Below are 57196 nucleotides of genomic sequence, written 5' to 3'. Positions count from 1 at the left end.
ACCCGGACGCTCCCGCCGGTCAGCTGGCGACGCTGCTCGACGGGCTGGCGCTCGCCGCCGCCCGCGGGGAGTTCGCGCTGCCCCTCGCCGCCTGAGCGGCCGGGGCTCCCCGCGGGCGACCGGGCTCAGCGGGCCAGTCGGGCCATCCACGCCTCGATGTCGTCGGCCGAGCGCGGGATGCCGGCAGAGAGGTTCTCGGCGCCGTCGGCGGTGACGAGCACGTCGTCCTCGATCCGGACGCCGATGCCGCGCAGCTCCTCCGGGACCGTGAGGTCGTCGGGCTGGAAGTAGAGGCCGGGCTCGATCGTGAAGACCATGCCCTCCTCGACCAGTCCGTCGAGGTACATCTCGCGCCGTGCCCGGGCGCAGTCGTGCACGTCGAGTCCGAGGTGGTGGCTGGTGCCGTGGACCATGTAGCGGCGGTGCTGCTGGTTGTCGGCCTCGAGCGCCTCCTCGGCGCTGACCGGCAGCAGGCCCCACTCGGCGGTGCGCCGCGCGATGACGGCCATCGCCGCGGCGTGAACCTCGCGGAAGCGGATGCCGGGGCGGACGATCGCGAACGCGGCGTCGGCCGCCTCCCGCACCGTCTCGTGCACCCGGCGCTGGGCGTCCGTGTAGCGGCCGTCCACCGGGAAGGTGCGGGTGATGTCGGCGGTGTAGTAGCTGTCCTGCTCGACGCCGGCGTCCAGCAGCACCAGCTGGCCGGGGCGCACCGGCCCGTCGTTGCGCGTCCAGTGCAGGATGCAGGCGTGGGGGCCCGCCGCGGCGATGGTGTCGTAGCCGACCGCGTTGCCGTCGGCGCGCGCGCGTCCGTTGAAGACGCCCTCGATCAGGCGCTCGCCCTTCTCGTGGGCGATGATGCGCGGCAGGTCGGAGAGGACGTCCTCGAAGCCGCGGCCCGTCGCGTCGACGGCGGCGCGCAGCTCGGCGATCTCGTAGGCGTCCTTGACCAGGCGGAGCTCGGCGATGTCGCGCTCGAGCGCCGCGTCGCGGTCCGCCCGCTCGTCGGCCTCGACCGCGTCGAGACGGCCGGTCACCGCCGGGTCGGCCTCGCGGAGCACGGCGAGGGGGACGCCGTCGTGCGCGTCGAGGACCGCGTCGAGCTCGGCGATCCCGCGGGTGGCGAGGCCGAGATCGCTCGCGACCTGCGCGAGCGACGGACGCGGCCCGATCCAGAACTCGCCGATCTCGGGGTTGGCGTAGAACTCGTCGGAGTCGCGGCCCGCGCGCTCGCGGAAGTAGAGCGTCGCGCTGTGGCCGGACCCGGCGGGCTCGAGGACGAGCACCGCGCCGGGCTCGGAGTCGGAGCCCCAGCCGGTGAGCCAGGTGAAGGCCGAGTGCGCACGGAACGGGTAGTCGGTGTCGTTCGCGCGCTGCTTGAGGCGGCCCGCCGGGATGACGATGCGCACGCCGGTGTGCAGCGCGGAGAGGCGCTCGCGGCGGGAGGCGGCGAAGGACGCCTGCTCGCGCGGAGCAGGCAGCGGCTCCTCCCGCTCGGCCCAGCCGGACGCGATGAAGTCGCGGAAGCGGTCGGAGGCGGGGGTCGTCGAGCGGTTCGCGGTGGCGCGGGGGCGCGGGGCGGCGGCGGGGTCGGGCGTCTGAGCGGCGGTCCGCTCCTCCGTGTTCGTCATGACTCCCATTGTCCTCCTCCGCACGGCCGCGGGGGCCGCCACGGGCCGGGCGGGGGAGGAGGACGGGGAGTCGGCGTCGGGGAGGAACGTCAGGACGCGTCCTTCACCATCCCGCGGACCGAGAGCTGGACGACCAGCGGCCGGTGGTCGCTCCCGGCGTCGTCGCGGTCGTCGACGACCTGGTAGCCCGAGACCTCCCAGCGTCCGGAGAAGAGGACGTGGTCGATCGGGGCGCCGAGCGCGGGCGGGACCGAGGACGGCCAGGTGCCCAGGGCGGCGCCGCCCGCGACGGTCCCCGCGTCGCGGCAGCCGCCCAGCGTGGCCGAGCCCGGCAGCCCGGTCCAGTGGTCGACCGTGGAGTTCAGATCGCCGAGGACCACGACGTCCTCCTCCGCGGAGCAGAGCGCGGAGACCGAGAGCAGATCGCTCCGCCACTCCGCGAGGCGCGAGGGGATCGGCGCCATGGTGTGCACCGCGGCGAGGACGGGGCGCTCGGGAGTGTCGGGGCGTGCGACGAGGGACGGTGTCGATCCGGTGACGACCGCGGCGGTGTCGACGCTGTAGCCGCCGAGCGAGGGGGAGAGCAGCAGGGCCGCCCCGTCGTCGGCGCCCGACCCGGCGTAGTGGAGGGTCATCGACATCCCCTGGGCGCTGAGCGCGTTCACGACGTCCTGCGCGTGCGTCTGCGAGACCTCGAGGAGGGCGATGCCGTCGACCGCGCTCTCCCGGGCGAGCGAGGCGATCGTGTCGACGGGCACGCCGTCGTGCAGCACGTTCCAGGTCGCGAGGCGCACGTCGGCGAGGCGGTGGGCGCGCGGAGCGGCGGAGTCGTAGCCCCGCGCTCCCTGCACTCCCGCGAGCACGAGCGCGAAGACGACGCCGAGCGCCGCGAGGGCCAGCGCGAGGCGCCTGACCGGAGCGACGAGGACCGCGATCACGACCAGGACAGCGGCGAGCCCGACGGCCGCCGCGCCCGTCGCGAGCCGGAACGGCACCAGCTGGGCGAAGGGGGCCTCCCGGGCGATCCCGAAGAAGCCGGGCGCCGCGACCACCAGCAGAGCGATCGCCACGATCACCGCCACCGCGGTCTTCACCAGTCTCGTCCCCATCGCCGCCCAGGCTACTAGGGCATCGGAGGGCTCGCAGGCGGCGCGTCTACGATGAGCGCATGCATGTCGACGGGGGCCGTTACGACCTCCACACCCACTCCGTCGTCTCCGACGGCACCGAGGCTCCGGCCGTCCTGGTGCGGGCCGCGGCCGCGGCCGGGCTCGCCGGAGTGGCGCTCACCGACCACGACACGACCGGCGGCTGGGCCGAGGCGCTCGCCGCGGCCGAGGAGGCGGGCATCGACCTGCTGCCCGGCATGGAGCTCTCCTCCCGCGTCGGCTGGGCCAGCGTCCACGTCCTCGCGTACCTCGTCGATCCGGCGGATCCGGGGCTCGTGGCCGAGACCGCGCGCATCCGCTCGGCCCGCACGCACCGCGCGGAGGCGATCGTCACCGCGATCGCGGCCGACTACGACCTCACCTGGGACGACGTCCTCGCCCAGACCAGCCCGGGCACGACCATCGGGCGTCCGCACATCGCCGACGCGCTCGTCGCCCGCGGCCTGGCCACCGACCGCTCCGCGGCCTTCGCGGGGATCCTCGACTGGCGCGGCGGCTACTACCGCCCGCACTACGCGCCCGACCCGGTCGACGCCGTGCGCCTGGTCCGCGCGGCGGGCGGGGTCCCGGTCATCGCGCACCCGGCCGCGAGCGCCCGCGGGATCGCGGTCGAGTCGATCCTCCCGCAGCTCGTCGACGCCGGCCTGTTCGGCCTCGAGGTCGAGCACCGCGAGAACACGGCCGACGGCAAGCGCCGCCTGCGCGAGCTCGCCGAGCAGTACTCGCTCGTCACCACGGGCTCGAGCGACTACCACGGCACGGGCAAGCCCAACCGCCTGGGCGAGAACACGACTGCGCGCGCGACCGTCGACTCGATCCGCTCCTCCGCCCGCTGAGTCGCGGAGAGCCGCTGACAGGCGGAGAGCCGCCGGATCACCGTGACCGCTGAGGGGCGGAGAGCCGCTGAGTCGCGTGGGGACCCCGCTGAGTCGCGGGAGAGCCGCTGAGACGCCGAGAGCCCGCCCTCCCGCGACGGATCGCGGGGGGACGGGCTCGGGGCGCGGAGGCTCAGGCCTGCGCGTCGGGGCGCGGGGAGCGGCGGCGCGACCGGGTGCGGCGGCGCGGCTCGCTGTTGCCGTCGTGGTGCTCCTTGCTCTCGCTCGAGGGAGCGGGGCCGGTCTGCTGCGGAGCGGTCGAGTCGGCGGAGTCGGAGCGGGTGCGGCGACGCGGCGGCCGGTCGCCCCGCTCGGAGCGCTCGCCGCGGTCGGAGCGCTCGCCCCGGTCCGGGCGCGCGTCGGCCTTCGCCTCGGCGGGGATCGGGGTCGGCTTCAGCCGTCCCTTGGTTCCCGCGGGGATGTCGAGGTCGGTGTAGAGGTGCGGCGACGACGAGTAGGTCTCGACCGGGTCGGGCTGGCCGAACTCCAGCGCCCGGTTGATGAGGGCCCATTTGTGCAGGTCCTCCCAGTCGACGAAGGTCACCGCGATGCCGGTCTTGCCCGCGCGCCCGGTGCGGCCGACGCGGTGCAGGTAGGTCTGGTCGTCGTCCGGGATCGTGTGGTTGATCACGTGGGTGACGTCGTTCACGTCGATGCCGCGCGCGGCGACGTCGGTGGCGATCAGGATGTCCTTCTTGCCGGCCTTGAACGCCGCCATCGCGCGCTCGCGCTGCTCCTGGTTGAGGTCTCCGTGCACAGCCGCCGCGTTGAAGCCGCGGTCGTTGAGCTCCTCGACGATGCGGGCGGCGGCGCGCTTCGTGCGGGTGAAGATGACGGTCTTGCCGCGGCCCTCGGACTGCAGGATGCGCGCGATGACCTCGTCCTTGTCGAGCGAGTGCGCCCGGTAGACGATGTGCTTGATGTTCGCCTGCGTGATGCCCTCGTCGGGGTCGGTCGCGCGGATGTGGATGGGCTTGTTCATGAAGCGGCGCGCGAGCGCGACGATCGCGCCCGGCATCGTCGCCGAGAAGAGCATGGTGTGGCGGGTGGGCGGCGTCTGCGCGAACAGCTTCTCGATGTCCGAGAGGAAGCCCAGGTCGAGCATCTTGTCGGCCTCGTCGAGGACCAGCACCTGCACGTTGGCGAGCGAGAGCAGGCGCTGCCCGGCGAGGTCGAGGAGCCGGCCGGGCGTGCCGACGACGATCTGCGCGCCGGCCTTCAGCTGCTCGATCTGGCCCTCGTAGGCCTTGCCGCCGTAGATCGAGACGATCTTGGTCGGCCGGTTGGAGGCGGCCAGCTCGATGTCCTCGGTGACCTGCACGGCGAGCTCGCGGGTCGGGACGACGATGAGCGCCTTGACGCCCGGCTCCGGGTCGGTGCCGAGGGCCTGGATGAGGGGGAGGCCGAAGCCGAAGGTCTTGCCGGTGCCGGTCTTGGCCTGGCCGATGATGTCCTGCTTCTGCAGGGCCAGGGGGATCGTCTGCTCCTGGATGGGGAACGGCTCGAGGATGCCCTTGGCGGCGAGTGCGGCGACGATGTCGTCGTCGATGTTCAGATCGGAGAAAGTCACGGAGTGAAGCGCCTGTCGTGTCGAACGGTCTACGCCCCTGTACGACTCCGGGCGCAGGGTCACCGATCCAGCGCCGGTGACATCCCGGCGAGTCTACTGCTCCCGGCCCCGCCGGCCCCGGAACCCCGCTCCTCCGGCGCCCTATGCTGAGGAAATGGCTGCCTGGTTCCGACGTCGACGTCCCCTGCTCGAGGTGCCCCGCCTGACGCCCCGCGGGGAGTCGAGCCAGAAGCGCGACCGCGTCGACCTCGCCGACCTCACCCCCGAGGTGCTGCCCTACCTCGGCCAGGTCGCCTACCTCCAGCTCGCGGTGTTCGAGGTGCTGGCGCGCGCCGTCGCCGAGACCGACGACCTCGCGGACAAGGAGGCCATCTCCTCCGCCGCCGGCACGGCGCTCGCGAAGCACCACGCCGTCGTCGCCGAGCTGCGCCGCCGCGACGTGGAGCCCGGCGAGGCCATGGCGCCGTTCCGCCCAGCGATCGACACCTTCGAGCGGCTCACCCGCGGCGCGGACCTCCACGAGACGCTGCTCTCGGCGTACATCACGGCGGGCCTGCTCGACGACTTCTTCATCCGCCTCACCGGCGGGCTGCCCACCGACGTGGGGCCGCGCATCGCGCAGACGCTCGGCGCGGACACGGGCGTCGACGGCGTGATCGCGATCCTCCGCCGCGAGATCGCCGCGGACGGGCGCCTGGGCTCGCGCCTGGCAGTCTGGGGCCGCCGCCTGGTGGGCGACACCCTCCTCGTGGCGCGCTCCGCGCTGATGGGCTCGGGCAACCACGACTCCGACGAGTCGCGGATCGAGCCGGTGTTCACCGAGCTCATCGCCTCGCACACGCGCCGGATGGACGCGCTGGGGCTCACGGCCTGACGGTTCCCGGCGTCGCACTGCCCCGGAATCCGGAACGACGGAGGCGCGGAAGTCCGAGGACTCCCGCGCCTCCGGCTCGGATCAGGGGGCGACGCGTCCCGAGAGCATCGCCTGCAGGGAGGCCTCGTCGCGGCGGGCGCGGCTGCGCCCGAGCGAGAGGCCGACCGGGACGACGACCACGGCGGTCGCGACGAGGGACAGGACCCAGATCAGGCCGCCGTCCCACGGCAGGCCCGCCCAGGTCAGTGCGACCCAGACGACTGCGGCGACGAGGCCGCCGATCGCCGGGACCAGCACGGAGCCGTGCAGGTGCCGGTGCGGCAGCCCGTAGCGCGCGGCGAGACCGATCAGGACCCCGAACAGGGTGATGAAGAGGAGCTCCACGACGTGTCCGCCCGGGACGCTCTAGGCGACGAAGCCGACGCGGCGCGACTCCTCGGAGCCGACCTCGACGAAGGCGATGGTGGCGGTCGGGACGATGTAGATCTTGCCCTTCTCGTCGCGGAGGCGGAGGACGGCGGTGCCGGCCTCGAGAGCGGTGGTCACCGTCTTCTCGACCTCGGTCACGGACATCGACGACTCGAAGTTGAGCTCGCGCGGGGTGTTGACCATTCCAATACGGATTTCCACCAGCAGTGCCTTTCGGGAGGGGACGAGGGTGTCAGGATACGGGACCGCGCTCGGACGACCGCGCCGGTTTCGCGGTGAGCGGAGCGGGCGGCCGGGGCTCCCGGCGGGGACGGGCGGGAGTGTCGGACCCGGTGGCTACCGTGGTCGTGTGACCGCTCCCGCGACCCCCGCTCCCTCCACCGCAGCCTCCGTCGGCGAGGCGCTCCCGGGCGAGCCCGCGGTCGTGCTGGACGACTCCCAGCGCGCGGTGCTCGCGCTGCCCGAGGGCCGCAGCGCCGCCGTGCTCGGGGCGCCGGGGACGGGCAAGACCACGACGGTCGTCGAGCTGGTCGCCGAGCGCGTCCTCGAGCGGGGGTACCCGCCCGAGTCGGTCGTGGTGCTCGCGGCCAGCCGCACCGCCGCCACCGCCCTGCGCGACGTGCTCGCCCTGCGGCTGGGAGTGCCGACCCGGGGCCCGCTCGCCCGGACCGCGACCTCGCTCGCGTTCGAGGCGGTCACCTCCTCCGCTAAGGAGCGCGGCCTCGAGCGGCCGACCCTCCTGACCGGCGGCGAGCAGGACGCCCTCCTCTCGGAGCTCGTCGAGGGCCACCTCGAGGAGGGGACCGGCCCGCGGTGGCCGGAGGAGTTCAGCCCCGAGGTGCTGCGGCTGCGGACCTTCCGGACCGAGCTCCGCGAGTTCGGGATGCGGGCGACCGAGCACGGGCTCGACTCGGACGCGATCCGCGCCCTCGGGGTCGACGCCGAGCGCGGCGAGTGGAGCGCGGCGGCCGACGTGCTCGACGAGCTGCGCGAGGTGGTCGAGTGGATGGCGCCCCAGGCGGGGACCCGCCTGGACGCGGCGGAGTTCGCGGCCTACGCGGCCGAGGCGATCCGCGCGGGCGAGGGCGGCGAGCGGATCGACGCGCTGCGTCTCGTCGTCGTCGACGACCTCCAGGAGGCGAGCGAGTCGACGCTCGTGCTGCTGCGGGCGCTGACGGAGCGCGGGGTGACCGTGATCGCGCTGGGCGACCCGGACGTGGCGACCAGCGCCTACCGCGGCGCGGCCTCCGACACGCTCGGCCGGTTCGCCGCGAGCATCGGCGCGTCCGACGTCGAGACTCTGGTGCTCGCGCGCGTGCACCGCCACTCGGCCGCGCTGCGGGCGGTCGTGTCGGCGGCCACCGAGCGGATCGGCACCGCGGCGGCCGGCCGGCAGCGGGCGGCGGTCGCGGCTCCGGCCCCCGAGGCGGGCCCGGCGCCCGTCCTGGTGCTGCACGCCCCGACGGCGGCGCGGGAGGCGGCGACGGTGGCGCGGCTGCTGCGCGAGCGGCGGCTGCGCGACGGAGTGCCGTGGCGGCGGATGGCGGTCGTCGTCCGCTCCGGAGCCGCGGTCCAGCCGCTGGTGAAGGCGCTCGCGGTGGCGGAGGTGCCGACCCGCTCCGTGCTCGCCGGACGGGCGCTGCGCGACGATCACGCGGCCCGGGCGCTGCTCGTGCTGGTCGGCGTCGCGATCGGCGAGCGGCCCCTCGATGCGGAACTCGCGGCGGAGCTGCTGCTCGGCCCTTTCGGCGGGGTCGACCGGCTGGGGCTGCGCAGGCTCCGGCTCGCACTCCGGGCGGAGGAGCTGGCCGGCGGCGGCATCCGCGCGAGCGACCCGCTGCTGGTCGAGGCCCTCGCCGCGCCCGGCCGATTCGCGACCATCGACTCCGCTCCCGCCCGGCAGGCCGAGCGGCTGGCCGTGACGATCGACCGGGTCCGCCGCCTGCACGAGGAGGGGGGCTCGATCGAGGAGCTCCTGTGGTCGGCGTGGGAGTCCAGCCGCGTCGCGTCCTCCTGGCGCGAGCTCGCCCTCGGCACCGGCCTGACCGCCGCCGAGGCCAACCGCAACCTCGACGGCGTGGTCGCCCTCTTCAGCGCCGCGCGCCGGTTCGTGGAGCGGGCGACCGGGCACTCCGCGATCGGCTTCGTCACCGAGATCCTCGAGGCGGAGGTCCCCGAGGACACTCTCGCTCCGCGCTCCGTCGAGGACGCGGTCCTCATCGGCACGCCCTCCTCCGTCGTCGGCCTGGAGTTCGACGTCGTGGTGGTGGCGCGGCTGCAGGACGGCGTCTGGCCCAACCTCCGCCAGCGCGGCTCGCTGCTCGATCCGGACGGCCTGCTGCGGCACGCCCGTGGCGAGGGCGGACTGCCGCTCGACGCCCGCAAGGCCACTCTCGACGACGAGCTCCGGATGTTCGCCCTGGCCGCCTCCCGCGCCCGGCGGCAGCTCGTGCTCAGCGCCGTCGCGGGCGAGGACGAGACGCCCTCCCTCTTCTTCCGGCTCACCCCGCCGGACGCGCCGCGGCTCGATCCGGCCTCCGCAGTGCCGCTCACGCTGCGCGGGGCGGTGGCGGCGCTGCGCCGGACCGCCACCACACCGGACTCGACCGAGGCTCCCGCCGCCATCCGAGGGCTCAGCGCCCTGGCGCTCGCGGAGGTCCCCGGCGCCGACCCCTCCTCCTGGTCCGGGGTGCTCGAGCCCTCGACCACGGAGCCGCTCTTCGACGTCGGCGACCCCGAGCGTCCCGTCTCCGTCTCGCCGAGCCGCCTCGAGGCCTTCGAGCGGTCCCCTCTGGACTGGTTCGTCGACGCCGTCTCCGGCTCCACGACGAGCACGGCGATGGGGGTCGGCACCCTCGTGCACTGGGTCCTCGAGAACGCCGAGCGGCCCGATCCGCAGGAGCTGTGGGCGGCTCTCGAGTCGCGGTGGCCCGAGCTGGTCTTCGAGTCGCCCTGGGTGGGGGAGCGGCAGAAGCGCGTCACACGGCGGCTGATCGACGGCCTCGCGGGCTATCTCGCCGACTTCGAGCGCGGGGGAGGCGTGGTGCTCGGCCGCGAGCAGCAGTTCGAGCTCGACGTCCCGCCCGCCCGGGTGCGCGGCTCGATCGACCGCGTCGAGCGCGCGGCCGACGGCTCCGTCACGATCGTCGATCTCAAGACGGGCCGCAGCACCCCCCGCAAGGACGACATCGCCGAGCACGCGCAGCTGGGCAGCTACCAGCTCGCCGTCGCCGAAGGCGCGCTCGAGGCGGCCGACCCGGCCGACGGGGGAGGCGCGAAGCTGCTCTTCGTGGCGACGGGCGTGCGCGGGAAGCCGTACCGAGAGGTGGTCCAGGAGCGCTTCGGCGAGGAGGAGCTGGAGCGGCTGCGCGAGCGCGTCCGCGCCGCGGCCCTGGGCATGGCGGCGGCGGGCTTCTCGGGCCTGCTCGACGCGACCCCGTTCTCCCCCGGCGACGCCCTGCGGTACCGCATCCACGCGGTGCCCGAGGTCCCGGGGGACGGCCTCCTGGCGATCGACGAGGTCGACGGGACAGAGGACCCGGAGGACTCCGAGGAGCCGGATCCCGATGCGCCGGCCGATCCATCCGGCCCCGCCGACCCCGACCCCTCCGCCGTCTCCGAGGAGGAGCTGCCGTGATCGACGCCCTGACCATCGCCGAGCGCCTCGACCTGCGCCCGCCCACCGCCGAGCAGCGCGCCGTCATCGAGGCGCCGCTCGAGCCGGCCCTCGTGGTCGCCGGCGCCGGCAGCGGCAAGACCGAGACGATGGCGAACCGCGTCCTCTGGCTCCTCGCGAACGGCCACGCGGCGCCGTCGGAGGTGCTCGGCCTCACCTTCACCCGCAAGGCGGCGGCCGAGCTCGGCGAGCGCATCGGGCGGAGGATCGACCAGCTCGGCGCGGCGGGCCTGCTCCCGCTCGCGCCCGGGCAGTCGGCGCCCGACCCGTTCGAGGCCGCCACCGTCTCGACCTACAACGCCTTCGCGAACACGATCTTCCGCGACAACGCGGCCCTGATCGGCCGCGAGGGGGACGCGACCGTGCTCTCCGAGGCCTCCGCCTGGCATCTCGCGCGGGGAGTCGTGGCCGACACGGCCGATCCGCGCATCCTCGAGGTGGAGGCGGGCATCGACCGGCTGACCGACCTCGTCGTCTCGCTCGCGCACGACCTCGCCGACAACCTCGCCGATCCGGCCGCGGTCGCCGCGTTCGCCGAGGACTTCCTCCGCCTGGGCGAGCTCCCGCGTGGAGGCAGCGGCTCGGGGCTCTACCGCGAGCTCGAGAAGGCGCTGCAGGCCGTGGGCGCGCTGCCGGTGCTGACGGCGCTCGCCGAGCGGTTCCAGGAGGCGAAGGCCGAGCGCGGCTTCGTCGAGTTCTCGGACCAGGTGGCCCTCGCGCTGCGGATCGTCGACAGGGTGCCGCGGATCGTGGACGAGCACCGCGCGAGGTACCGGGTGGTGCTCCTCGACGAGTACCAGGACACCTCCGTGCTGCAGACCCGCCTCCTCTCGCGGCTCTTCGCCGGGCAGGGAGTGATGGCGGTGGGCGACCCGCACCAGTCGATCTACGGCTGGCGCGGTGCGAGCGCCGAGGGGCTCGGCCGCTTCGGCACCGATTTCGGGGGAGCGGGCCGCTTCTCCCTCAGCACGAGCTGGCGCAACGGCCGCCGCGTGCTGACCGCCGCGAACGCGATCGTGGAGCCGCTGTCGGCGGGGAGCGCGGTCGCGGTCGACACGCTGAGCGCGGGTCCTCAGGCCTCCGAGCACCCGGTCGAGCTCACCTTCCCCGAGACGATCGAGGAGGAGGCGGACGACGTCGCCGCCTGGTTCGCCGGGCGCCTGCGCCAGAGCGCCGAGCCGCCGTCGGCCGCGGTGCTCTTCCGGGTGCGCGCGCACATGGACCGCTTCGCCGCCGCGCTGGCGAAGCACGGCGTCCGGTACCACATCCTCGGCATCGGGGGCCTGTTGCGGCAGCCCGAGATCGCCGACCTCGTCGCCGCGCTCACCGTGGTCGAGGACCCGGCCGCCGGCAGCGAGCTCGTCCGCCTCCTGGCCGGCGCCCGCTGGCGTCTGGGCGTCCGCGATCTCAAGGCGCTGCGCGACCTCGCCTCGTGGCTCGCGGCGCGCGACCACGCGCACCGGCTGCTCCCGGAGGATGTGCGCGAGCGGATGCGCGCGTCCGTCACCGAGGGCGAGGGCGGCTCGATCGTCGAGGCTCTCGACTTCATCGCGGCGCGCCGCCCCGGCGACGACGGGCGGATCGACCACTCCGCGCTCGGCGGGTTCAGCGCCGAGGGCCTGCGGCGCCTGCACGAGGCGGGCGCCCTGTTCGCCCGGCTGCGCGCCCGGGCCGGGCTCGACCTCCTCGACTTCGTCACCCTGGTCGAGCAGGAGCTGGGCCTGGACATCGAGGTCGAGGCGAACGAGTCGCGCGGGGACGGCCGCGCCAACCTCGAGGCCTTCCGGGAGGCGGTGGCCGGGTACCTGCAGACGGACGACCGCGGCGCCGGCACCGGCTCCTCCCTCCGCGGATTCCTCCGCTGGCTCGTCCTCGCGGACAAGCGCGACGGCCTGGCCCCGCGACCGGAGGACCCGGAGCCGGGGACGGTGCAGCTGCTGACGATCCACGGCTCCAAGGGTCTGGAGTGGGACCTCGTCGCCGTCCCGCGGATGGTCGACGGCGAGCTCCCCGGCACGCCGGTCGAGGGCTTCCGCGGGTGGGTCAGACTGGGCGCGATGCCCTACGCGTTCCGCGGCGACGCCGCCGAGCTCCCCGATCTCGCCTGGCGCGGCTGCAGCACGCAGAAGGAGGTCGTCGACGCGATCGGAGCGTTCGGCGACACCCTCCGCGAGCGCAACGAGGCGGAGGAGCGGCGTCTCGCCTACGTGGCCGTCACGCGGGCGCGTCACCACCTCCTGCTCAGCGGCTCGTGGTGGGCCGGCCAGGCCAAGCCGCGCGGACCGGGCGTCTTCCTCCGCGACCTCGAGGAGGCCGGCACGATCCCGCCGCTGCCGACCGAGCCCGCGAACGAGGAGAACCCGCTCGAGCGGGCCCCGCGCACGTTCCGCTGGCCCCACGATCCGCTCGGCTCCCGCGGCGACCGGGTCCGCGCCGCCGCCGCCCGGGTCCGCAGCGCCGAGCCCGCTCTGCTCGGGGCGCGCGGCGACGACATCCGCCTGCTGCTCGCCGAGCGGGCGGTGCGGCTGGCCGGGGGCGAGCGCACGCCGCTGCCCACCCGCATCCCCGCCTCCCGGTTCAAGGACATCGTCAGCACGCCGGACGAGGTCGCGGCGCAGCTGCGCCGGCCGATGCCGGAGCGCCCCTACCGGCAGACCCGGCTCGGCACGACCTTCCACTCCTGGGTCGAGAACCGCTTCGGCGTCCAGGGCGGGGCGGAGGCGGTCGACACCTTCCCCGACGAGCTCGACGACGCCGGCCCCGCGAGCGTCGAGCAGGAGCGGCTCGACGCCCTGATCGCCACCTTCGAGCGCTCGGAGTGGGCCGACCGGCGCCCGGAGGCGGTCGAGATCGAGATCCACCTCCAGCTCGCAGGCCACGTCGTCGTCTGCAAGCTCGACGCGGTGTACCCGACGGAGGACGGCGTGCAGATCGTCGACTGGAAGACCGGGCGGGCGCCGAAGGACCCCGCCGACCTCGAGCTCAAGCAGTTCCAGCTCGCGCTGTACCGGCTCGCCTACTCGCGCTGGCGGGGGGTGCCGCTCGAGAGCGTCGACGCCGTGTTCTACTTCGTCGCCGACGACCTCGTGCTGCGGCCCGAGCGGTTCTACTCCGAGCGCGAGCTCGCGGAGTCGCTCTCCTCGGCGACGGGAGCGAGCCCGCGGCCGTGAGCGGAGGAGCCCGTGCGGGCTCCCGGCGTGCGGTTGAGCAGCTCCTCGACCTCCGAGACCTCCAGCACCGGGCCGGTGTCGGTCGAGAGGGGCGCGGAGAGGTCGCCGAGCACGCTGTCGACCAGCGTGTCGAGCATGGCGACCGCGTCGTCCACGATGGCGGAGTCGTCGGTCTCGGTGCCGTGCAGCAGCCAGCGGGCGAGTTCGAGTTCGGCGTAGAGCTGGGCGCGCTGGCGGATCGTGCGGTCCACTGCTCCCGCGCGCATCCGGGAGTAGGCGGAGAGCGCCGTCTCGGAGCCCGGGGCGCTCAGCAGCCAGTGCAGGTCGCGCGCCGGGTCGCCGACCCGCAGCGCCGCCCAGCCGAGCACGGCCGCGACGACGTCGCCGGAGCGGAGGAAGGAGTCGGCGGTCATCGAGCCGTTCACCACGGTCGGGTCGAACTGCCAGAGCGCCTCGTCGGAGGAGGCCGACTCCCAGCGCGCGACGAGCGCCGCCGGGACGTGGCCGGTGTCGGCCGCGCGCTCGATCACCGCGACCGTCTCGTTCACGCTGTCGCGCGCGGTCGCGATCGGCAGGCCCGCCTCCTGGACGAACGACACCGGGAGCGAGTGGATCGCCCCGACGGCCCGGCCGATCGAGTCCGCGAGCCCGCTCTGCGCGGCCACGTCGTCGATGAGGACGCGATCTCCCTCGAGGTACTCGTAGACGACCGCGCGGGTGCCGTCGAACGGCGTCTGCCCGACGCTCTCCTGCAGATCGAAGGGCAGGCGGCTGCGGATGCCGGCGGTCAGCGCCCGGAGCGCGACGAGGTCGCCGAGCTGCTCCTGCTCCGCGAGCGCGGACGTGGGCACGCGCACGACGAGGCGGGCGCCCTCGCGCGTCGTCAGCAGGGCGGAGTCGAAGTCGCCGTGCGTCGAGGAGGTGAAGGGGCGCGCGGAGCGGACGTCGAGGCCCTCGACGGCCGAGGTGGCCAGCGCGGCTAGAGTGAGATGGGATCTGGCCATGGTTTCCAGGGTAGGCGGCTCGTGCCCGGCCGGCCCGCCGCCACGCGCTGTCCCGCCGATGCCGTCGAAGGCCCGCGACAGCGGTCCTCGCGGCCCCCGTCACGAAATGAGCCCCGGATGTCACTGCCCTTCGCCGATCGCCTCCCGCTCTCGCGACAGGCGGCCGACCGCGACGGCGTCGGACGCTCACGGCCCGCGCTCTTCGACGAGCTGCTCGCCGATCCCGCCACCCGCGTGCTCGTCCTGCACCACGACCGGACCCTGGTCGAGGCCGACCGCCTCGTCCTGCGCCGCCCCGAGGACGTGACCGCCGGCACCCTCCGGATCTACCTCGGCCGCACGCTCGCCGAGGCCCCCGGCGAGCCGGTCGGAACCCCCGTCATCGCGACCGTCCTCACCGACGCGGCCGCCGCCGAGCTCGAGCCCGACGAGGAGCGGTGGAGCGGCCTGCGCCCGATCGCCGAGCGCCTGAGCGACCGCGACGCGGGCCTGTTCACCGAGGCTCTCGCCATCGCGAACTGGCACGCCTCGCACGGCTACTCGCCCCGCAACGGCGACCCGACCGTCGTCGAGCAGGGCGGCTGGGTCCGCCGCTCGCCCACCGACGGCAGCCAGGTCTTTCCGCGCACGGATCCGGCGATCATCGTCTGCGTCCTCGACGCGGACGACCGCCTCCTCCTCGGCTCGAACGCGATGTGGGGCACCGGCCGCTTCTCCCTGCTCGCCGGCTTCGTCGAGCCGGGCGAGTCGCTCGAGGCCGCCGTCATCCGCGAGATCGGCGAGGAGTCGGGCATGCGCGTCGTCGACCCGCAGTACCTGGGCTCGCAGCCCTGGCCCTTCCCCGCCTCCCTCATGGTCGGCTTCACGGCCCGCCTCGCCGAGGACCAGTCCCCGGAGGATCTGCTCCCGGACGGCGAGGAGATCGTCGAGCTGCGCTGGTTCACCCGGCAGCAGCTGCACGACTCGCTCGAGTCCGTGCTGCTGCCCGGCCGCTCGTCCATCGCCCGCGCGATGATCGAGGACTGGTACGGAGGCGAGCTGGAGAACGGCCCGATCGCGTGACCCTGCTCGACGGTCTCGACGAGGGGCAGCGCGAGGCGGCGGAGGCGCTGCTGGGGCCGGTCTGCGTCCTCGCGGGAGCGGGCACCGGCAAGACCCGGACGATCACGCACCGCATCGCGCACGGAGTGGCGACCGGCGTCTACACGCCCGGTCGCGTCATGGCACTGACCTTCACCAGCCGCGCCGCGGCCGAGCTGCGCTCGCGCCTGCGGGTGCTCGGCGCCGGCGGCGTCCAGGCCCGTACCTTCCACGCCGCCGCCCTCTCGCAGCTCGGCTACTTCTGGCCGCAGCTGGTGGGGGGCACGATGCCCCAGCTGCTCGACGGCAAGGCCCGCCTGCTCGGGCACGCGGCCGAGCGGCTCCGCCTGAAGCTCGACACGGCGACGCTCCGCGACCTCTCGGCCGAGATCGAGTGGCGGAAGGTGTCCGCCCTCTCGCTCGAGCAGTACGCCGTCGCCGCCCGCACGCGCCCCCTGCCCGGACGGCTCACCCTGGAGCAGACGGTCGCGCTCGTGGACGAGTACGAGGGGCTGAAGGACCAGCGCCGCCAGATCGACTTCGAGGACGTCCTGCTCGTGACCGCCGGGATGCTCGAGTCCGAGCCCGCGATGGCGATGCAGGTGCGCGAGCAGTACCGCTTCTTCGTCGTCGACGAGTACCAGGACGTCTCGCCGCTGCAGCAGCGGCTCCTGGAGCTCTGGCTCGGCGACCGGAGCGACCTCTGCGTCGTCGGCGACGCCAGCCAGACCATCTACTCCTTCGCGGGTGCGCGGGCCGACTACCTCCTCGACTTCCCGTCCCGCTGGCCGGCCGCCACCGTGGTGCGCCTGGAGGAGAACTACCGCTCGGCCGTGCCGATCGTGCAGACCGCGAACCGCCTCATGCGGGGCAGGCCCGGCGCCCTCTCGCTCCACGCCGTCGCCGCCGCCGAGGCGCCGGAGCCCGCGATCGACGCCTACCCGGACGACATCGCGGAGGCGCGCGGGATCGCGGCGCGGGTCGCGGCCGACATCGAGGCGGGGGTGCGCCCCTCCGACATCGCGGTCCTCTTCCGCACCAACAGCCAGTCGGCGGTCATCGAGCACGCCCTGCACGAGCGGGGAGTGAGCGCGCACATGCGCGGCGGCAAGCGCTTCTTCGACCTGCCCGAGGTGAAGCAGGCCGTGATGCAGCTGCGCGCGGCGTCCGTGTCGATCAGCGGCGAGCCGCTGTTCAAGTCGGTGAGCGACGTCCTCCGCTCGCTCGGCTGGAGCGCCGAGCCCCCGTCTGCGCCCGGTGCGGTGCGCGACCGGTGGGAGTCGCTGGACACGCTGGCCCGCCTCGTCGACGAGGCCCCTGCCGGATGGACCTTCCGCCAGTTCACCGACGACCTGATCGCACGCCAGCAGGTGCACCACGAGCCGGACCGCGGCGCGGTCACCCTCGCCACGCTGCACTCGGCGAAGGGCCTCGAGTGGGAGTCGGTGCACCTGATGGGGCTCGCCGAGGGCCTGCTGCCGATCTCGTACGCCGCCGGCCTCGAGGCGATCGACGAGGAGCGGCGCCTCCTCTACGTCGGCATCACCCGGGCCCGCCGGCGCCTGCGCCTCTCGTGGGCGCGCTCGACGGTCGGCCGCGTCACGCGGAGGGAGCCGTCGCGCTTCCTCGAAGAGCTCGGCACGCGCACTCGGGGTGCGGCTCCCGCTCCCGCACGGTGAACGCTCCGGAGGCGTCGCTGTAGACCCGCTCGGCCGCGCGGAGCCCTCGCCAGCCCGCGAGGAGCCGCCGCAGCACGGCGTCGGCGGCCGCCACGGCGATCGCCGCGCTCGCGAGCGGCGTGCGGGTGGGGGCTGAGCGGCCGAGCACCTGGATCACGAGGCGCGCGCGATCCGGGTCGAGGTCCATCCGGTCCCGCTCGGCGCAGTGCAGGCACGGTCCGGACCCCGGCTCCACCAGGGGTCCGAGGCGCACCGATTCGTCGCCGAACACCACCGCCAGGTGCGGCACATCGGCCGCGAGCCAGTGCGCGGCGCGGGCGGGGGCGACCGCGAAGTCGGCGATCAGCACGGCGAGGTCCGGCGTCCCGTCGTCGGCGAGCAACGAGCAGCCCTCGCTCCGGAGCAGCGTGCGCAGTGCGTCCGGTGCTGCGCCCGTCCCCTCGACGACGACCCGCGGTGCCGGGGGAGGGCCGGGCTCGACGCTGCGCAGCAGGACCGGCCGGAGCGCCTCGAGCACCTCGTCGACCCGCGCCTCGCTCGCTCCGGCGCGCGCCGCGATCAGGCGGACGGTGCCGGCGCTGGTGCCCACGCGGAGGGCGTCGAGCAGCAGCTCCTCCGGGTAGCCGATGCCGTCCAGCACCGCGTGCGGCCGGTCGAGGCCGAGCTGCACCGCGGTCGCGGAGCGCCAGAGCAGGGGGAGTCGGGGATCGAGCCGGAGCACCATCCGGCGATCATGGCCGAGACCGGCCCGGCGCCGCGCGAGTTGTCCACAGGCGGGCGCCGGACGGGGGGGTCAGACGGGGCGGTCCCCCGTGGGGGAGGAGCCGCTGTCGTCGTCGTCCGGCGAGCCGGCGTCGTCGGGCGTGTCCGGAGCGTCTCCGGAGGCGCCGTCGCCCTCGCGCGGCATCGTGCCGTTCAGCAGGTCCTCCAGCGCGCGGTCCATCTCGTCGGGCTCCGGGGTCTCGCCGCGGGCCTCGGCCGTGAGCCGGGCGACGAGCGCGCTCGGGTCGTCCAGGTCCTCTGAGCCGGGGAGCAGGTCGGGGTGCGACCAGAGGGAGTCGCGGGCCTCGGGCCCGACGGCGTCGGTCACGGCCTGCCACATCGCGGCGGCCTCGCGGAGGCGGCGCGGGCGCAGCTCCAGGCCGACGAGGGTGGCGAAGGCGGATTCGGCCGGCCCGCCGGAGGCGCGGCGGCGGCGGACCGTCTCGGCGATCGCCCCGGCGCTGGGCAGGCGGGTGGTCGCCGCCGCGGTGACGACGTCGACCCACCCCTCGATGAGGGCGAGGACGGTCTCGAGGCGGCCGTGCGCGGCGAGCTGCTCCTCCGTCTTCGGCGGGATGAGCGCGCCGGAGGTCATCGCGTCGCGGAGCTCCTCGGGGTTCGACGGGTCGAAGCCCTCGGCCAGCTCCTCGAGGCGGGTGGTGTCGATGCTGATCCCGCGCGCGAAGTCGGTGATCTGCGAGATGAGGGCGAGACGGAGCCACTTGCCGTGCCGGAAGAGGCGGGCGTGCGCGAGCTCGCGGACCGCCAGGTACAGCTGCACCTGGTCCAGCGGGATGTCGAGGCCCTCGCCGAACGCGGCGACGTTCTGCGGCAGGATCGCCGCGTCGTTCTCCTCCAGCAGCGGGATGCCGATGTCGCCGCCCGAGACGACCTCGGCGGCGAGCTGCCCGACGACCTGGCCCAGCTGCAGGGCGAACAGGGTGCCGCCGATCCCGCGCATCATGCCCTCGGCACCGGCGATCATCGCCTGCATCTCCTCCGGGGCCTGCTCGCGGAGCACGCGGGTCAGCGCGTCCGAGATGCTCAGCGCCACCGGCTCGGCGAGCTGGGTCCAGACCGGCATCGTCAGGGAGATCCACTCGAGGCGGCTGATCGAGCGCGGCGTGCGGCTCAGCTCGGAGACGTACGCGACCTCGTCGAGCCAGAGCGCGGCGACGCCGAAGGCCGCGTCGATCGGAGCCCGCACGGAGTCGGACACCGGCGCGGACTCGGCGCGCGCGAGCTGCTTCGCCTGCTCGAGCGAGAGCGTCCAGTTGACGCCGCCGTCGCCGTTCTGCTGCATCGCGCTCTGCAGCTGCGAGAGCAGGTTCTGCAGGGCCACCGGGTCGTTCGGCAGTCCCGCCGCTCCGGCGAGCTGCGAGGGGTCGACCGGGCCGTTCCCCGAGAGGAACTGCCGCAGCATCTCCCGGAACTCGTCCTCGGAGCCGCCGCCCGCTCGGTCCGCACTGTCGCCATCGGCCATCGGGATCAGCCCTCCGTCGCTCACGTGAATCCGGTCGCCGCACCGCCTCCGCGGCCCTGCACAGGGCGCCGGTTCCGGCGCGACTCCCAGTCGTTCAAGCTACGTTAGCCCGAGCGCCCGGGGCCTCGGCGTGCAGAGCACCGCTCGGGCCCAGCCCGCTTCCGCCCGCCGCGAACATCCCGGCGGAGCCGCTCCACCCGTTGCCAGAAAGGCCCCCGTGTCGCTGTTCTCCGACGACCCGCGCCCCTCCTCCTCCCCGCGCCGCCCGTGGGTCGGACCGGTCGTCCTCCTCTCGGGTGTCGCCGTCGTGGTCGGTCTGGGCGTCGCGCCCGCCCCCTACGTGATCGAGCAGCCCGGCCCCGTGTTCGACACCCTGGGCAGCAGCAAGGACGTGCCCCTCATCTCGATCCCGGACCGCACCACCTATCCCACGGCCGGCACGCTCGACATGCTCACCGTGTCGGTCGTCGGCAACCCGCAGAGCCTGCCCACCTGGGTCGAGGTCGCGAGCGCCTGGTTCGACAGGACCAAGGCGGTCGTCCCGGTCGACGCGATCTTCCCTCCCTCCTCCACGGTCGAGGAGCGCGACGAGGCGAACCAGGCCGAGATGACCGACTCCCAGCAGGAGGCGATCGCCGCCGCGCTCACCGAGCTCGGCTACCCCGTCGAGCAGCGCGTCTCGGTCGTGCAGGTGCCCGAGGGCTCCCCGGCCGAGGGCGTCCTGGAGGCGGGGGACGAGATCCTCGCGGTCGCGGGCACCCCTGTCGCCGACGCGACCGCCCTGCGCGCGACCCTGCAGACCCTCGGCACCGGCTCCCCGGTGCAGGTCAGCATCGAGCGCGAGGGCGTCCGGCAGGAGGTGGAGGTCACGCCGCGCGACTCGAACGGCGCCGCCGTCATCGGCGTTCTCCCCGGAGCGGCCTTCGACTTCCCGTTCGAGGTCGACATCCAGCTGGACGACGTGGGCGGGCCGAGCGCGGGCATGATGTTCGCCCTCGGGATCATCGACAAGCTCACCGAGGGCGAGCTCAACGGCGGGCGGAGCGTCGCCGGGACCGGCACGATCGACGCGGCCGGCGAGGTCGGCGCCATCGGCGGGATCCGCCAGAAGCTCCACGGGGCGGAGGGCGCCGGAGCCGAGTACTTCCTCGCCCCCGCGACCAACTGCAACGAGGTCGTCGGCCACGTCCCCGACGGGCTCGACGTGCTCGCGGTCTCGACCCTCGACGACGCCCTCGCCGCACTGAAGGGCATCGCCGCGGGCGACACCTCCGGGCTGCCGGACTGCAGCACCGCCGCTCCCCTCGACTGATCCCGCCCGCCGACCCCGGGTCGACGCCCAGGTGAGCCGGACAGCCGTCGCATAGCATGGGTGGCCTCCCCTCACATCTCGACAGCAAGAGGCCCTCACGTGAGTTCCACAGCAACCGAAACCCCGCCGCGGAAGAGACGGAGCGTCCTCGCCGTCACTGTCGTGGTGGTGGCCGTCCTGGTGGTGGCGTTCTTCGTCTTCGCCGGTCTGTACACCGACATCCTCTGGTACGACCAGCTCGGCTTCCTCTCCGTGCTCACGACGCAGTGGGCGGCGGCGGGCGGTCTCTTCGTCATCGGCTTCGTCGCCATGGCGGTGCCGGTGTTCATCAGCCTGATGCTGGCGTACCGCCTCCGGCCGGTCTACGCGAAGCTCAACTCGCAGATCGACCGCTACCAGCAGGTCGTGGAGCCGCTGCGGCGCCTGGCCACCTTCGGGATCCCCGCGGTGCTCGGCCTCTTCGCCGGCGTCTCCTCCGCCACCCGCTGGCAGACGAGCCTCACCTTCTGGAACCGCACGCCCTCGGGCACCACGGATCCGCAGTTCGGCCTCGACACGTCGTTCTACCTCTTCGAGCTGCCCTTCTACCAGAGCATCGTCGGCTTCGCGTCGGCGGTCCTGCTGATCTCGGCGTTCGCGACCCTCGCCACCGGCTACCTCTACGGAGCGATCCGGGTGAACGGCCGCGAGATCCGCATCTCGAAGGCCTCGCGCATCCAGCTGGCGGTCATCGCCGCCCTCTACCTCGCCGTGCAGGCGGTCAGCCTCTGGCTCGACCAGTACGCGACGCTCGCGCAGCAGGGGCCCCGCATCACCGGCGCCACCTACTCCACCGTCAACGCGACGATCCCGGGCCTGCAGATCCTGGCCGGCATCGCGGCGCTGGTCGCGATCCTCTTCGTCGTCACCGCCTTCATCGGCCGCTGGCGCTTCCCGGTCATCGGCACCGCGCTGCTGATCGTGTCGAGCCTGCTCGTCGGCTCCCTCTACCCGTGGATCGTGCAGAAGTTCCAGGTCGAGCCCAACGAGCGCACGCTCGAGCAGCCCTTCATCCAGAACAACATCGACATGACGCGCCAGGCCTACGGCGTCAGCGACGTCGACGTCATCCCCTACGACGCGACCACCGACGCGGAGCCGGGCGCCCTGCGCTCGGACGCCGAGACCACCGCGAACATCCGCATCCTCGACCCCGCCGTCGTCACCGACGCGTTCTCGCAGCTGCAGCAGTTCCGCCAGTACTACAAGTTCGGCGACACGCAGAACGCGCTCGACGTCGACCGCTACTCCATCGACGGATCGACGCAGGACGCCGTGGTCGGCGTCCGCGAGCTGAACCTCAACGGCCTCGGCACCAACCAGACCTGGTACAACCAGACACTGGTCTACACCCACGGCTACGGCCTGGTCGCCGCGTACGGCAACCAGCGATCGGCCGACGGCGAGCCGGTGTTCATCGAGTCCGGCGTCCCGACGACGGGCGACCTCGGCGACTACGAGCCGCGGATCTACTTCGGCGAGAACTCCCCGCCGTACTCGATCGTGGGCGGCAACGACTCGCGCGACATCGAGCTCGACTACCCCTCGGGCACCGACGGCGCGCAGCAGACCTACACGACCTTCGACGGCGAGGGCGGCCCCGCTCTCGACAACGTCTTCAAGAAGCTCGTCTACGCGATCAAGTTCCAGTCCGAGCAGATCTTCCTCTCGGACGGCGTGAACGACGACTCGCAGATCCTCTACGACCGCGATCCCGTGCAGCGCGTCCAGAAGGTCGCGCCGTACCTCAAGCTCGACTCCGATGCCTACCCGACCGTCGTCGACGGCCGCGTGAAGTGGGTCGTCGACGGGTACACCACCTCGGCCGACTACCCGTACTCGGAGGTGCAGAGCCTCTCGCAGGCGATCGCCGACACGAACACGCAGCAGCAGTTCCCGACCGACGACGTCAACTACATCCGCAACTCGGTCAAGGCGACCGTCGACGCGTACGACGGCAGCGTCACGCTCTACGCGTGGGACACCGAGGACCCGATCCTGCAGACCTGGCAGAAGATCTTCCCGACCACGGTGAAGCCCGTGAGCGACATGTCGGGTGAGCTGCTCAGCCACGTCCGGTACCCGGAGGACCTCTTCAAGGTCCAGCGCGCGGTCCTCGGCACCTACCACGTGACCGACGCGGGCTCCTTCTACTCCCGCGAGGACGCCTGGGCGACGCCGAACGACCCGACCAGCGGAGCCGCGACCACGGCCGCCGCGACCGGCACCAGCCTGCAGCCGCCGTACTACCTGACGCTGCAGACGCCGGACCAGGACGTGCCGTCGTACTCGCTCTACTCGACGTACATCCCGGCGAGCGTCCAGGGCGCGCAGGCCAGCCGCAACGTGCTGACCGGCTACCTCGTGGCCGACTCCGACGCCGGCTCGACGGCGGGCTCCGTGGCCGACGGCTACGGCACGCTCCGCCTGCTCGAGCTGCCGAAGGACGACACGGTGCCCGGCCCCGGCCAGGTGCAGAACGCGTTCACCACCGACCCGACGGTCGCGAACGAGCTGAACATCCTCTCCCGCGGCGACACCACCGTCACGAGGGGCAACCTGCTCACGCTGCCGGTCGGCGGCGGCCTGCTCTACGTCCAGCCGATCTACGTGCGCTCCAACGGAGACACGAGCTTCCCGCTCCTGCAGAAGGTGCTGGTCGCGTTCGGTGACGACATCGCCTTCGAGGACACCCTCGACGCGGCCCTCGACAGCCTCTTCGGCGGCGACTCGGGAGCCGACGCGGGCGACACCGGCACGCCGACGACTCCGGACGCCGGCACCGGCACCTCGGGCGGCGACACCGGAGGCGACGCGGGCGGCACGACCGGCGGCACCGGCTCCACGCCGGCCACGGGCGACCAGACGGCGCTGCAGCAGGCGCTGAACGACGCGCGGGACGCACTCACGGCTCGCGAGAACGCCCTCAAGGCGGGCGACCTCACCGCCTTCGCGGCGGCGGACGAGCAGCTGACCGAGGCGCTCTCGCGGGCGCTGCAGGCCGAGGGCGGCCAGTAGCCCGCATGGTGCAGGTCGACCGCGGCGAGCACCTCCGCTCGGGGGAGTGGCTCGAGCTGAACCGCACGTACTGGGAGGAGCGCACCGGCGAGGGTGCGCTCCACCCGGAGCTCGTCACCGCGGCGCTCCTCGACCCCGGGCCGAGGATCCTCCAGCTCGGCTCGGGCGACGGGCTCGACGCGCTCGAGCTCGCCGAGCGCGGCGCCCGCGTGGTGGGCGTCGACTTCTCGATGCCCGCCGTGCGCCGAGCACGCGCCGGCGCCGCGGACAGGGACCTCGCCGGCTCCGCCCGCTTCGTCTGCGCGAACCTCTACGAGCTGCGGCACATGCTGCCGGAGCCCGACTCGTTCGACGTCGTGCTCTGCAGCGCCGGCGTCGTCTCGTGGCTCCCCGACCTGGAGGAGTGGGCGCGGCTGGTGGAGTGGTTCGTCGCCCCCGGCGGCGCGGTGCTCGTCGTCCCGTCGTCGTCCGCTCTCGTCGACGCCGACGTCCGCACCTGGTCGCGCACCTCGTCCGAGCTCGCAGCCGCCCTGACGGCGGTCGGGCTGAGCGTGGACGGGAGCGCCGTGCTGCGCGCCGCCAAGCCCGCCTGAGACCGGAGCCCGCTCCCACCGCCGCGTCGATTTGCACCGGCGCCGGAACGCGTGTAATGTCTCTTCTTGTGCCGCGGGGTGGAGCAGTTCGGTAGCTCGCTGGGCTCATAACCCAGAGGTCGTAGGTTCAAATCCTGCCCCCGCAACAAGAAAGCGAAAGCCGGTCCTGAGAAGGGCCGGCTTTCGTCGTTAACACGGGTCGCGGACGTGCTGCCCGCGGCTGACAGTGCGCGGGCGGAGACCTCAGTCGCCCTCGATCACGCTCAGCACGTTGCCCGCCGGATCGCGGAACCAGCAGATCGTCGGCCCGTGGCCGCGCATCACTCCGTCCGCATCGGTCGGCAGCGACGGGTCGTCGTAGATCGCCGTGGTGACGCCTGCCGCGTGCAGCTCGGCGACCGCCACGTCGACGTCCTCCACCGAGAAGTTCAGGATCGTGAACGACGCCGGCTCGTGGTCCGGCTTCGGGTACGCGATCGCGCGGCCTCCGCCCGGCAGCCGGATGTCGAGGATCCCCATCGCGTTCAGCTCGACCTCGAGCCCGAGCACTCCGCCGTAGAAGGCCCGCGCCGCCTCCACGTCGTCCACGCTGAAGCCGCCGAAGGCCCTCTCGCTCCGGATCATCGCCGTCCTCCGTCCCGCGGCCGCACCATCGCGCCCGCTCCGCTCCGGACGCTACTCCGGTCGCCCGTCCGCGTCACCGTCGGATCCGCGCGGCGCCGCCGCCGACTTCGTGCCGGGCTCGCGCGACCCGCATCCGCGGACCGGCCTCCCGACGCTCCGCGCCGACGCGTGTGCCGGACCGGCCCGCACGTTAGGCTCGACCCCGATGCGAGGGGTGCTGCTGTGAGGGACGAACGCGGGGACGACGGCTCGAACGAGGGGCTCGGCGACCGCCCGACCCGGCGGAGCCCGCGGCAGGCGCCGCACGCGCTGCCCGCGGCACGCGTCGCCACTCCGGTCCTCACGCCCGTCCGCCCCGTGCGGCGCCGCCGGGGCCGTGTCTTCCGCGCGACCGTCAGCACGGTCGCCCTCGCCGCCATCGCGGGCCTCGTGGCGGTCTCCGCGCTCCCCGCCTACTCCTTCGACCCGGCACCCGATTCGCAGGCCGCCGTCGAGGCCGCCGCCCGCGTGCAGGCGCTCGGCAACCAGAAGCTCACCGTCGCGCCGACCGCGGTCCAGGAGCAGGTCATCCGCGACTCCTTCACCGCACCGACCCAGGCCCAGCTCGACGAGGCGGCCGCCCAGGCGCGCGCGCTCGCCGCCGCCGAGCAGGCCGCCCGCGACGCCGAGACCGCCCGCCTCGCCCAGGAGGCGCAGGCCGCGGCAGGCACGACCGGCGCGGACGGCGCCGCCGCGGGCAGCGGCGGCACCAGCACCTCGGTCACGCCCCGCGAGGAGGGCGACGACTACCCCTGGCGCGACCAGCTCACCGACGACCAGGGCGGCGGCCTCTCGCCGCTGCGGTACTACTACCGCGAGTGCGTCGACTTCGTCGCCTGGCGGATCAACCGCGACCAGGGCTCGACGAGCGCACCCTTCAAGTGGACCTGGGGCAACATGACCCCGGGCGGAGGCAGCGCCTACGCGTGGGCCGGCCAGTGGGCCTCCCACGGCTGGGTGACCAGCAGTACGCCCGTCCCCGGCGCGGTCGCCTGGTTCACCGGCAACCACGTCGCCTACGTGCAGGCCGTCAACTCCGACGGCACGGTCTCGCTCGAGGAGTACAACTGGGGCAACGACCACGCGTACCACAAGCGCACCATCCCGGCCTCCCAGGTCGCCCTCTTCCTCTACCCGCCGAGCTGATGACCGGCGCCGTCGGCATGGCCGTGGCGCAGTTCGCCCCCTCGACGGACCGGGAGGCGAACATCGCGACGATCGGGCGCCTGGCCCGGATCGCCGCCGAGCGCGGCGCGAGCATGGTGGTGCTGCCGGAGTACAGCTCCGCCTTCACCGATCCGCTCGGGCCCGAGCTGGTCGCGGCGGGCGAGGCGCTCGACGGCCCGTTCGTCACGGCTCTCGCGGCCCTCGCGCGCGAGCTCCGGATCCACCTCGTGGCGGGCATGGTCGAGGCGGTGGACGGGCGCCGCATCGCGAACACGCTCGTCGCGCTCGACCCCGAGGGCGCGCTCGTGGCCCGCTACCGCAAGCTGCACCTGTACGACGCCTTCGGCCAGACCGAGTCGGAGTGGGTCGCCGCGGGGGAGATCGCCGCACCCGAGACGTTCGAGGTCGGCGGCCTCGTCGTCGGGCTGCAGACCTGCTACGACCTGCGCTTCCCGGAGGTCAGCCGCTGGCTGGTCGACGCCGGGGTCGACGTCATCGCGGCACCGGCCGAGTGGGTGCGCGGCCCGCTCAAGGAGGCGCACTGGCGGACGCTGGTCACCGCCCGCGCGCTCGAGAACACGGTGTACCTCGTCGCAGCCGACCAGACCCCGCCGATCGGGGTCGGCACGAGCATGATCGTCGATCCGATGGGCGTCGAGACCGTCACCCTCGGCGAGGTCGAGGATGTCGCCGTCGCCTGGGTCTCGCGCGAGCGGATCGACGCGGCGCGCGCGAAGAACCCCGCTCTGGCGCTGCGGCGCTTCCGGGTGCTGCCGCTCTGACCGCCGCCCCCGGCCCGACGGCGCCGGGCATCCGACCGAATCCGCTGAGGCCGGCTCCTCAGCGCGCCATGCGGGCGAGGCCCGCGACCGCGGTCTCCAGCACCTCGAACCGCTTGCAGAAGGCGAAGCGGACGAGCGAGCGGTAGGGAGCGGCGTCCTCGGGGCGGCAGAACGCCGACACGGGCACCGCCACCACTCCCGCGAGATCCGGGAGCGCTCGGCAGAGCGCGACCCCGTCGTCGTAGCCGAGCGGTGCCGCGTCCGCGACGACGAAGTAGCCGCCCGAGGAGGGCGCGACGCCGAAGCCCGCAGCAGCCAGGCCCGTCGACAGCAGGTCCTTCTTGGCGGCAAGAGTCTGCGCCGCGCCGGTGAAGAAGGCGTCCGGGAGCCCGAGCCCGAGGGCGACGGCCCCCTGGAACGGCGAGCCGCTGACGTAGGTGAGGAACTGCTTCACGGCGAGGACGGCCGTGATCAGCTCGCGCGGGCCCGTGACCCAGCCGATCTTCCAGCCCGTGGTGCTGAAGGTCTTGCCCGCCGAGGAGACGGAGAGCGTCCGCTCGAAGGCTCCGGGAAGGGAGGCCAGCGGGACGTGCGGAGTGTCGAAGCGCAGGTGCTCGTAGACCTCGTCCGTCAGGATCACGGCGTCGTGCCGCTCGGCGAGCCGCACGATCAGCTCGCGGGTCACGGCCGGGAGGACGGCACCGGTCGGGTTGTGCGGGTCGTTCACCAGGATGACGCGCGTGCGGTCGCTCACCGCGGCGGTCAGCTCGTCGTGGTCGACCGCGAAGGAGGGGCCGCGCAGGAGCACGGTGCGGTGCACCCCTCCGGCGAGGGCGATCAGGGCTCCGTAGGCGTCGTAGTGGGGCGTGAAGGTGACGACCTCGTCGCCCGGCTCGAGCAGGCCCAGCAGAGCCGCGGCCAGGGCCTCGGTGGCGCCCGTGGTGACGAGGACCTCGCCGTCGGGGTCGAGGGCGATCCCGGAGAAGCGCAGCCGGTGCGCGGCGATCGCCTCGCGCAGGACGGGGAAGCCGGGACCCGTCGGGTACTGGTTGAGCCCGGACGCGATGGCGTCGCGCGCGGCGTCGAGGATCTCGCGCGGGCCGTCCTCGTCCGGGAAGCCCTGGCCGAGATTCACCGCTCCGGTGCGCAGGGCGAGCGCGCTCATCTCGCTGAAGACGGTGGCGGCGACCTCGCCGCCGGGGCCGAGGAGGCCGGCGCCCGCCGCGGCGCGGGACCAGGATCCGGGAATGCTCACGTGCCCAGTGTGCCCGCTCGAGCAGTCCGGCCGGTTTCATTTCCCGCTCGCAGGCCCGTCATAAGAAACCCCCAGGTACGATCGCCAAGCTATCCCCGCTTGGAAGGAGCAGCACCCATGACCGAGAGTCACGAGGGTCCTCGTCAGCCGGAGGAACCCACCACGCCGACGGAGTCCGGCGCCCGAGAGGCGACCGAGCGCACCCCCGGCGAGAGCTCCGGAGCGTCGTCCTCGACCACCGGGCCCACCGAGCCGATCCACCGGGGCGGAGCGCACCGCGAGAGCGAGAACCCGACCGTCCCCTACCCCTCCTCCTCGGCCCCCCAGCCGCCGTACACGCCGAACGCGACGGCCGGCAACGAGGCGCAGCCCGTCTCCCAGCCCGCCCGCTACGGGCAGTACGCGCCGCCCGCCGCGAACACCCTGCACGGCTCCGAGGAGCCGCCCTCCTCGAGCCCCTTCGGCCCGGGCGCCGAGTACACCCCCGCCCCCACCGCCACGAAGCGCCGAGCCGGAGTGGGCGTCGTCGCGGCGCTCGCCATCGGCGCGGTCGTGGGCGGAGTCGCGGGAGCCGGCGTGTTCGGCCTCTGGTCCGCCTCCAACGGCGGCGGGACCCGCGTGGTCTCCGCAGGCGGCTCGCAGACGATCACGGTCAACAATGCCGAGGACGCGACGACCGCCACCGCGGTCGCCGCCAAGGCCACTCCGAGCGTCGTCACCATCGCGGTGAGCGGCAGCTCGTCCGCCGGCACCGGCTCCGGCATCGTGCTCTCGAAGGACGGCTACGTCCTGACCAACACCCACGTGGTCACCCTCGACGGCGAGATCGCGAACGGCACCGTCTCGGTCACGACCAGCGACGGCCGGATCTTCGACGCGACCGTCGTCGGCACCGACCCGACCCTCGACCTCGCCGTCATCAAGCTGACCGGCGCGACCGACCTCAGCCCGATGACGTTCGCGGACTCCACCAAGATCAACGTCGGCGACACGGCGGTCGCCATCGGCGCCCCGCTCGGCCTCTCCGGCACCGTGACCGACGGCATCGTCAGCGCGCTCAACCGCAGCATCCAGGTCGCCTCCTCGGCGGCTCCGGACGACTCGGGCGACAGCTCGAGCGGCGGCACCGAGAGCCCGTTCAACTTCGACATCCCGGGCCAGCAGGCGCCGACCCAGGCGAAGAGCACCATCTCGCTGCCCGTCATCCAGACCGACGCGGCGATCAACCCGGGCAACTCCGGCGGCGCGCTGCTCGACAGCGACGGCGAGCTGATCGGCGTGAACGTCGCGATCGCGAGCGCCGGCCAGTCCTCCTCGAGCGGCCAGTCCGGCAACATCGGAGTCGGATTCGCGATCCCCAGCGCGATCGCCGAGCGCATCGCGAAGGAGATCATCGCGAACGGCTCCGCCTCGCACGGCCTGCTCGGCGCGAGCGTCTCCGACTCGACCGCGGACGTCCTCGGCGCCCGCATCGAGGAGGTCTCCGGAGGCGGTGCCGCGCAGGCGGCCGGTCTCGCCAAGGGCGACATCATCACCGCGATCGACAGCACTCCGATCACGAGCGCGTCCGACCTCACCGCGCAGGTCCGCGCGCAGGCCGCGAACGCCGCGGTCGAGCTGACCTACGTCCGCAACGGCCAGAGCTACCAGGCGAAGGCGACGCTCGGCCAGATGGCCGCCGGCTGACCCTCCGCCGCCGCGCACAGCCCCTCGAGGATCCGTCCCCGGGGGGCTGTGCTCCGCCGCCGCGCACAGCCCCTCGAGGATCCGTCCCCGGGGGGCTTTTCCGCGTCCGGGCCCGGCCCGGGGCGCGGTGCTCCCCGCTGGTAGGGTGGTGGATCCCTGCGCCCGCGCTCCTCCCGCACGAACTGGACCCATGCAGCACGAGATCCCGGAAGACGACCTCTCCGAGAGGCCCGGCGTCTCCTACGTCATGCCCGTCCTCAACGAGGTCGCCCACGTGCGCGCCGCGGTCGACTCGCTGCTGCACCAGGACTACACCGGCCCCTTCGACGTCGTCCTCGCCGTCGCCCCGAGCATCGACGGCACGGAGGAGCTCGTCGCCGAGCTGAGCGCGGCCGATCCGCGGATCCGGGTCGTGCCGAACGAGGTCGGCTCCACTCCTGCGGGCCTCAACGCCGCGATCCGCGCCTCGCGCCACCCGGTCGTCGTCCGGGTCGACGCGCACTCCGTCCTGCCGCCCGAGTACGCGCGCACGGCGGTCGAGGCGCTGCAGCGCTCCGGAGCGGCGAACGTCGGCGGAGTGATGGCGGCGGAGGGCCTCACCCCGTTCCAGCGCGCGGTCGCCCGGGCCTACGGCTCCCGCATCGGGCTGGGCGGCACACCCCACCACGTGGGAGGCGAGGAGGGCCCGGCCGACACGGTGTACCTCGGCGTCTTCCGCCGCTCCGCCCTCGAGCGCGCCGGCCTGTTCGACGAGCGCTTCAAGCGCGGGCAGGACTGGGAGCTGAACCGGCGGCTGCGCGAGCGCGGCGAGGTCGTCTGGTTCACTCCGCGCCTCACCGTCACCTACCGGCCGCGGCCCTCGATGCGCGCGCTGCTCCGGCAGTTCCTCTCGACCGGGATGTGGCGGGGCGAGCTCACCCGGATGTTCCCGGCCTCGCGGTCGCTGCGCTACTTCGCTCCGCCCGTGCTCGTCGCGATGCTCGCGATCGGGCTGCTCGTCGGGCTGGCGGGAGTCGTCCAGGTGCTCGCCGGAGCTGCGCCCTGGCTCCTGCTCGGGTTCGCGGTGCCCGCCGCCTACCTCCTCCTGGTGGCGGCGGCCACTCTCGTGGTCGCGCGGCCGGACGGCGCGCGTGCGATGCTGTGGTTCGCCGTGGTCATCCCGGCGGTCCACGTGGCCTGGGGGACCGGCTTCGTGCTCGGCTTCGCCGGGCTGACCAGCAACATCTCCGCCCACCGCCACCAGCCGCGGTCCGACTCGCCGAGGGGCGCATGACCACGACGACGAGACCCCGCTCCATCGCCGAGCTGCGCGCCGTCGCGCAGCCCCCGGAGGTGCGCGGCCGCCGCAACGCCGAGCACTGGACGGCGTCGCTCTACCTGCGCCGCTTCTCGCCCTACCTGACCTGGCTGCTGCTGAAGACCTCGATCTCGGCGAACGGCGTCACCGGGCTGATGATCCTGGTCGGCTGGAGCGCGGCGGCAGCCCTCCTGATCCCGGGGATCGCCGGAGCGGCGCTGGCGCTGCTCCTCGGCCAGCTGCAGATGCTGGTGGACTGCTGCGACGGCGAGGTCGCGCGCTGGCGCCGCACGTCCTCGCCGGCGGGCGTGTTCCTCGACAAGGTCGGGCACTACACGACCGAGGCGCTGATCCCGATCGCGCTCGGGCTGCGAGCGGCGGGCGTCCCGTTCGAGGCACCGGCGGACTTCCTCTGGACCACGATCGGCTTCGCCCTGGCCCTGGTGATCGTCCTCAACAAGGCGCTCAACGACATGGTGCACGTGGCGCGCGCGAACGCCGGTCTCACGAAGCTGGCCGACACGAAGGGCGAGGCGGTGCCGTCCTCGTCCGGGCTGGCGGGGCTTCGCCGCGCCGCCCGCTTCCTGCCCTTCCACCGCCTCTACCACTCCGTCGAGCTGACGATGCTGGCCTTCGCGACCGCCCTCGTGGGCCTCGTCGTCGGAGCGGGCACGGCCGACCGGGTCCTCGTCGGGGCGCTGCTGCCGCTCGCCCTCCTCGCCCTGGTCGGCCACTTCGTCGCGATCATGGCGTCCAAGCGTGTCCGCTCCTGAGCCGCGGGTCGGCGTCGTCGTCTTGACGCAGGGGACTCGGCCCGACGACCTCGCCGCGGGGCTGGCCGGCGTCCTCGCGCAGGAGGGCGTCGAGCTGGACGTCGTCTGCGTCGGCAACGGCTGGGAGCCGGACGGCCTGCCCGAGGGAGTGCGCGCCCTGGCGCTCCCCGAGAACCTCGGCATCCCGGCGGGCCGGAACGCCGGAGTCGACGCCGTCGCGGGGGAGTACCTCTTCTTCCTCGACGACGACGCCCGGATCCCGTCCGCCCGCTTCCTCGTCGACGCGGTCGCGCTGCTCGCCTCGAACCGCCGCATCGGCCTGGTGCAGCCCCGCGTCGACAGCACGGACGGCACGCCGAGCCCGCGGCGCTGGATCCCGCGGATCCTCAAGGGCGACCCCCGCCGCTCCGGCCCCGTCTTCTCGGTCTGGGAGGGAGCGGTCGTGCTGCGGCGCGACGTGTTCGCCCGGACGGGCGGCTGGGCGGCTCCGTTCTTCTACGCCCATGAGGGCATCGAGCTGGCCTGGCGGGTCTGGGACACGGGTCGCACCGCCTGGTACGCGGGAGAGCTCGTCGCCCAGCACCCGGTCATCCAGCCGACCCGTCACGCCGACTACTACCGGCTGAACGCGCGCAACCGCGTCTGGCTCGCCCGCCGCAACCTCGCCGCACCTCTGGCGCTCGTCTACGTGGGGTCCTGGACCGCGATCCAGTGCCTCCGCTGGCGTCGCGACCCGGCCGCCCTGCGCGCCTGGTTCGCCGGCTGGCGGGAGGGATGGCGCTCGGATCCGGGCGGCCGGCGCGTCCTCTCGGCCCGCACGGTGCTCCGGATGGCGTTCGCCGGGCGTCCGCCGATCGTCTAGCATCGGGGAATCCGCCCCCGCCGGGGCCCCCGAAAGGACGACGGTGTTCGATTCGACCCAGCTCTCCCCGCCCGAGCGCGCCGAGGCGGAGGCGACCCCTGCCGGACCGGACCTCCTGACGGCGGTCCGCGAGCGCCTCGGCGCCGTCGACGACGAGTTCTCCGGCCGCCTCGACGAGCACCTCGCGCGCCTGGTCGATCTGCTCGCCACGGTGTACGCCGGCCGCGACGACCTCGAGGACCAGCTCGTCGCGATCGTCGAGCTCGCCGCCGCCTCCTGGGAGGAGCGGCCCGAGGAGCTCCGCGCGCTCGACCGCGCCCGCGAGCAGCACCCGACCTGGTTCCTCTCGAACAAGGCTCTGGGCGGGGTCTGCTACGTCGACCGCTACGCGGGCGACCTCGAGGGGCTGCGCGCCGAGATCCCGTACCTCCGCGAGATCGGCCTGAACTACCTGCACCTGATGCCGCTCTTCGATGCGCCCGAGGGCGAGTCGGACGGGGGCTACGCGGTCTCGAGCTACCGGCGCGTGCGGCCGGACCTCGGCGACATGGAGCAGCTCCGCGGGCTGGCCTCCGAGCTGCGTGAGCAGGGCATCGCACTCGTGGTCGACTTCGTCTTCAACCACACCTCGAACGAGCACGAGTGGGCGCAGCGCGCGCTCGCCGGCGAGCAGCGCTTCGAGGACTACTACTGGATCTACCCGGACCGGGAGCAGCCCGACGCCTTCGAGCGCACGACGCGCGAGATCTTCCCGGACGACCATCCCGGCTCCTTCGTTCAGCTGGAGGACGGGCGCTGGGTCTGGGCCACGTTCCACCGCTACCAGTGGGACCTCAACTACTCCAACCCCGAGGTGTTCCGGGCGATGGCGGGAGAGATGCTCTTCCTCGCCAATCAGGGCGTCGACGCCCTGAGGATGGACGCGGTCGCGTTCATCTGGAAGGAGCTCGGCACCACCTGCGAGTCGCAGCCGCAGGCGCACCTGCTGCTGCGCGCGTTCAACGAGGTCTGCCGCCTGGCCGCTCCGGCGCTGCTGTTCAAGTCCGAGGCGATCGTGCACCCCGACGAGGTGATCGAGTACATCGACGTCGAGGAGTGCCAGCTCTCGTACAACCCGCTGCAGATGGCGCTCACCTGGGAGGCGCTCGCCACCCGCGACGTCCGTCTCCTCTCGCAGGCCCTCGAGCGCCGGCACGCCCTCCCCGAGGGCACGGCCTGGGTCAACTACGTGCGCGGGCACGACGACATCGGCTGGACCTTCGCCGACGAGGACGCCGCCGAGCTCGGGATCGACGCGGCCGGCCACCGCCGCTTCCTCAACGACTTCTACACCGACCGGTTCGACGGCACGTTCGCCCGCGGAGTGCCGTTCCAGGAGAACCCGCGCACCGGCGACCGCCGCGTCTCGGGCACCACCGCGTCCCTCGCTGGAGTGGAGGCGGGTGACCCGTACGGGATCGACCGTGTGCTTCTCGCGCACTCGATCGCCCTGAGCACCGGGGGGCTGCCGCTGCTCTACCTCGGCGACGAGGTCGGCCAGCTCAACGACCACGGCTACCTCGACGACCCGACGACGGCCGGCGACTCGCGCTGGGTGAACCGGCCGCGCCGCCCCGCGGAGCGCTACGACGAGCGCGAGGTCCCGGGGACGGCCGCGAGCGAGGTCTTCGGCGGGCTGCTGCACCTCATCGCCGTGCGCAAGGCCGTGCCGATGTTCGCGGGCACCGAGCTGAGCGTCTTCGACCCGGTCAACGACCACGTGCTCGGCTACCAGCGCCCCGGCGACGGGGAGTCGGTGCTCGTGCTCGCGAACGTGTCGGACGAGGTCCAGGAGGTCGCGGCCGAGCGGTTCGGCGGGTTCGCCGCGGAGGCGGTCGACCTGGTCACCGAGATCGCGGTCGACCTGCGCGAGGGCTTCCGTCTCGCTCCGCTGCAGTTCGTCTGGCTGAGGGTGACCCCGGCCTGATCGGCCCGCGCGACGCCCCCGGCGCGGGGGCCGTCGCCGGTACCCTGGGGCGGATGACTCCCGCTCCCCGTGCCCTGATCGCCCGCCTCCGCACCGACGCGCGACTCGCGCGCAAGGTGGGCGGCGAGCTGCTCGCGGCTCGCCGGGCCCGCCACGCGGTGACCCGGCTGCTCGCGGAGCGCGGGCCGCTGCCCGAGGGCCGGTTCGAGGTCGGCGTCTACTTCGCCGACGGCGACATCAACCTGTACCAGCTGCGGCAGTGGTACCGGCCGCTGGCCGAGCTGGCGGAGACGCACCCGGTCGTGCTGCTCAGCCGCAACGCCGGCGCCGCGGAGGTGCTGCTGCGCGAGAGCCCGGTCCCCGTCGCCTACGTCCGCTCCGTCGCCGACCTCGAGAGCACCATCGCGAGCCAGCCGCTGCGGATCGTGCTCTACGTCAACCAGAACGCCCGCAACTTCCAGATGATGCGCTACGGGCGCCGCTGGCACGTCTTCGTCAACCACGGCGAGAGCGACAAGATGTACATGACGACGAACCAGTTCAAGGCGTACGACTACAGCATGATCGCCGGGGACGCCGCCCTCGCCCGGCTGCGCCGCGTGCTCTGGGACTACGACTTCGACAGGCGCGCCCTCGCCATCGGCCGTCCTCAGGCGGACCACTTCGCCGGCGCCGTGCCGTTCACGCCCGACGAGCGCCGCGTGGTGCTCTACGCGCCGACCTGGGAGGGCGACCGCCCCGCCGCGGGCTACGGCTCGATCCGGAGCCACGGCACGGCCCTCGTGCGCGGGCTCCTGGCCGACCCGCGGTTCCGGCTCGTCTACCGCCCGCATCCCCGCAGCGGCGCGGTCGACTCCGACTACGCCGCGGCCGACCGGGCGATCGTCGCGATGATCGCCGCCGCCAACGCGGCCGATCCGCGCGCCGGTCACGTGCACGACACCGGCGCCGAGCTCGGCTGGCAGCTCGCCGCCGCCGACCTCGCGATCCTCGACGTGTCGGCGATGGTCTACGACCGGCTGGCCACGGGGCGCCCGCTGCTGGTCACCCGGCCCGTCAGCGCCGAGGCCGAGGTCGACGAGAGCGGCTACCTCGGCGACGCGGAGTGGCTGCACGCCGAGGACGCCTCCGCGATCATCGCGCGGATCGACAGCGCCGAGCACGATCCGGAGTCGGTCGAGCGGCTGGAGCGCTGGGTGCACCGCTACTTCGGCGACACGTCGCCCGGAGCGGCCACGCGGCGCTTCCACGAGGCGATCGAGCACCTGCTCACCGAGTGGGAGCGGCACGCCGCTCTGCACCGGGGCGACGGCGCGGTCGACGACCACGATCCGGAGGGCTGAGCGGGCGGGAGCACCGCTCGAACGGCCGCGTCAAGGGTGGGCCGGTCGCCGGGCGGCCTCCCGGTGCCCCGCTACGCTCGTCCCATGATGACCCCGCGCGCCTTCGCCCGCTCCCGCCGGCGCCGGTCGGCATCCGCCCAGCCCGCGGTCGAGCCGGACATCGTGGTCTCCGCCGACCCGGAGAAGCCGGTCTTCACGATCCGCTCCTTCCGCATCGGCCTGTTCGGCGCGCTCGGCGTGCTGGTGGCGCTCGTCCTGGGCGGCCTCGTCGTGCAGCTGGGCACGGTGCTGACCTACATCTTCGTGGCGCTGTTCTTCGCGCTCGGCCTCGATCCGCTGGTCTCCTGGCTCGAGAGCAAGCGCCTGCCGAGGCCGCTCGCGATCACAGCGGTCTTCGCCGCGGTGGTGCTGATCTTCGCCGGCCTGCTGGTCTACATCATCCCGATCCTGGTCGAGCAGCTGACGATGTTCGTCACGAGCGCCCCGCAGATCGTCACCGACATCGCCTCGCAGCAGTGGGTGCTCGACCTCGAGCAGCAGCTGCGCGGCGTGATCGACATCGACGAGCTGATCGAGAGCGTCCAGAGCTTCATCGGCAACCCCAACAACCTGCTCTCGCTCGGCGGCGGACTGATCGCGGTCGGGACCGGGATCGCCAGCGGCGTGACCGGCGCCGTCATCGTGCTGATCCTGACGCTGTACTTCCTCGCGTCGCTGCGCTCGATGAAGGCCGTCGCCTACCGCTTCGCCCCCGCCTCGCACCGCGCGAAGGCGCACGAGGTCGGCGACGAGATCACCGGCGCCGTGGGCCGCTACGTGGTCGGCCAGGTCTCACTCGCCGGCGTGAACGGCGTGCTCACGTTCATCCTGCTGCTCTCGATCGGCGCCCCGGTGCCGGCGCTGCTGGCCTGCGTCGCGTTCCTCGGCTCCCTGATCCCGCTGGTCGGCACGCTCTCGGGCGCCGTGATCATCTCGCTCGCCTGCCTCCTGGCCTCGCCGCTGACCGCGCTGGTCGCCGCGATCTACTACCTCGTCTACATGCAGGTCGAGGCGTACCTCCTCAGCCCCCGCATCATGAACAAGGCCGTCTCGGTCCCCGGTGCGGTCGTCGTGATCGCGGCGGTGGCGGGCGGCACCATCGCGGGCGTGCTCGGCGCCCTGGTCGCGATCCCGGTCGCGGCCTCGGTGATCATCGTCGTGCAGAAGGTCGTCTTCCCCCGTCAGGACGCCAAGTAGCGGACCGCACCGCGACGGCCGGTCCGCTCAGCGCCAGGGCGGCACCGCGCCGTCGACCGCAGCGCTGAAGCGGCGGACCGACTCCGGGACCGCGACGCCCTCCTCCGCCGGCACCGGCGCGAGCGTGCGGGTGACCAGCGGCACGACGCCCGCCCAGACCCCGGCCTCCGGCTCGTCGTCGGCTCCGTGCGCGCGCACCTTCAGGCTCGCCTCGGCCAGGGGGAGGCGCAGCACCAGCGTGGCCGCGATCTCGCGGGCGGTGCTCGCTCGCACCTCCTCGTCGCGCCCCGGGAGGAGGCGTGCCACCAGCAGATCGAGGGCCCGCGCCTTCTCCTCGCCCTCCAGCGCCTCGGCCCGGCCGATCACCATCGCCGAGCGGTAGTTCATCGAGCTGTCGAAGGTGGAGCGGGCGACGACCAGTCCGTCGACCAGCGTGACCGAGGCGGTGAGGAGCGAGTGCCGAGCCGCCTCCCGCAGCAGTCCTCCGCCGCTCGACCCGTGCAGCAGGAGGGAGTCGCCGTCGCGGGCGAAGAGGATCGGCAGCACGATCGCGGCGCCGTCCCGCACGACGGCGACGTGGGCGACGAGCGCCTCGTCGAGCAGGGCGTGCAGCTCGGCGGGATCGGTGCGCTGGCGGTCGCGGAGACGGGAGACGCGGGTGCTGTCGGTGACGGGGAGGCTGTCCATGTCGGAATCGTCCCGCGCCGACTGGATCTGCCAGGATGCCACTGGGCCGCGATCGGAGTGGTCCAGAGCGGAGCGGTCGATGGCGTCGGGCGATCTGGAGATCCCGCTCCTCCTCGGGCCGTCGCCGCGCGGCTCGGTCCGCGCCGGGCTCGCCGAGGCGCTGCGCCAGGCGGTGCTGGACGGGCGCTACCGGGCGGGCGATCCGATCCCGTCGAGCCGCGTGCTCGCCGAGCGGCTCGGCGTCTCGCGGGGCTCCGTCGTCGCCGCGGTGGATCAGCTGGTGGGGGAGGGCTACCTCGTCGCCCACCCGCGCGCAGCGGTGACGGTCGCCTCCGACGGACTGCTGGCGACGGCGCCGCAGGAGCCGCGGCCGGAGTCCCGGGAGACCGTCGTCCCGCCCGCCGCGGCGGACCTGAGGCCGGGCCGGCCGGACACCCGCGCCCTCGACACCCCGGAGTGGCGGGCCGCCTGGCGCCTGGCGCTCGCCTCGCCGCCCTCGGCGCCTCCTCGGGGTTCCGGGGACCCGGCCCTGCGGGAGCAGATCGCCGAGCAGCTGCGCCGGTCCCGCGGCGTCGACGTGCAGGCGTCGGACGTGGTGGTGACCAGCGGCACCGCGGGCGCCGTCGCGCTCCTGGCCCGCGCCGCCTCGGCCTCGCTCGGACGCGAGGTGCGCGTCGCCGTCGAGGACCCCGGCTACCCGGCCGTCCGGCGCCGCCTGCGCGCCGACGGGCACGAGGTCGTCGGCGTCCCGGTGCGCGGCGACGGCATCGACCTCGACGCTCTCGCGAGCTCCGGCGCGGACGTGGTCGTCGTGACTCCGTCGCACCAGTACCCGACCGGAGGCAGGCTCGCCCTCGCCGAGCGCCTGGAGCTGGTGCGCCGCGCGTCGGCCGGCCCCCTGCTCGTGGTGGAGGACGACTACGACAGCGAGTTCCGCTACGTCGGCGCCCCGCTGCCCGCGCTCGCCTCGCTCGACTCCGGCGGCGGAGTCGCCCATGTCGGGTCGTTCTCGAAGACCGTCTCGCCGTGGCTCCGCATCGCCTACCTGGCCGTTCCGCCGGCGTCCTGGCTCCGCGGGGCGCTGGCCGGCCCCGACGACGAGAAGGACGCCTCCGCCTCGGGTCCGACGCAGGCGGCGCTCGCGCAGTTCATGGCGAGCGGGGCGTTCCGGAGGCATCTCACGCGCTCGAGACGGCGCTACGCCCACCGCCGTGAGCTGGTCCACGCATTCGGGGAGTCGGTGCCGTGGGGGCGCGCAAGCGGACTCGACGGGGGTCTGCACGTCGTCCTCTCCCTGCCCGCGCCTCTGGACGCGCACGCCGTCGCGGCCGCGCTGCTCCGGGAGGGACTGCTCGTCGCCACTCTGCACGAGTACGCCCTGTCGGGACGGGCTGCGACCGAGGCGCTGGTCCTCGGCTACGGCCATGTCGGCGACCTCGAGCTCGCTGCGGCCCTGGACCTCGTCGACCGGACCGTCCGCGCGCTCGCCGCCGGGGCCGTCCGTGGTATCCCTGGAGGATGACCCGCGACTCCGCCCTGCACATCACCGACGATCCCGACGCCGACGCGCTGCTCAGCCGCGACCCGCTGGCGCTGCTGATCGGGATGCTCCTCGACCAGCAGGTCGCGATGGAGACGGCCTTCTCCGGGCCCCGCAAGATCGAGGAGCGCCTCGAGGCGGAGGGCGCCTCCTTCGACGCCGCGTCGATCGCGGGCTTCGACGAGGACGCGTTCTCGGAGCTCTGCCGGACTCCGCCCGCGATCCACCGCTACCCGGCGAGCATGGCGGGGCGCGTGCAGGTCCTCTGCCGCGCTCTGGTCGACGACTGGGACGGCGACGCCGCGGCGGTCTGGACGCGCGACGAGCCCGACGGCCGCACGGTCCTCGCGCGTCTGAAGGCGCTGCCCGGCTTCGGCGAGCAGAAGGCGCGGATCTTCCTCGCCCTGCTCGGCAAGCAGCGCGGATTCTCGGGGGAGGGCTGGCGCTCGGCCGCGGGCGCCTACGGAGAGGAGGGCGCCTTCCGCTCGGTCGCCGACATCGTCTCTCCGGAGTCGCTGACGAAGGTCCGCGCCACCAAGCAGGCCGCGAAGGCCGCCGCCAAGGCGGAGAAGTAGGGCCGGGGGCGGCGGCCGGATGGATCGAGCGCTCGACGACGGTCCCGGTCGCCGTCTCCGCAGTCGCAGGCCGAGCAGCCCGACCCGATGATCCCCGCCGCCACCGCCCGGCTGCGCTTCCGTGAGATGACCGCCGAGGACCTCCCCGACATGGCGGACCTGCTCGGCGACCCGGTCGTGATGCGGTACTACCCCGCGCCGAAGGACCGCGAGCAGGCAGCCGCCTGGATCGAGTGGAACCGGCGCAACTACCGCGAGCACGGCTTCGGGCTGTGGATCGTCGAGACCCTCGACGGCGAGTTCGTCGGCGACTGCGGGTTGACCTGGCAGCGCGTCGACGGCGGGATCGAGCTCGAGGTCGGCTACCACGTGCGGGCCGGTCTGCACGGCCGCGGCTACGCCACCGAGGCGGCTGCGGCCTGCCGCGACCTCGCGCTCGCCCACCGCCTCGCGGGACGACTCGTGGCGCTCGTGCACCCGGACAACGCCGCCTCGAGGCGCGTCGCCGAGAAGACCGGCCTCCGCGTGATCGCCGAGGACCGCGACGGCGGCGGACTCGTCCGCACCGTGCTCGGGATGCCGCTCGTCGCGCCCGGGCGCCGGCCTCGGGAACGCTGACCGAACGCCTCCGACGGCTCCGGACCTTCGCGCGCGGAGCAGGCCCTGAGCTGGAGCAGATCCTGAGCTAGATCCGGTCCTCCAGCGCCGCGATCAGCGCCGCGCGGTCCTCGCGGAGGATCGAGGCCCCGCCCCCCGGCACGGTCCGCACCTCGACGCCGCGGCCGGCGAGGACGCCGTCCAGCGAGCCGTGGCCCAGCGGGTCCTCCGGCATCACGGCGAGCGTCGCCACGGGGAACGTCTCGGGGGCCTCGGCCGCACCCCGTGCCGTCAGCCCGACGGCGGAGTCCTGCTCCCAGAGCGCGTGGGCCGACACGTCGAGCTCGATCTGCTCGTCCGTCCAGATCGGGTGGCGGTGGCGGAGGGAGTCGGCGTCGCCCTTCTCGACGTGCGCGACCGAGCCGCCGCGGTGGAGCGCGCCCGCCAGTCCCCGGGCGTCCGAGAACGCGGGGTCGAGCAGGACGAGCCGGTCGGCGCCGTACTCGGGGGCGAGCCGGGCGGCGACGACGGCGCCGAGGCCGTGGCCGATGACGAGGTCGGGGGTCTGCAGCACCGAGGCGCGGACGTCCGACGCCCAGCGCTCCGGCGAGTACACGGGCGATGCCGGCGAGCCGCCGTGACCGGCGAGATCGGGGGCCACCACGCGGTAGCCGTGCTCGTGCAGCGTCGGGACCAGGGCGTACCAGATCCGGGAGTCGGAGCCGAGGCCGTGGAGGAGGAGCGCCGTCCGCTCGCCCGTTCCGCCGTAGTCGCGGACGAACAGCGCCAGCGGCTCGGCCGGCGCGGCGGCCAGCGCCTTCCGCTCGGCGCGGGTCGGCTCGAGCACGAGGGTGTTGCCGAACGCCTGCGGTGCCGGCCCGAACGCATCGCGCGCGCTGTGGATCACCTTGCGGCCGAGCATCGCGTTGCCGACGCCGCCCAGTGCCGCTCCGATCCCGAACGGCATCGCCCGGCCGACCAGGCCCGCGCCCTGCTGGGCGAGGAAGTGCTTGGCGAAGGACTTCTTCGCGCGGTCCGCCAGCTCGCCCACGAGGAAGGACGGCAGGCCCTTCGTGACCACCGAGCCCCAGTACTGGTTGAGGCCGCTGCCCCCGCCGACGGCCTGCCCGGCCACCTGGCGCACCATCTCGCTGCCGGAGGAGCCCATCATCAGCGTGAGCACGAGGGCCCGCGCGCGGTCCGGGTCCTCGAGCGGGATCCCGTGCACCTCCGTCACCGACTGCGCGAAGAGCGCGCTCGCCTCCAGGAACCCTGCGGCTCCCGCGCCGGAGAGGGCCACCGAGGCGGCCGTTCCGATGCCGGGGACGACGGCGGTCGCCCCGATCGCCGCGCCTCCCGCGGCCACGCTCGAGAGGTACTGCCGCTCGAGCGACGTGATGATCTGCTCCGGAGTCGCCCCGGGACGCCGGCGCCGCAGCAGGCGGATGTTCGCCAGCACGGCCGGGCGCTGCACCGCGAGGAGCCGGTCGAGCAGCTTCGCCAGCTGAGCGTTCTCGGAGCCGTCGGCCTGCTCCACCTCGCCGGCCCACTCCACGGCGCGCTCGCGCTTGCGGTCCTTCTGGGCCATGTCGTGCACTCCTGCGTCCTCGGGCGCCGCGTGCGGGAGGGGTCAGTCGTCGGAGACGGTGCCCTGGACGGGCGGGCCCTCGGCCGGCGCCGTGCTGCTCCGCGGTGTCGGCGCGTAGTCCTCAGCGTAACGCGCGAGCACCTCCTCGATCGGCGCGTCCAGCACCAGGCGGCCCTTGTCCAGGTAGAGGCCGCGCGTGCAGAAGCGGCGGAGGTCGCGCTCGTTGTGCGAGACGAAGAAGAGGGTGCGGCCGGAGGCGAGCAGCTCCTCGATCCGCGCGTAGCACTTCTCGCGGAACGCCCTGTCGCCGACCGCGAGCACCTCGTCCACCAGGATGATCGGCTCCTCGAGCCGCGACACGACGGAGAAGGCGATGCGCACCTTCATCCCGCTCGAGAGGTGCTTGTAGGGGGTGTCGAGGAAGTCGCCGATCTCGGCGAACTCGATGATCGAGTCGAAGCGCGCGTCGACCTCGCGCTTGGACATCCCGTGGAGACCCGCGGTCAGGTAGACGTTCTCGCGGACGCTCAGGTCGGCCACGAAGCCGCCGGTGATCTCGATGAGCGGAGCGACGCCCCCGCGCACCTCCACCGCGCCCTCGTCCGGCAGCACCACGCCGGCGACGAGCTTGAGCAGCGTCGACTTCCCCTGACCGTTCCGGCCGACGACACCGATCGCCTCGCCCGCCCGCACCTGCACGTCGAGCCCGCGCAGCGCCCAGAACTCGCCGGGCCGCGAGCGGCGGGAGCGGCCGGCGAAGAGGTCCTTGAAGGAGCGGCGGCCCCGCCGGTTGCGGCGGAAGCGGATCCCGAGGCCGCGGCACTCGATGACCACCGGGGCGTCGGCCATCACAGCTCCTTCAGCACCGCGCGCTCGGAGCGGCGGAAGACGACGAGGCCCAGCGCCAGCACGAGCACCGAGATGCCCGCGGAGGCGAGGATGAGCGGGACGTCGAGCTCGCTCTCGAAGAACGCGGAGCGGTAGAGGGCGAAGATCCCGCTGAGCGGGTTGAGCGCCGCGAGCGGCCGGATCTGCTCCGGCAGGTTGGCCGTGGAGTAGATGATCGGCGACGCGTAGAAGAGGAACCGGAGCACGAGCTTCACGGCCCGCTCCAGATCTCGGAAGAACACCACGAGCGGGGCCACCAGCAGACCCACGCCGAGCGTGAGCACCGCCTGCAGCAGGATCGCCACGGGGAACAGCAGCGCCGCCCAGGTCAGGTGCGCGCCGGCGATCACGGCGAAGAGCACCAGCACCGGCAGGCTCGCCACGAACTCGATGCCCTTCGAGAGCACGATCCGCCCGACCCAGATGGTCCGCGGGATCGACGTCGACCGCACCAGCTTCGCCTCGCGGAGGAACGCGCGGGTCGCGTCGGAGGTCGCCTGGTTGAACCACATCCACGGCAGCAGGCCCGCGAGCAGGAAGACGATGTACGGGTCCTCGCCGACGGTCCGCTGGAAGACGACGGTGAAGACGAAGAAGTAGATGCCCGACATCACGAGCGGGTCGAGCACCGACCAGACGTAGCCGAGCGCGCTCGTGGCGTACCGGACGGTGAGGTCGCGCCTGGTGAGCAGCCAGAGGGAGTGGCGGTAGCGCCAGGCCCGGGAGCGCCGGTGGCGCAGCGCCGTCTCGGTCGCGAGGGTGTCGGCCGTGCTCACTGCGCGACTCCTCCCGTCGGCTCCGCTCGAGCCGGGGGAGGAGCCGGGAGCGTCAGACGAAGAGGTTCGCGCGCTCGAGGTCCTCGGCGAAGTCCACCTCGACGGCGTAGAGGTCGGAGATGTCCATCGGCTCGACGAGCAGGCGGTCCTGCTCGATCGCCAACTCTATGCCACGCTCGAAGTAGTCCTGGGCGTCGACCCGGGCGAGCTGGCGCACCAGCGCGGCCTTGTCGGAGGCGGACACGTAGTTGATCCCGACCGCCTCGCCGAGGCCGCCGCGCACCGTCTTGGAGAGCTCCTGGATGAAGCCCTCGGCGCTCGTCGTGTACTTGACCTCCTCGTCCGACACCTTCGAGGTGTTGACGGTGACGAAGGAGACGTCCTTCGCGATCAGCGCGGCCGCCCGGTCGAGGATGCGCGGGTCGAAGACGACGTCGCCGTTCATCCACAGCACGCCGCCCTGCCCGCTCGCCTGCAGCGCGCGGAGGAGGCTCTTGGAGGTGTTGGTCTGGTCGTACTGCTCGTTGTAGACGAACGTCGCCGAGGGGAAGGCCTCGATGATGTGCTCGAGCTTGTAGCCGACGACGATGCTCACCGGGATATTGGTGCCGAAGGCGTGGTGGATGTTGTCGAACTGCTGCTGCATGATCGTGCGCCCGTCGCTGAGCGGCGTGAGCGGCTTGGGGAGGGAGCGGCCGAGCCGGCTGCCCATCCCTGCGGCGAGGATGACGACGGTGGCGGGGCTGCTGCTCGTCGAACCTGTGTGCATCATCGTGTGTTCTCCTCGAATTAACCGCTGCGTCTCGATCTGATCGACTCCTCGGGTAGAGACCTAGTGTACAGTTCACGCCCCCCGGGGCCAGGGTGGTTGACCTCTCGCCGTGTCGCCGGGTGTCGGCGCGGGCGCCGGGGGCCTGCGGGCGAGTTGGTACCGTAGCCGGATGACGTCCGTGACGAACGCCGAGCCCGCTGAGGGTGCCGCGGATCCGGACGGCGCCTCGCCCGTCGTCTTCGAGCTGCACCAGCTGACCCGGACCTTCGGGAGGACGGTGGCGGTCGACCGCATCGACCTGGCCGTCCGCGCGGGGACCTTCTACGGGATCATCGGCCCGAACGGCGCGGGCAAGACCACCACGCTCTCGATGATGACGGGCCTCCTGCGACCCGACACCGGCCGCGTCCTCGTGCACGGCGTCGACGTCTGGAAGGACCCGTCGGCCGCGAAGCCGCTGATCGGGGTCCTGCCCGACCGCCTCCGGCTGTTCGACCGGCTCACCGGCGCCCAGTTCCTCGCCTACTCCGCCGCGCTGCGCGGCATCGACCTCGCCACGGCGAAGCAGCGCACGGTCGAGCTGGCCGAGGCGCTCGGCCTCTCCGACGCGCTGGAGCGCCTGATCTCGGACTACTCCGCGGGGATGGCGAAGAAGGTCGCCCTCGCGGCGGCGATGATCCACGCCCCGCGCGTGCTGGTCCTCGACGAGCCGTTCGAGTCGGTGGACCCGGTCTCGTCGGCCGCCGTGATCACCGTGCTGCGCCGCTTCGTCGAGGGCGGCGGCACCGTCGTCCTCTCCAGCCACGGGCTCGACTTCATCGAGCGCGTCTGCGACGACGTGGCCGTGATCGTCGGCGGGCGCGTGCTCGCCTCCGGGACGGTCGCGGAGGTCGCCGGCACCGCGACGCTGGAGGAGCGCTTCCTCGAGCTCGCGGGCGGCAAGCAGATCGCCGAGGGGCTGCAGTGGCTGCACGACTTCTCCGGCTGAGGATCGACGTCCTCCTGGGCGCGTTCCGCTCCGGGCCCGCGCGCTCGGCCGGCGCGGTCCTGGGCGTGCTCGTGGTCGTCGCGGTAACGGCCCTGCTGATCGCGGCGATCGGCGCTCTGCGCTCCTCGGACGCGGCGGCGGGCGCTCTCGTGACCGCCGGCGGCCTCGTCTCCGTCGGCTTCCTGGTGCTGCCCTTCCTGCTCGGCCCGCTCGACCCGATGGATCCGCGCGCGTTCCGCCTCTTCGGCCTTCCGCCGCTCCGCCTCGCCGGGGCGCTCGCCCTGGCCGGCCTCGTCTCGGTCCCCACGCTCGCCCTGCTGGTGGTCGGGCTCGCGTGCGCGCCGCTCGTCCCGGGCGCAGGCGCCTTCGCCGTGGTCGGCCCGCTCCTCGCGGTGGCGACGGCCTCGCTGTTCGCGCGGATCGGCCTCGCCGCCTCCGCCGCCCTCGTCCCCTCCCGGACCGCCCGCGAGCTGCTGGCCGTCCTCGGCCTGGTGCTGATGCTGGGCGGTCCCGCAGCCCTCGGCGCCGCCGCGCTGGTCGACACGGGGGACACCCCGGTGCTCGAGCGCTGGGGCGCGGCGATGGGGGCCACTCCGTTCGGCGCGGCGTGGATGATCGCCCCGGCCGCCCGGACCGGCGACGCGCTCGGCCCGCTCCTGCTGGCCCTGGCGACGCTCGTCGCGGCGGGCGCGCTCTGGTGGCTCGTCGTCCGCCTGCTGACGGAGCGCCCCGAGCGCACGCACCGGCCGCCGCGCGGCCTCCGGCTGGGCTGGTTCGACGTCCTCGGCTCGACCCGGACCGGCGCGATCGCGGCGCGCAGCATCACCTACTGGCTCCGGGATCCGCGCTACCAGGCGTCGCTCGTCGCCGTGCCGGTGCTGCCGGTCGCAGCCCTGCTGCTGCTCGCGGTCGTCGGCGTCCCCTTCCCGCTGCTCTCGCTGCTCCCGGTCCCGCTGATCGCGCTGTTCCTCGGCTGGTTCCTGCACAACGACGTCGCCTACGACGGATCGGCGTTCTGGCTCCACGTGGCCGCGGGCGTCCGCGGCTGGTCGGACCGGCTCGGCCGCGCCTTCCCGACCCTCCTGCTCGGCGTGCCGGTCGTCGTGCTCGGCTCGCTGATCAGCAGCGCGACCTCGGGGCTCCCCGATGCGCTGCCCGTCGTGCTCGCGGTGAACACCTGCCTCCTGCTCGTCCCCGCCGGCGTCGCCAGCGCCGTCTCGGCACGGCTCGCCTATCCGGCTCCGCGCCCGGGCGACAGCGCGTTCACGCAGCCCCAGGCCCCCGGAGCCAGTGGCGCCGGTCCGCAGTCCCTCGCGTTCGGCCTGGGGCTGCTCCTCTCGGCTCCGGCCGTGGTGCTCGGCGTCCGGGCCCTGTTCGTCGACCCGGAGGCGGCGGGTGACGCCGTGCTCGTCGGCTTCGGCAGCGCCGTGGTCGTCTTCGCCCTCGGCGTGCTCCTCGGCGGCCGGCTGTTCGAGCGCCGCGCGACCGAGCTGGTCGCGTTCACCAGCCGCTACTAGCGCCGCCCGATCCGGAGCGCACGGCCGCGGGCCCGGGCTCCGCGCGTAGGATCGTCGGCATGATTCCGCGCGTCCAGAACAGCAGCACCGACCCCCTCGAGGGAGGCGGAGGAACCGCCACGCTCGACCGCGAGCTCGAGGAGCTCCTCAACCAGGAGTCCATCGAGCCGGGCGACCACGAGCGCTTCTCCCACTACGTGCCGAAGGACAAGATCCTCGAGAGCGCCATCACCGGCAAGCCGGTCCGCGCGCTCTGCGGCAAGAAGTGGCTCCCGGGCCGCGACCCGGAGAAGTTCCCGGTGTGCCCGGCCTGCAAGGAGATCTACGCGAAGATGAAGTGAGCTCCCGCCCCGCTCACTCGTAGCGGGTCGGGATGACGGGCTCGCCGCGGCCGAGCCGGAGCGCGTCGATCGGCAGCTCGAGGACCGCGTTCGCGTGGTGCGCGCGGGCTGCCGCCACTCCCTCGATGCCGAGGTGCTCGGGACGGATCGTCCCGTCCTCGATCAGGGGGACGAGCAGCGCCCGCTCGTCCTCGCCGACGGCGCCCTCGGGGCCGGCGCCCACGTGCACGACCTCGGCCTCGGCGACCCCGTCGTCGGAGAGCAGACGGCCGGCGGCCTTCCGCCCGCCGATCGACGCCTTCGAGACCGACTTCTTCGCCACCGCGACCCATTCGCCCGCGTCGTCCTCGTGCGCGACCAGCTTGTAGACCATGCCCGCGGTCGGGTGGCCCGAGCCCGTCGCCACCGAGGTGCCGACGCCGTAGGAGTCGACCGGTGAGGCCGCGAGCGCGGCGATCCCGTACTCGTCGAGGTCGTTGGTGACGGTGATGCGCGTGCCGGTCGCGCCGAGCGCGTCCAGCTGCTGCCGGACGGCGGCCACCTGCTGGGGGAGGTCGCCGGAGTCGATGCGCACGGCGCCGAGGCCGGTGCCGGCGACGCGGACCGCCAGGTCGACGGCGGCTGTCACGTCGTAGGTGTCCACCAGGAGGGTCGTGCCGGGGCCGAGCGCGGCGACCTGCGCGCGGAAGGCCTCCTCCTCCGAGTCGTGGAGGAGGGTGAAGGAGTGCGCGGAGGTGCCCATCGTGGGCACGCCGAAGCTGCGGCCCGCCTCCAGGTTCGAGGAGGCGCCGAATCCGGCGATGTAGGCGGCGCGAGCGGCCGCGACGGCGGACCGCTCACCGGCGCGGCGCGAGCCCATCTCGGCGAGCGGTCGCCCGTCGGCGGCCGAGACCATCCGCGCGGCGGCGCTCGCCACGGCGCTGTCGTGGTTGAGGACGCTGAGCACCAGGGTCTCCAGCAGCACGCCGTCGGCGAAGGGCGCCTCGACGATGAGCACGGGGGAGCCCGGGAGGTAGACCTCGCCCTCGCGGTAGCCCCAGACGTCGCCCCGGAAGCGGTAGTCGGCGAGCCAGTCCAGCGTGCGGGAGTCGACCACGCGGTTGTCGCGGAGCCAGGACAGCTCGTCGTCGCCGAAGCGGAACCGCGAGATCAGCTCGAGGAGCCGGCCGGTGCCCGCGAGCACGCCGTAGCGGCGTCCCGGCGGGAGGCTCCGGGCGAACACCTCGAACATGCAGCGGCGGTCGGCGGTGCCGCTGCCGAGGGCGCCCTCGACCATCGTGAGCTCGTACCGGTCGGTGAGGAAGGCCGTGGAGTCCATCCGCTCAGTGTTCCACGGCCGCCCCCGCGCGCCCAGGCGCGGGTGCCGGGGCTTGCGCACGCCGCCGGGCCCGGGAACGGCGTGCGGCCGGGACCGGGCCGCAGGGCGCGGGTAGGCTGTTCCTCCGTGACGGACGCACCGCTGGGCATCTTCGACTCCGGAGTCGGCGGGCTCACCGTCGCCCGCTCCGTGATCGACCAGCTGCAGAACGAGTCGATCGTCTACCTCGGCGACACCGCGCACTCGCCCTACGGTCCCAAGCCGCTCGCCGACGTCCGCGCCTACGCCCTCGACACCCTCGACACGCTGGTCGACCAGGGCGCCAAGCTGCTCGTCATCGCCTGCAACACCGCCTCGGCCGCGATGATGCGCGACGCCCGCGAGCGCTACACGCTCGGCCGCGGCATCCCGGTGATCGAGGTCATCCAGCCCGCCGTCCGCAGCGCTGTCCGCGACACCCGCAACCGCCGCGTCGGGGTGATCGGCACGGTCGGGACGATCCGCTCCCGCGCCTACGACGACGCCTTCGTCGCCGCGCCCGACCTGCAGCTGTTCACCGCCGCCTGCCCGCGCTTCGTCGAGTTCGTCGAGGCGGGCGTCACCTGGAGCGACGAGCTGCTCGCGGTGGCGGAGGAGTACCTCGCGCCGCTCAAGGCCGCGGGGGTCGACACGCTCGTCCTCGGCTGCACGCACTACCCGCTGCTGCGCGGTGCCATCGCCTACGTGATGGGGCCGGACGTCCGCCTCGTCTCGAGCGCCGAGGAGACCGCGCTCGACGTCTACCGGACCCTCGTGGCGCACGGCCTGCAGCGCACCTCCGCCGCTCCTCCGACCTACCGGTGGGAGGAGACGGGCTCGAGCGACTTCGTCCGCCTCGCCCGCCGCTTCCTCGGCCCGGAGGTCTCGAGCGTCGACCTCGTCGAGACCGGCACCATCAACCTGCGCGAGCTCGACCGGGCCGCGCTCCCGCACGATCGAGGGAGACCCGAGTGACCGACAGCACCGCATCGAAGGCCGCGCGCAAGGACGGGCGGGCGCCCGACGAGCTGCGCACCGTGACGATCGAGCGCGGCTGGAGCACCCAGGCCGAGGGCTCCGCGCTCGTCTCGTTCGGGAACACCAGGGTGCTCTGCACCGCCTCCTTCACGAACGGCGTGCCGCGCTGGCTGCAGGGCAAGGGCAAGGGCTGGGTCACCGCCGAGTACGCGATGCTGCCCCGCTCCACCAACTCCCGCATGGACCGCGAGTCGGTCAAGGGGAAGGTCGGCGGGCGCACGCACGAGATCTCCCGGCTGATCGGCCGGAGCCTGCGCGCGGTGGTCGACACGAAGGCGCTCGGCGAGAACACCCTCGTCATCGACTGCGACGTCCTCCAGGCCGACGGCGGCACCCGCACCGCGGCGATCACCGGCGCCTACGTGGCGATGGCCGACGCGATCGAGTGGGCGCGCGGCAAGAAGTACGTGGGGCAGAAGGCGCAGCCGCTGATCGACAGCCTCTCGGCGGTGTCCGTCGGCATCATCGACGGCGTGCCGATGCTCGACCTGGCCTACGTCGAGGACGTGCGCGCCGAGACCGACATGAACGTCGTCGTCACCGGACGCGGCCTGTTCGTCGAGGTGCAGGGCACCGCCGAGGGGGCCCCGTTCGACCGCCGCGAGCTCGACGCCCTGCTCGACCTCGCGGTCGCCGGTGCCTCCGACCTCGCCCGCATCCAGGCCGAAGCGCTCGCCGCGGAGCCCGGAGCGTGAGCCTGGACCTCGTCCTCGCCACGCACAACGCGGGCAAGGTGGAGGAGTTCCGCGCCATGCTGGCCGGCGCGCTCCCCGGAGTCGGCGTCCGCGCCTACGACGGACCCGAGCCCGTCGAGGACGGCGTGAGCTTCGCCGAGAACGCGCTGACCAAAGCGCGCGCGGCGGCGGCGCACACCGGCCTCGTGGCGCTCGCGGACGACTCCGGGATCTGCGTCGACGTCCTCGGCGGCGCGCCGGGCATCTTCTCGGCCCGCTGGTCGGGACGCGCGCACGACGCGACGGCCAACCTCGAGCTCCTCCTGGCGCAGCTGCACGACGTGAAGGCGGAGCACCGCGGTGCGCACTTCAGCTGCACCATCGCCCTCGTGGTGCCGGACTCCGTGCTCCCCGGCGGTCAGGAGACGGTGGTCGAGGGCCGCTGGGACGGCGCGATCGCGACGGCCCCGCGCGGTGCGAACGGCCACGGCTACGACCCGGTGTTCGTCCCCGAGGCCGGGGCGCTCACGGCGGCCGAGCTCGCTCCCGAGCAGAAGAACGCCCGGAGCCACCGCGCCCGCGCCTTCACCGCGCTGCGCGCCGAGCTCGCCGCCCTGTCCGCCCGGCTCTGACCCCGGCGGGTTCCCACCGCGGGATGTCACTCCGGTGCACGCCTGTCGGCGTGCCGCGTGCCGGAGTGGCGTCTCGCGGAGGCGGAGGTCAGGACTTCGGGTGCTTGTCGTCCAGCGTGTCGGCGTCGAGCACGTAGGCGGCCGACTCGGTCGAGTCGGTCTCGGGGTCGGCGGCGAGCTTCGCCTTGCGCTGCTGCTGGAAGAAGTGGAACAGCGTCGGCACCAGCGCGAGCACGACCGCGCCGATCAGGATCACGTCGATGTAGTGCGAGACGAAGTCGGCGACCGGCGGGATGAAGGCGAGCAGCCACCCGATCAGGGTGACCCCGCTGCCCCAGATCAGGGCGCCGATGAGGTTGTAGAGGCTGTACTTGCGGTAGTTCATGTGGGCCACGCCGGCCGCGATCGGCGCGAAGGTGCGGACGATCGGCACGAAGCGCGCGAGGATCACGGCGAGGCCGCCGAAGCGCTCGAAGAACGCGTTGGTTCGCTTCACGTTCTCGATGCTGAAGAAGCCGGACTCCTTGCGCTCGAAGATGCGCGGGCCGGCCTTGTGCCCGATCAGGTAGCCGACCTCGCCGCCGATGAAGGCCGAGAACCCGACGGCCAGGCAGATGACCCAGATCGGGACGCCGAGGCCGCCGTTCGACGCGTTCTCGTGCGCCAGCAGGCCCGTGATGATCAGCAACGTGTCGCCCGGGAAGAGGAAGCCGATCAGCAGTCCGGTCTCGGCGAACACGATGAGGCAGACCACGAGCACACCCCAGGGGCCGAACGAGGTCAGGATCGTCTCCGGATCGAGCCAGGGGACGAGGGCGGCGTGATTCAACGGATCTCCAGTCGACGGGGGCCGGTGGCCGGTCGGCGGTCACGCGAGCGCGCTCAGCGTACCGGCCGATCCCGTGCGGAAGGAGGGACTCGAACCCTCACGCCTCTCGGCACAGGAACCTAAATCCTGCGTGTCTGCCATTCCACCACTCCCGCGTGCGGGCTCCAGTGTAGGAGGAGGGCCCCGCGCCTCAGCCGCGGGAGGCCGCCCGGGGGAGGTACCGCGGGATCCAGCGGGCGAGCGCCCCCGCTCCGCCCAGACCGAGCACCCCCATCACGACGGCGGCGAAGGGGAGGGAGATCAGGGCGGTGAGCGCCGACACGACGATCGGGGCGGCGGCGTTGCCCGCGTCGCCGGTGAAGCGGAACGCGCCGAGGAACGGGGCCGGATCGGCGGGGGGCGCGAGATCGGCGCCGATGGTCATCAGGATCCCGGAGCCGATGCCGTTCGCGGCCGCGAGCACGCAGGCCACGGCGACGAACCAGGGCACCGGATCGAGGGCGAGCACCGAGGCGGCGAGGGCGAGGTGGCCGAGCCCGAGGCCGATCATCGAGGGGATCGCGGTGGCGCCCCGGCCGAAGCGGTCCATCAGCTGGCCGCCGGCGTAGAAGAGGGCGAAGTCGAGCGCGCCGGCGATGCCGATGATGATCGCGGTGTCGGTCTCGGCGAGCCCGATGCTCACCGCCCAGAGGGGGAGGATCAGCGTCCGACTCGCCCGCAGCGCCCCGATCACGGCGGCGCCGGTCCCCATCCGAGCGAGGACCCCGCGGTGCTCGCGCAGCGTCCCGAGCAGCGACTGCGGCGATTCCGGGACGGTCGCCGACGCCTCCGCGGCGACCACGTCCTCCGGAGCGGCGCGGTCGGCCGCGGCCTGCGCCCGCCGCAGCACCGTCGCGGGGTCGGGCACGAGCAGCAGGACCACGACCGCCGCCACGCAGCAGACGATGTGCACCCAGAAGACGGACTCGACGGAGCCGGTGAGGTGCACCACCCCGGCCGCCAGGAACGGGCCGATCAGCCAGCCGGCGCGGAACGCTCCGGCGAGGGCGCTGAGCGCGCGGGCGCGGTGCGTGATCGGGACGAACGACGTCATGAACGCGTGGCGCGCCAGCGCGAAGACCGCGGTCGCGAGGCCGATCACGAAGACGCCGATCGTCAGCCCGACCCACGACGTCGAGAGCAGGCACACCACGAGCCCGAGGATCGACGCGGCCGAGGCTCCGAGCATGGCGCCGCGCTCGCCGATCCGGGAGACGATCCAGCCGCTGGGGATGTCGCCCGCCAGCTCGCCGATCATGATCATCCCCGCCACGAGGCCCGCCAGGGCCAGCGTCGCGCCGAGGTCGCCGGCCGCGGCCGGCAGGAGGGGGATGATCGCCCCCTCGCCGATGGAGAAGAGGAGGGTGGGGAGGAAGGTCGACAGCAGCAGCGGCCCGACGGGGAAGGGGCGCGGAGCGGTACTGGTCACCGTCCCCAGGGTACGCCCGGCCCGGAGGGCGGCCCCCGGCCCCCGGTAGTCTGGACGCACCATGCTGGACAACGACTTCACCGAGCAGATCACTGCTCTCCGCTCCACCTTCGCCGACATCCGCGCCGTCATCGACGTGGACGGTCTCCGCTCGAAGATCGCCGAGCTCAGCGAGCAGGCCGGCGCCCCCGACCTGTGGGACGACACGGCCAACGCGCAGAAGGTGACCAGCGCCCTCAGCCACCGCCAGTCCGAGCTCGCGCGGATCACCGCGATCGACCGGCGCCTGGACGACCTCGAGGTGCTCGTCGAGATGGCGAACGAGGCCGAGGACGCCGAGTCCGAGCAGGAGGCGATCGCCGAGCTCTCCTCCCTCCAGAAGGTCATGGGCGAGCTCGAGGTGCAGACCCTGCTCGACGGCGAGTACGACGACCGCCCCGCCGTGGTCACCATCCGCGCGGGAGCGGGCGGCGTCGACGCCTCCGACTTCGCCGAGATGCTCATGCGCATGTACCTCCGCTGGGCCGAGAAGCACAAGTACGCGGCGACCGTCATGGACGCCAGCTACGCGGAGGAGGCGGGCATCAAGTCGGCCACCTTCCAGATCGACGCCCCCTACGCCTTCGGCACGCTCTCGGTCGAGGCCGGCACCCACCGCCTCGTGCGGATGAGCCCCTTCGGCGCCGCGGGCAAGCGCCAGACCTCCTTCGCCGCGGTCGAGGTCATCCCGCTGATGGAGGAGGCCGGGGCGATCGAGATCCCGGACAACGACATCCGCGTGGACGTCTTCCGCTCCTCCGGCCCCGGCGGCCAGTCGGTGAACACCACCGACTCCGCGGTGCGCCTCACCCACCTGCCCACCGGCACCGTCGTGTCGATGCAGAACGAGAAGAGCCAGATCCAGAACCGCGCCGCGGCGATGCGCGTGCTCCAGTCGCGGCTCCTGCTGCTGCAGAAGGAGCAGGAGGCGGCCACCAAGAAGGAGCTCGCCGGCACCATCACCGCGAGCTGGGGCGACCAGATGCGCAGCTACGTCCTCGCTCCGTACCAGATGGTGAAGGACCTGCGCACCGACCACGAGGTCGGCAACCCCTCGCACGTGTTCGACGGCGATCTGGACGGCTTCATCGCCGCCGGGATCCGCTGGCGGAAGTCCTCCTAGCGCGGCGCGGGCGCGTCCCCACCGACGCGCCGCGCGCCCCCTCGGCGGACTCTTCGGGATCGTCGCTTACCCTCGTACCGACATGATTCGCTTCGACAACGTCTCCAAGCAGTATCGGGGCGGCACGAGACCCGCCCTCAACGCCATCGATCTCGAGATCCTCCGGGGCGAGTTCGTCTTCCTCGTCGGCGCCTCCGGCTCCGGCAAGTCGAGCTGCCTCCGCCTGATCCTCAAGGAGGAGCGCCCCTCCTCCGGGTCGATCCACGTGCTCGGGCAGAACCTCGGCAAGATCTCGAGCCGCAAGGTCCCGTACTTCCGCCGCAACATGGGCGTCGTGTTCCAGGACTTCCGGCTGCTGCCGAACAAGTCGGTCTTCGACAACGTCGCGTTCAGCCTCCAGGTGATCGGCAAGTCGAAGGGCTACATCCAGGAGGCCGTCCCGGACACGCTCAAGATGGTGGGTCTCGCGGGCAAGGCGTCGCGCCTGCCCCACGAGCTCTCCGGCGGCGAGCAGCAGCGCGTGGCGATCGCCCGCGCCGTGGTCAACAAGCCGGCCGTCCTGCTGGCCGACGAGCCCACGGGCAACCTCGACCCGACCACGAGCGCCGGCATCATGGCGCTGCTCGAGCGGATCAACGCGGGCGGCACGACCGTGATCATGGCGACCCACGAGGCCGGCATCGTCGACCAGATGAAGCGCCGCGTAATCGAGCTCTCGGCCGGCAGCATCGTCCGCGACGAGAGCCAGGGCGGCTACGGCCAGACCGAGAGCATCACCGTCGTCCACGACGGCGTCGTGGTCGTGGCGGCCGACGACCACGCGGTCGCCGAGCAGCCCGCGCCCCCGGCGATCATCGACAGCGAGCTCGCGCCCGCCGAGGTCCCCGAGATCGACCTGCGCCAGGAGGCCCCGGCCCCGCCGCCCGAGCCGGCCCGCCTCTCGCAGACCGCCGCCCAGCCCCGCGTCCCCGAGGGCCGCCGCTCCGCCGCCGTCGAGCCGGAGCGCGAGCCGGAGCCGGCCGCCGAGCCCGCCGCCGCCCCGCGCGTCGTCGAGCTGCAGAGCCAGACCGGTCCGATCTTCCTCCCCGCCGACACCGGCGCCCTGCCCGAGGAGTCGCTCGCCGCGCGCCTCGGCCTCCGCGCCCACGCGGGCGAGGGCGACGAGACCGGCGACGACCAGCAGAACGTAGGACCCGTCAAGTGAGATTCGCACTGATCTGGTCGGAGGTCGCCAGCGGCCTCCGGCGCAACGTCTCCATGGTCGTCTCGGTGATCCTGGTGACCTTCATCTCCCTCACCTTCGTCGGCACGGCGATCCTGCTCCAGATGCAGATCGGCCAGATGAAGAACTTCTGGTACGACAAGGCGCAGGTCGCGGTGTACATGTGCACCGCCACCTCCGGCGGCTCGAACTGCAGCGGCTCCGACGCCACCGCCGAGCAGATCGACGCGGTGCAGGGCCAGCTCGAGGGCGCCACGCTCGCGCCGTACATCGACCGCTCCTACTTCGAGGACCACGACCAGGCCTACGCGAACTTCCAGGAGCAGTTCGCGGGCAACCCGGTCGCCGAGTACGTCACTCCCGACCTGCTCAACCAGACCTTCTGGATCAACCTGAAGGACCCGACCCAGTCGGACGTCATCGTGGAGAGCCTGTCGAGCGTCTCGGGAGTCGAGAGCGTCACCGACCAGCGGCAGTACCTCGACCAGATCTTCTCGATCCTCAACGCGGCGAGCTACACGGCCATCGGCATCGCCGTCCTGATGCTCGTCGCGGCCGTGCTGCTCATCGCCACCACGATCCGCCTCTCGGCGTTCTCGCGGAGACGGGAGCTGGGCATCATGCGGCTCGTGGGGGCCTCGAACAGGTTCATCCAGACCCCGTTCATCCTCGAGGGGGTCTTCGCCGCGCTGGTCGGCTCGATCCTCGCGGGAGTCGCGGTGGTCGCCATCGTGCAGGTCTTCGTGCAGGGGTTCCTGGCGTACCGGATCCCGCTGACCTCCTTCGTGGGACTCGACGACGCTCTGATCGTCGTGCCGATCCTGATCGTGGTCGGCATCGTCCTGGCCGCCGTCTCGGCGAACGTCGCGATCGCGCGGTACCTGCGGGTCTGATCCCGGACCGGACGTATACTGGTGGGCTGTCCCGTTCGGGGCGGCCCACCGGTGCATCGCCCCGACGATGCCCGCCCCCTTCATCCGCTCGCGACCCGAGGAGCAGCCGTGCCCAGAGAACAGGGACAGAAGGTCGTCGCGACCAACCGCAAGGCGCGCCACGACTACCTCATCGAGGACACCTACGAGGCGGGCCTCGTGCTCACCGGCACCGAGGTGAAGTCCCTCCGGGCCGGCCGAGCCTCGCTGGTCGACGGCTACGCGTTCGTCGACGGGGGA

50 protein-coding genes and 2 tRNA genes (2 of these 52 running past the window's edge) are annotated in these 57196 nt (G+C 73.4%); 33 read left to right on the top strand and 19 right to left on the bottom strand.

The window, feature by feature from the left end; genetic code table 11:
* Positions 1-95 carry the 3' end of a gamma-glutamyl-gamma-aminobutyrate hydrolase family protein gene (locus C5C36_RS07045; RefSeq protein WP_104225036.1) on the top strand. The gene continues 658 nt to the left of window position 1, outside the view, so 95 of the gene's 753 nt are visible here — the last part of the coding sequence; the start codon falls outside the window, past its left edge; it ends in the stop codon at positions 93-95.
* A 30-nt stretch (positions 96-125) separates the two neighbouring features.
* Here the strand turns inward: C5C36_RS07045 and C5C36_RS07040 are convergent, their stop codons facing one another.
* The gene (locus C5C36_RS07040; protein WP_258072215.1) at positions 126-1631 is read right to left on the bottom strand and encodes an aminopeptidase P family protein; all 1506 of its coding nucleotides are present in this window, start codon (positions 1629-1631) and stop codon (positions 126-128) included.
* Between the two features lie 89 nt (positions 1632-1720).
* Complete coding sequence (locus C5C36_RS07035; protein ID WP_146078796.1) at positions 1721-2740, bottom strand: endonuclease/exonuclease/phosphatase family protein; 1020 nt, start codon at positions 2738-2740, stop codon at positions 1721-1723.
* A 59-nt stretch (positions 2741-2799) separates the two neighbouring features.
* On the opposite strand from C5C36_RS07035, the gene C5C36_RS07030 reads away from it, so the two are divergent.
* Positions 2800-3636, top strand: a complete 837-nt coding sequence (locus tag C5C36_RS07030) for a PHP domain-containing protein (protein ID WP_104233176.1) — start codon at positions 2800-2802, stop codon at positions 3634-3636.
* Positions 3637-3808: 172 nt separating this feature from the next.
* Here the strand turns inward: C5C36_RS07030 and C5C36_RS07025 are convergent, their stop codons facing one another.
* Entirely contained in the window at positions 3809-5245 is a 1437-nt protein-coding gene (locus tag C5C36_RS07025) for a DEAD/DEAH box helicase (protein WP_104309461.1), read from the bottom strand.
* Between the two features lie 154 nt (positions 5246-5399).
* On the opposite strand from C5C36_RS07025, the gene C5C36_RS07020 reads away from it, so the two are divergent.
* Positions 5400-6119: a ferritin-like fold-containing protein gene (locus C5C36_RS07020; protein WP_104261755.1), complete on the top strand. Its 720-nt coding sequence runs from the start codon at positions 5400-5402 to the stop codon at positions 6117-6119.
* An 81-nt stretch (positions 6120-6200) separates the two neighbouring features.
* Here C5C36_RS07020 and C5C36_RS07015 read toward each other — a convergent pair whose 3' ends face one another.
* Positions 6201-6503: a hypothetical protein gene (locus tag C5C36_RS07015; protein WP_104226942.1), complete on the bottom strand. Its 303-nt coding sequence runs from the start codon at positions 6501-6503 to the stop codon at positions 6201-6203.
* A gap of 21 nt (positions 6504-6524) precedes the next feature.
* On the bottom strand, positions 6525-6749 hold the full coding sequence (locus C5C36_RS07010; RefSeq protein WP_104224841.1) for a DUF3107 domain-containing protein: 225 nt from the start codon (positions 6747-6749) through the stop codon (positions 6525-6527).
* 148 nt (positions 6750-6897) lie between these two features.
* Here C5C36_RS07010 and C5C36_RS07005 point away from each other — a divergent pair, with 148 nt between their 5' ends.
* Both C5C36_RS07005 and C5C36_RS07000 read left to right on the top strand, forming a co-directional pair.
* Positions 6898-10185: an ATP-dependent DNA helicase gene (locus C5C36_RS07005; RefSeq protein WP_104309460.1), complete on the top strand. Its 3288-nt coding sequence runs from the start codon at positions 6898-6900 to the stop codon at positions 10183-10185.
* Positions 10182-13394: an ATP-dependent DNA helicase gene (locus tag C5C36_RS07000; protein ID WP_104309459.1), complete on the top strand. Its 3213-nt coding sequence runs from the start codon at positions 10182-10184 to the stop codon at positions 13392-13394. Before C5C36_RS07005 ends, C5C36_RS07000 begins: the two co-directional genes overlap by 4 nt.
* Here C5C36_RS07000 and C5C36_RS06995 read toward each other — a convergent pair.
* Positions 13331-14398 (bottom strand): phosphotransferase, encoded by a 1068-nt coding sequence (locus C5C36_RS06995; protein ID WP_104224838.1) that lies wholly within the window; start codon positions 14396-14398, stop codon positions 13331-13333. The two genes, C5C36_RS07000 and C5C36_RS06995, sit on opposite strands and share 64 nt — an antisense overlap.
* A gap of 117 nt (positions 14399-14515) precedes the next feature.
* On the opposite strand from C5C36_RS06995, the gene nudC reads away from it, so the two are divergent.
* Together nudC and C5C36_RS06985 are read left to right on the top strand one after the other, a co-directional pair.
* Positions 14516-15460 (top strand): NAD(+) diphosphatase, encoded by a 945-nt coding sequence (gene nudC / locus C5C36_RS06990; RefSeq protein ID WP_104261196.1) that lies wholly within the window; start codon positions 14516-14518, stop codon positions 15458-15460.
* Entirely contained in the window at positions 15457-17157 is a 1701-nt protein-coding gene (locus C5C36_RS06985; protein WP_104224836.1) for an ATP-dependent helicase, read from the top strand. The genes nudC and C5C36_RS06985 overlap by 4 nt, the downstream gene beginning before the upstream one ends.
* On the opposite strand, the gene C5C36_RS06980 is transcribed toward C5C36_RS06985, so the two are convergent.
* Entirely contained in the window at positions 17078-17881 is an 804-nt protein-coding gene (locus tag C5C36_RS06980; RefSeq protein WP_104309458.1) for a hypothetical protein, read from the bottom strand. The genes C5C36_RS06985 and C5C36_RS06980 overlap by 80 nt on opposite strands.
* A 69-nt stretch (positions 17882-17950) precedes the next feature.
* Positions 17951-19402, bottom strand: a complete 1452-nt coding sequence (locus C5C36_RS06975; protein ID WP_104287984.1) for a zinc-dependent metalloprotease — start codon at positions 19400-19402, stop codon at positions 17951-17953.
* A 217-nt stretch (positions 19403-19619) separates the two neighbouring features.
* Here C5C36_RS06975 and C5C36_RS06970 point away from each other — a divergent pair, with 217 nt between their 5' ends.
* The 4 genes from C5C36_RS06970 (at position 19620) to C5C36_RS06955 (ending at position 24510) form a co-directional block, all read left to right on the top strand.
* On the top strand, positions 19620-20714 hold the full coding sequence (locus C5C36_RS06970; protein ID WP_104287975.1) for a PDZ domain-containing protein: 1095 nt from the start codon (positions 19620-19622) through the stop codon (positions 20712-20714).
* Between the two features lie 99 nt (positions 20715-20813).
* Complete coding sequence (locus C5C36_RS06965; RefSeq protein ID WP_181027225.1) at positions 20814-23771, top strand: UPF0182 family protein; 2958 nt, start codon at positions 20814-20816, stop codon at positions 23769-23771.
* Positions 23772-23776: 5 nt separating this feature from the next.
* A complete protein-coding gene (locus C5C36_RS06960; RefSeq protein WP_104261194.1) occupies positions 23777-24364 on the top strand; it encodes a class I SAM-dependent methyltransferase in 588 nt (195 codons plus the stop codon).
* A gap of 72 nt (positions 24365-24436) precedes the next feature.
* A tRNA-Met gene (locus tag C5C36_RS06955) sits at positions 24437-24510 on the top strand.
* 97 nt (positions 24511-24607) lie between these two features.
* Here the strand turns inward: C5C36_RS06955 and C5C36_RS06950 are convergent.
* Positions 24608-24988: a VOC family protein gene (locus C5C36_RS06950; RefSeq protein ID WP_104224832.1), complete on the bottom strand. Its 381-nt coding sequence runs from the start codon at positions 24986-24988 to the stop codon at positions 24608-24610.
* A gap of 222 nt (positions 24989-25210) precedes the next feature.
* On the opposite strand from C5C36_RS06950, the gene C5C36_RS06945 reads away from it, so the two are divergent.
* Both C5C36_RS06945 and C5C36_RS06940 read left to right on the top strand, forming a co-directional pair.
* Complete coding sequence (locus tag C5C36_RS06945; RefSeq protein ID WP_104262670.1) at positions 25211-26173, top strand: CHAP domain-containing protein; 963 nt, start codon at positions 25211-25213, stop codon at positions 26171-26173.
* Positions 26173-26976, top strand: a complete 804-nt coding sequence (locus tag C5C36_RS06940; RefSeq protein WP_104262671.1) for a carbon-nitrogen hydrolase family protein — start codon at positions 26173-26175, stop codon at positions 26974-26976. Before C5C36_RS06945 ends, C5C36_RS06940 begins: the two co-directional genes overlap by 1 nt.
* A 58-nt stretch (positions 26977-27034) precedes the next feature.
* On the opposite strand, the gene C5C36_RS06935 is transcribed toward C5C36_RS06940, so the two are convergent.
* Positions 27035-28231 carry an aminotransferase class I/II-fold pyridoxal phosphate-dependent enzyme gene (locus C5C36_RS06935; RefSeq protein WP_104309457.1) on the bottom strand — a complete coding sequence of 399 codons (1197 nt, stop codon included), beginning with the start codon at positions 28229-28231 and terminating at the stop codon, positions 27035-27037.
* 117 nt (positions 28232-28348) lie between these two features.
* Between C5C36_RS06935 and C5C36_RS06930 the strand changes: the two genes are divergently transcribed.
* From C5C36_RS06930 to C5C36_RS06900, 7 genes are all read left to right on the top strand, one after another.
* Positions 28349-29917: a S1C family serine protease gene (locus C5C36_RS06930; RefSeq protein ID WP_104250126.1), complete on the top strand. Its 1569-nt coding sequence runs from the start codon at positions 28349-28351 to the stop codon at positions 29915-29917.
* A gap of 190 nt (positions 29918-30107) precedes the next feature.
* On the top strand, positions 30108-31190 hold the full coding sequence (locus tag C5C36_RS06925) for a glycosyltransferase family 2 protein (protein WP_181133783.1): 1083 nt from the start codon (positions 30108-30110) through the stop codon (positions 31188-31190).
* Positions 31187-31987 (top strand): CDP-alcohol phosphatidyltransferase family protein, encoded by an 801-nt coding sequence (locus tag C5C36_RS06920; RefSeq protein ID WP_104223579.1) that lies wholly within the window; start codon positions 31187-31189, stop codon positions 31985-31987. The genes C5C36_RS06925 and C5C36_RS06920 overlap by 4 nt, the downstream gene beginning before the upstream one ends.
* Positions 31974-32849: a glycosyltransferase family 2 protein gene (locus tag C5C36_RS06915; protein WP_104309456.1), complete on the top strand. Its 876-nt coding sequence runs from the start codon at positions 31974-31976 to the stop codon at positions 32847-32849. The genes C5C36_RS06920 and C5C36_RS06915 overlap by 14 nt, the downstream gene beginning before the upstream one ends.
* A gap of 115 nt (positions 32850-32964) precedes the next feature.
* Positions 32965-34815: an amylosucrase gene (locus C5C36_RS06910; protein ID WP_104287983.1), complete on the top strand. Its 1851-nt coding sequence runs from the start codon at positions 32965-32967 to the stop codon at positions 34813-34815.
* A gap of 53 nt (positions 34816-34868) precedes the next feature.
* Positions 34869-36158, top strand: a complete 1290-nt coding sequence (locus C5C36_RS06905) for a hypothetical protein (RefSeq protein ID WP_258063239.1) — start codon at positions 34869-34871, stop codon at positions 36156-36158.
* A gap of 84 nt (positions 36159-36242) precedes the next feature.
* Positions 36243-37394 (top strand): AI-2E family transporter, encoded by a 1152-nt coding sequence (locus C5C36_RS06900; RefSeq protein WP_258063238.1) that lies wholly within the window; start codon positions 36243-36245, stop codon positions 37392-37394.
* A 27-nt stretch (positions 37395-37421) separates the two neighbouring features.
* Here C5C36_RS06900 and C5C36_RS06895 read toward each other — a convergent pair whose 3' ends face one another.
* Positions 37422-38081 (bottom strand): pyridoxamine 5'-phosphate oxidase family protein, encoded by a 660-nt coding sequence (locus C5C36_RS06895; RefSeq protein WP_104309455.1) that lies wholly within the window; start codon positions 38079-38081, stop codon positions 37422-37424.
* A gap of 79 nt (positions 38082-38160) precedes the next feature.
* Here C5C36_RS06895 and C5C36_RS06890 point away from each other — a divergent pair, with 79 nt between their 5' ends.
* From C5C36_RS06890 to C5C36_RS06880, 3 genes are all read left to right on the top strand, one after another.
* Positions 38161-39603, top strand: coding sequence for a PLP-dependent aminotransferase family protein (locus C5C36_RS06890; protein ID WP_181133782.1), 1443 nt, complete (start codon positions 38161-38163; stop codon positions 39601-39603).
* Positions 39600-40196 (top strand): HhH-GPD-type base excision DNA repair protein, encoded by a 597-nt coding sequence (locus C5C36_RS06885; protein ID WP_104223574.1) that lies wholly within the window; start codon positions 39600-39602, stop codon positions 40194-40196. Before C5C36_RS06890 ends, C5C36_RS06885 begins: the two co-directional genes overlap by 4 nt.
* An 87-nt stretch (positions 40197-40283) precedes the next feature.
* Complete coding sequence (locus tag C5C36_RS06880) at positions 40284-40814, top strand: GNAT family N-acetyltransferase (protein ID WP_104247834.1); 531 nt, start codon at positions 40284-40286, stop codon at positions 40812-40814.
* A 67-nt stretch (positions 40815-40881) separates the two neighbouring features.
* Here the strand turns inward: C5C36_RS06880 and C5C36_RS06875 are convergent, their stop codons facing one another.
* The 4 genes from C5C36_RS06875 to C5C36_RS06860 are packed head-to-tail and all read right to left on the bottom strand — an operon-like array spanning position 40882 to position 44814.
* Positions 40882-42381, bottom strand: a complete 1500-nt coding sequence (locus C5C36_RS06875) for an alpha/beta fold hydrolase (RefSeq protein WP_104309453.1) — start codon at positions 42379-42381, stop codon at positions 40882-40884.
* 42 nt (positions 42382-42423) lie between these two features.
* On the bottom strand, positions 42424-43230 hold the full coding sequence (locus C5C36_RS06870; RefSeq protein ID WP_104223571.1) for an ABC transporter ATP-binding protein: 807 nt from the start codon (positions 43228-43230) through the stop codon (positions 42424-42426).
* Complete coding sequence (locus tag C5C36_RS06865) at positions 43230-44045, bottom strand: ABC transporter permease (protein WP_374953048.1); 816 nt, start codon at positions 44043-44045, stop codon at positions 43230-43232. The genes C5C36_RS06870 and C5C36_RS06865 overlap by 1 nt, the downstream gene beginning before the upstream one ends.
* A gap of 52 nt (positions 44046-44097) precedes the next feature.
* Positions 44098-44814, bottom strand: coding sequence for an NTP transferase domain-containing protein (locus tag C5C36_RS06860; protein WP_104272771.1), 717 nt, complete (start codon positions 44812-44814; stop codon positions 44098-44100).
* 172 nt (positions 44815-44986) lie between these two features.
* On the opposite strand from C5C36_RS06860, the gene C5C36_RS06855 reads away from it, so the two are divergent.
* Genes C5C36_RS06855 through C5C36_RS06845 form a run of 3 tightly spaced genes read left to right on the top strand, consistent with a single transcriptional unit; the run spans position 44987 to position 47663 of the window.
* On the top strand, positions 44987-45805 hold the full coding sequence (locus C5C36_RS06855; RefSeq protein WP_104223570.1) for an ABC transporter ATP-binding protein: 819 nt from the start codon (positions 44987-44989) through the stop codon (positions 45803-45805).
* Complete coding sequence (locus tag C5C36_RS06850) at positions 45781-47322, top strand: ABC transporter permease (RefSeq protein WP_104287971.1); 1542 nt, start codon at positions 45781-45783, stop codon at positions 47320-47322. The genes C5C36_RS06855 and C5C36_RS06850 overlap by 25 nt, the downstream gene beginning before the upstream one ends.
* A gap of 59 nt (positions 47323-47381) precedes the next feature.
* Positions 47382-47663, top strand: coding sequence for a DUF3039 domain-containing protein (locus C5C36_RS06845; RefSeq protein WP_104223568.1), 282 nt, complete (start codon positions 47382-47384; stop codon positions 47661-47663).
* Positions 47664-47676: 13 nt separating this feature from the next.
* Here the strand turns inward: C5C36_RS06845 and C5C36_RS06840 are convergent, their stop codons facing one another.
* Positions 47677-48981 (bottom strand): nicotinate phosphoribosyltransferase, encoded by a 1305-nt coding sequence (locus C5C36_RS06840; protein WP_104247837.1) that lies wholly within the window; start codon positions 48979-48981, stop codon positions 47677-47679.
* A gap of 126 nt (positions 48982-49107) precedes the next feature.
* Here C5C36_RS06840 and murI point away from each other — a divergent pair, with 126 nt between their 5' ends.
* From murI to rdgB, 3 genes are read left to right on the top strand one after another with little or no spacing between them, the layout of a single operon-like run.
* On the top strand, positions 49108-49974 hold the full coding sequence (murI, locus tag C5C36_RS06835; RefSeq protein WP_104223566.1) for a glutamate racemase: 867 nt from the start codon (positions 49108-49110) through the stop codon (positions 49972-49974).
* Positions 49971-50732: a ribonuclease PH gene (gene rph / locus C5C36_RS06830; RefSeq protein ID WP_104233199.1), complete on the top strand. Its 762-nt coding sequence runs from the start codon at positions 49971-49973 to the stop codon at positions 50730-50732. Before murI ends, rph begins: the two co-directional genes overlap by 4 nt.
* Positions 50729-51343, top strand: coding sequence for an RdgB/HAM1 family non-canonical purine NTP pyrophosphatase (gene rdgB / locus C5C36_RS06825; RefSeq protein WP_104262682.1), 615 nt, complete (start codon positions 50729-50731; stop codon positions 51341-51343). Before rph ends, rdgB begins: the two co-directional genes overlap by 4 nt.
* 88 nt (positions 51344-51431) lie before the next feature.
* On the opposite strand, the gene C5C36_RS06820 is transcribed toward rdgB, so the two are convergent.
* The 3 genes from C5C36_RS06820 to C5C36_RS06810 all read right to left on the bottom strand — a co-directional run bounded on the left by C5C36_RS06820 (position 51432) and on the right by C5C36_RS06810 (position 53640).
* Entirely contained in the window at positions 51432-52172 is a 741-nt protein-coding gene (locus C5C36_RS06820) for a DedA family protein (RefSeq protein WP_104309452.1), read from the bottom strand.
* Positions 52173-52246: 74 nt separating this feature from the next.
* Positions 52247-52327, bottom strand: a tRNA-Leu gene (locus C5C36_RS06815).
* A 35-nt stretch (positions 52328-52362) separates the two neighbouring features.
* Positions 52363-53640 (bottom strand): MFS transporter, encoded by a 1278-nt coding sequence (locus tag C5C36_RS06810; RefSeq protein WP_258059482.1) that lies wholly within the window; start codon positions 53638-53640, stop codon positions 52363-52365.
* 61 nt (positions 53641-53701) lie between these two features.
* Between C5C36_RS06810 and prfB the strand changes: the two genes are divergently transcribed.
* The 4 genes from prfB to smpB form a co-directional block, all read left to right on the top strand.
* Positions 53702-54802 (top strand): peptide chain release factor 2, encoded by a 1101-nt coding sequence (prfB, locus tag C5C36_RS06805; protein WP_104226967.1) that lies wholly within the window; start codon positions 53702-53704, stop codon positions 54800-54802.
* An 82-nt stretch (positions 54803-54884) separates the two neighbouring features.
* Positions 54885-56006, top strand: a complete 1122-nt coding sequence (ftsE, locus tag C5C36_RS06800) for a cell division ATP-binding protein FtsE (protein WP_104233202.1) — start codon at positions 54885-54887, stop codon at positions 56004-56006.
* A complete protein-coding gene (gene ftsX, locus C5C36_RS06795; protein WP_104223559.1) occupies positions 56003-56917 on the top strand; it encodes a permease-like cell division protein FtsX in 915 nt (304 codons plus the stop codon). Before ftsE ends, ftsX begins: the two co-directional genes overlap by 4 nt.
* Positions 56918-57025: 108 nt before the next feature.
* Positions 57026-57196, top strand: partial view of an SsrA-binding protein SmpB gene (gene smpB / locus C5C36_RS06790; RefSeq protein WP_104223558.1) — the start only. 306 nt of this gene lie beyond the right edge of the window; 171 of the gene's 477 nt are visible here — the first part of the coding sequence; its start codon is at positions 57026-57028; the stop codon falls past the right edge of the window.

The sequence above is a fragment of the Rathayibacter sp. AY1G1 genome, from assembly GCF_002932095.1.
GTDB lineage: Bacteria > Actinomycetota > Actinomycetes > Actinomycetales > Microbacteriaceae > Rathayibacter.
The sequence above is the reverse complement of the archived record's forward strand: the minus strand, read 5'-3'. Positions and strand labels throughout refer to the sequence as shown.

What these genes read in the sequence shown, in the direction of transcription:
- C5C36_RS07040 (WP_258072215.1), bottom strand. Translation starts at nt 1,631, where the DNA reads ATGACGAACACGGAGGAGCGGACCGCCGCTCAGACGCCCGACCCCGCC.
- C5C36_RS07035 (WP_146078796.1), bottom strand. Translation starts at nt 2,740, where the DNA reads ATGGGGACGAGACTGGTGAAGACCGCGGTGGCGGTGATCGTGGCGATC.
- C5C36_RS07030 (WP_104233176.1), top strand. Translation starts at nt 2,800, where the DNA reads ATGCATGTCGACGGGGGCCGTTACGACCTCCACACCCACTCCGTCGTC.
- C5C36_RS07020 (WP_104261755.1), top strand. Translation starts at nt 5,400, where the DNA reads ATGGCTGCCTGGTTCCGACGTCGACGTCCCCTGCTCGAGGTGCCCCGC.
- C5C36_RS06995 (WP_104224838.1), bottom strand. Translation starts at nt 14,398, where the DNA reads ATGGCCAGATCCCATCTCACTCTAGCCGCGCTGGCCACCTCGGCCGTC.
- nudC (WP_104261196.1), top strand. Translation starts at nt 14,516, where the DNA reads ATGTCACTGCCCTTCGCCGATCGCCTCCCGCTCTCGCGACAGGCGGCC.
- C5C36_RS06980 (WP_104309458.1), bottom strand. Translation starts at nt 17,881, where the DNA reads ATGGTGCTCCGGCTCGATCCCCGACTCCCCCTGCTCTGGCGCTCCGCG.
- C5C36_RS06975 (WP_104287984.1), bottom strand. Translation starts at nt 19,402, where the DNA reads ATGGCCGATGGCGACAGTGCGGACCGAGCGGGCGGCGGCTCCGAGGAC.
- C5C36_RS06960 (WP_104261194.1), top strand. Translation starts at nt 23,777, where the DNA reads ATGGTGCAGGTCGACCGCGGCGAGCACCTCCGCTCGGGGGAGTGGCTC.
- C5C36_RS06950 (WP_104224832.1), bottom strand. Translation starts at nt 24,988, where the DNA reads ATGATCCGGAGCGAGAGGGCCTTCGGCGGCTTCAGCGTGGACGACGTG.
- C5C36_RS06940 (WP_104262671.1), top strand. Translation starts at nt 26,173, where the DNA reads ATGACCGGCGCCGTCGGCATGGCCGTGGCGCAGTTCGCCCCCTCGACG.
- C5C36_RS06930 (WP_104250126.1), top strand. Translation starts at nt 28,349, where the DNA reads ATGACCGAGAGTCACGAGGGTCCTCGTCAGCCGGAGGAACCCACCACG.
- C5C36_RS06925 (WP_181133783.1), top strand. Translation starts at nt 30,108, where the DNA reads ATGCAGCACGAGATCCCGGAAGACGACCTCTCCGAGAGGCCCGGCGTC.
- C5C36_RS06920 (WP_104223579.1), top strand. Translation starts at nt 31,187, where the DNA reads ATGACCACGACGACGAGACCCCGCTCCATCGCCGAGCTGCGCGCCGTC.
- C5C36_RS06905 (WP_258063239.1), top strand. Translation starts at nt 34,869, where the DNA reads ATGACTCCCGCTCCCCGTGCCCTGATCGCCCGCCTCCGCACCGACGCG.
- C5C36_RS06900 (WP_258063238.1), top strand. Translation starts at nt 36,243, where the DNA reads ATGATGACCCCGCGCGCCTTCGCCCGCTCCCGCCGGCGCCGGTCGGCA.
- C5C36_RS06895 (WP_104309455.1), bottom strand. Translation starts at nt 38,081, where the DNA reads ATGGACAGCCTCCCCGTCACCGACAGCACCCGCGTCTCCCGTCTCCGC.
- C5C36_RS06890 (WP_181133782.1), top strand. Translation starts at nt 38,161, where the DNA reads ATGGCGTCGGGCGATCTGGAGATCCCGCTCCTCCTCGGGCCGTCGCCG.
- C5C36_RS06885 (WP_104223574.1), top strand. Translation starts at nt 39,600, where the DNA reads ATGACCCGCGACTCCGCCCTGCACATCACCGACGATCCCGACGCCGAC.
- C5C36_RS06880 (WP_104247834.1), top strand. Translation starts at nt 40,284, where the DNA reads ATGATCCCCGCCGCCACCGCCCGGCTGCGCTTCCGTGAGATGACCGCC.
- C5C36_RS06875 (WP_104309453.1), bottom strand. Translation starts at nt 42,381, where the DNA reads ATGGCCCAGAAGGACCGCAAGCGCGAGCGCGCCGTGGAGTGGGCCGGC.
- C5C36_RS06870 (WP_104223571.1), bottom strand. Translation starts at nt 43,230, where the DNA reads ATGGCCGACGCCCCGGTGGTCATCGAGTGCCGCGGCCTCGGGATCCGC.
- C5C36_RS06860 (WP_104272771.1), bottom strand. Translation starts at nt 44,814, where the DNA reads ATGCACACAGGTTCGACGAGCAGCAGCCCCGCCACCGTCGTCATCCTC.
- C5C36_RS06855 (WP_104223570.1), top strand. Translation starts at nt 44,987, where the DNA reads ATGACGTCCGTGACGAACGCCGAGCCCGCTGAGGGTGCCGCGGATCCG.
- C5C36_RS06845 (WP_104223568.1), top strand. Translation starts at nt 47,382, where the DNA reads ATGATTCCGCGCGTCCAGAACAGCAGCACCGACCCCCTCGAGGGAGGC.
- C5C36_RS06840 (WP_104247837.1), bottom strand. Translation starts at nt 48,981, where the DNA reads ATGGACTCCACGGCCTTCCTCACCGACCGGTACGAGCTCACGATGGTC.
- prfB (WP_104226967.1), top strand. Translation starts at nt 53,702, where the DNA reads ATGCTGGACAACGACTTCACCGAGCAGATCACTGCTCTCCGCTCCACC.
- ftsE (WP_104233202.1), top strand. Translation starts at nt 54,885, where the DNA reads ATGATTCGCTTCGACAACGTCTCCAAGCAGTATCGGGGCGGCACGAGA.